Source organism: Pseudomonas sp. RGM 3321 (genome assembly GCF_022836805.1).
GTDB lineage: Bacteria > Pseudomonadota > Gammaproteobacteria > Pseudomonadales > Pseudomonadaceae > Aquipseudomonas.
The window spans coordinates 56,052-109,974 of the sequence record NZ_JALHBH010000098.1; the positions used below are offsets into that span (position 1 = coordinate 56,052).

Annotated in this window: 50 protein-coding genes and 1 pseudogene (1 of these 51 running past the window's edge); 22 read left to right on the forward strand and 29 right to left on the reverse strand. The window is 58.4% G+C overall.

Annotated elements, in window-relative coordinates; all coding sequences use genetic code 11:
- The 3 genes from hslO to RGM3321_RS07210 all read left to right on the forward strand — a co-directional run.
- A protein-coding gene (hslO, locus tag RGM3321_RS07200; RefSeq protein WP_244392299.1) for an Hsp33 family molecular chaperone HslO crosses the window boundary here: on the forward strand, positions 1 to 296 show its end. Its footprint begins 607 nt before the window's first position; only the last 296 of its 903 coding nucleotides appear in the window; its start codon lies beyond the left edge, outside the window; the stop codon is at positions 294 to 296.
- Positions 297 to 475: 179 nt separating this feature from the next.
- Positions 476 to 2,020, forward strand: a complete 1,545-nt coding sequence (locus RGM3321_RS07205; RefSeq protein ID WP_005743163.1) for a phosphoenolpyruvate carboxykinase — start codon at positions 476 to 478, stop codon at positions 2,018 to 2,020.
- A gap of 129 nt (positions 2,021 to 2,149) precedes the next feature.
- Positions 2,150 to 2,653: a GNAT family N-acetyltransferase gene (locus tag RGM3321_RS07210; RefSeq protein ID WP_244392300.1), complete on the forward strand. Its 504-nt coding sequence runs from the start codon at positions 2,150 to 2,152 to the stop codon at positions 2,651 to 2,653.
- 98 nt (positions 2,654 to 2,751) lie between these two features.
- Here the strand turns inward: RGM3321_RS07210 and RGM3321_RS07215 are convergent, their stop codons facing one another.
- From RGM3321_RS07215 to RGM3321_RS07230, 4 genes are all read right to left on the reverse strand, one after another.
- Complete coding sequence (locus RGM3321_RS07215; protein ID WP_244392301.1) at positions 2,752 to 3,459, reverse strand: hypothetical protein; 708 nt, start codon at positions 3,457 to 3,459, stop codon at positions 2,752 to 2,754.
- Between the two features lie 128 nt (positions 3,460 to 3,587).
- Entirely contained in the window at positions 3,588 to 4,037 is a 450-nt protein-coding gene (locus tag RGM3321_RS07220) for a hypothetical protein (protein ID WP_244392302.1), read from the reverse strand.
- 449 nt (positions 4,038 to 4,486) lie between these two features.
- Positions 4,487 to 5,200 carry a cupin domain-containing protein gene (locus tag RGM3321_RS07225; RefSeq protein WP_244392303.1) on the reverse strand — a complete coding sequence of 238 codons (714 nt, stop codon included), beginning with the start codon at positions 5,198 to 5,200 and terminating at the stop codon, positions 4,487 to 4,489.
- A gap of 320 nt (positions 5,201 to 5,520) precedes the next feature.
- Positions 5,521 to 6,378: a GNAT family N-acetyltransferase gene (locus RGM3321_RS07230; protein ID WP_244392304.1), complete on the reverse strand. Its 858-nt coding sequence runs from the start codon at positions 6,376 to 6,378 to the stop codon at positions 5,521 to 5,523.
- Between RGM3321_RS07230 and RGM3321_RS07235 the strand changes: the two genes are divergently transcribed.
- The 12 genes from RGM3321_RS07235 (at position 6,310) to RGM3321_RS07290 (ending at position 19,940) form a co-directional block, all read left to right on the forward strand.
- The gene (locus RGM3321_RS07235; protein ID WP_244392339.1) at positions 6,310 to 6,753 is read left to right on the forward strand and encodes a hypothetical protein; all 444 of its coding nucleotides are present in this window, start codon (positions 6,310 to 6,312) and stop codon (positions 6,751 to 6,753) included. The genes RGM3321_RS07230 and RGM3321_RS07235 overlap by 69 nt on opposite strands.
- A 170-nt stretch (positions 6,754 to 6,923) precedes the next feature.
- Entirely contained in the window at positions 6,924 to 7,592 is a 669-nt protein-coding gene (locus RGM3321_RS07240; protein WP_244392305.1) for a haloacid dehalogenase type II, read from the forward strand.
- A 66-nt stretch (positions 7,593 to 7,658) separates the two neighbouring features.
- Positions 7,659 to 8,933, forward strand: coding sequence for an FAD-binding oxidoreductase (locus tag RGM3321_RS07245; RefSeq protein WP_244392337.1), 1,275 nt, complete (start codon positions 7,659 to 7,661; stop codon positions 8,931 to 8,933).
- A gap of 90 nt (positions 8,934 to 9,023) precedes the next feature.
- Complete coding sequence (locus RGM3321_RS07250; RefSeq protein ID WP_244392306.1) at positions 9,024 to 10,661, forward strand: ABC transporter substrate-binding protein; 1,638 nt, start codon at positions 9,024 to 9,026, stop codon at positions 10,659 to 10,661.
- Between the two features lie 31 nt (positions 10,662 to 10,692).
- Positions 10,693 to 11,649, forward strand: a complete 957-nt coding sequence (locus RGM3321_RS07255) for an ABC transporter permease (protein WP_244392307.1) — start codon at positions 10,693 to 10,695, stop codon at positions 11,647 to 11,649.
- Positions 11,646 to 12,524 (forward strand): ABC transporter permease, encoded by an 879-nt coding sequence (locus tag RGM3321_RS07260; RefSeq protein WP_004659576.1) that lies wholly within the window; start codon positions 11,646 to 11,648, stop codon positions 12,522 to 12,524. Before RGM3321_RS07255 ends, RGM3321_RS07260 begins: the two co-directional genes overlap by 4 nt.
- A gap of 1 nt (position 12,525) precedes the next feature.
- Complete coding sequence (locus RGM3321_RS07265; protein ID WP_244392308.1) at positions 12,526 to 14,367, forward strand: ABC transporter ATP-binding protein; 1,842 nt, start codon at positions 12,526 to 12,528, stop codon at positions 14,365 to 14,367.
- On the forward strand, positions 14,364 to 14,675 hold the full coding sequence (locus RGM3321_RS07270; protein ID WP_244392309.1) for a (2Fe-2S)-binding protein: 312 nt from the start codon (positions 14,364 to 14,366) through the stop codon (positions 14,673 to 14,675). Before RGM3321_RS07265 ends, RGM3321_RS07270 begins: the two co-directional genes overlap by 4 nt.
- Entirely contained in the window at positions 14,654 to 16,063 is a 1,410-nt protein-coding gene (locus tag RGM3321_RS07275) for an FAD-dependent oxidoreductase (protein ID WP_244392310.1), read from the forward strand. The genes RGM3321_RS07270 and RGM3321_RS07275 overlap by 22 nt, the downstream gene beginning before the upstream one ends.
- Positions 16,060 to 17,214, forward strand: a complete 1,155-nt coding sequence (locus tag RGM3321_RS07280; protein ID WP_244392311.1) for an FAD-binding oxidoreductase — start codon at positions 16,060 to 16,062, stop codon at positions 17,212 to 17,214. Before RGM3321_RS07275 ends, RGM3321_RS07280 begins: the two co-directional genes overlap by 4 nt.
- Positions 17,211 to 18,368 (forward strand): acetylornithine deacetylase, encoded by a 1,158-nt coding sequence (argE, locus tag RGM3321_RS07285; RefSeq protein WP_244392312.1) that lies wholly within the window; start codon positions 17,211 to 17,213, stop codon positions 18,366 to 18,368. Before RGM3321_RS07280 ends, argE begins: the two co-directional genes overlap by 4 nt.
- A 114-nt stretch (positions 18,369 to 18,482) precedes the next feature.
- A complete protein-coding gene (locus RGM3321_RS07290; RefSeq protein WP_244392313.1) occupies positions 18,483 to 19,940 on the forward strand; it encodes an NAD-dependent succinate-semialdehyde dehydrogenase in 1,458 nt (485 codons plus the stop codon).
- A gap of 434 nt (positions 19,941 to 20,374) precedes the next feature.
- Here the strand turns inward: RGM3321_RS07290 and RGM3321_RS07295 are convergent, their stop codons facing one another.
- Entirely contained in the window at positions 20,375 to 21,052 is a 678-nt protein-coding gene (locus tag RGM3321_RS07295; RefSeq protein WP_244392314.1) for a transposase, read from the reverse strand.
- 699 nt (positions 21,053 to 21,751) lie between these two features.
- Positions 21,752 to 22,681, reverse strand: a complete 930-nt coding sequence (locus RGM3321_RS07300) for a glyoxylate/hydroxypyruvate reductase A (protein ID WP_244392315.1) — start codon at positions 22,679 to 22,681, stop codon at positions 21,752 to 21,754.
- Between the two features lie 284 nt (positions 22,682 to 22,965).
- On the opposite strand from RGM3321_RS07300, the gene gabT reads away from it, so the two are divergent.
- The 4 genes from gabT (at position 22,966) to RGM3321_RS07320 (ending at position 27,353) form a co-directional block, all read left to right on the forward strand.
- Positions 22,966 to 24,270 (forward strand): 4-aminobutyrate--2-oxoglutarate transaminase, encoded by a 1,305-nt coding sequence (gene gabT, locus RGM3321_RS07305; protein ID WP_244392316.1) that lies wholly within the window; start codon positions 22,966 to 22,968, stop codon positions 24,268 to 24,270.
- An 81-nt stretch (positions 24,271 to 24,351) separates the two neighbouring features.
- On the forward strand, positions 24,352 to 25,008 hold the full coding sequence (locus RGM3321_RS07310) for a 2-haloalkanoic acid dehalogenase (protein WP_244392338.1): 657 nt from the start codon (positions 24,352 to 24,354) through the stop codon (positions 25,006 to 25,008).
- Between the two features lie 47 nt (positions 25,009 to 25,055).
- Positions 25,056 to 25,544: an Lrp/AsnC family transcriptional regulator gene (locus tag RGM3321_RS07315; protein ID WP_002555947.1), complete on the forward strand. Its 489-nt coding sequence runs from the start codon at positions 25,056 to 25,058 to the stop codon at positions 25,542 to 25,544.
- A 312-nt stretch (positions 25,545 to 25,856) separates the two neighbouring features.
- Positions 25,857 to 27,353 (forward strand): methyl-accepting chemotaxis protein, encoded by a 1,497-nt coding sequence (locus RGM3321_RS07320; RefSeq protein WP_244392317.1) that lies wholly within the window; start codon positions 25,857 to 25,859, stop codon positions 27,351 to 27,353.
- A gap of 28 nt (positions 27,354 to 27,381) precedes the next feature.
- On the opposite strand, the gene RGM3321_RS07325 is transcribed toward RGM3321_RS07320, so the two are convergent.
- From RGM3321_RS07325 to RGM3321_RS07365, 9 genes are all read right to left on the reverse strand, one after another.
- On the reverse strand, positions 27,382 to 28,965 hold the full coding sequence (locus tag RGM3321_RS07325) for an ABC transporter ATP-binding protein (RefSeq protein WP_244392318.1): 1,584 nt from the start codon (positions 28,963 to 28,965) through the stop codon (positions 27,382 to 27,384).
- Position 28,966: 1 nt separating this feature from the next.
- On the reverse strand, positions 28,967 to 29,989 hold the full coding sequence (locus RGM3321_RS07330; RefSeq protein ID WP_244392319.1) for an ABC transporter permease: 1,023 nt from the start codon (positions 29,987 to 29,989) through the stop codon (positions 28,967 to 28,969).
- Complete coding sequence (gene yejB / locus RGM3321_RS07335) at positions 29,989 to 31,056, reverse strand: microcin C ABC transporter permease YejB (RefSeq protein ID WP_003413943.1); 1,068 nt, start codon at positions 31,054 to 31,056, stop codon at positions 29,989 to 29,991. Before yejB ends, RGM3321_RS07330 begins: the two co-directional genes overlap by 1 nt.
- 1 nt (position 31,057) lies before the next feature.
- Positions 31,058 to 32,941 carry an extracellular solute-binding protein gene (locus RGM3321_RS07340; protein ID WP_244392320.1) on the reverse strand — a complete coding sequence of 628 codons (1,884 nt, stop codon included), beginning with the start codon at positions 32,939 to 32,941 and terminating at the stop codon, positions 31,058 to 31,060.
- A gap of 143 nt (positions 32,942 to 33,084) precedes the next feature.
- A complete protein-coding gene (locus tag RGM3321_RS07345; protein ID WP_244392321.1) occupies positions 33,085 to 35,910 on the reverse strand; it encodes a TonB-dependent receptor in 2,826 nt (941 codons plus the stop codon).
- A 99-nt stretch (positions 35,911 to 36,009) separates the two neighbouring features.
- Positions 36,010 to 36,411, reverse strand: coding sequence for a biopolymer transporter ExbD (locus tag RGM3321_RS07350; protein ID WP_002555939.1), 402 nt, complete (start codon positions 36,409 to 36,411; stop codon positions 36,010 to 36,012).
- Entirely contained in the window at positions 36,411 to 37,118 is a 708-nt protein-coding gene (locus tag RGM3321_RS07355) for a MotA/TolQ/ExbB proton channel family protein (protein ID WP_002555938.1), read from the reverse strand. Before RGM3321_RS07355 ends, RGM3321_RS07350 begins: the two co-directional genes overlap by 1 nt.
- Before the next feature lie 53 nt (positions 37,119 to 37,171).
- Positions 37,172 to 37,978, reverse strand: a complete 807-nt coding sequence (locus RGM3321_RS07360; protein WP_244392322.1) for an energy transducer TonB — start codon at positions 37,976 to 37,978, stop codon at positions 37,172 to 37,174.
- Between the two features lie 1,195 nt (positions 37,979 to 39,173).
- Positions 39,174 to 40,328, reverse strand: coding sequence for an aminotransferase class V-fold PLP-dependent enzyme (locus RGM3321_RS07365; protein ID WP_244392323.1), 1,155 nt, complete (start codon positions 40,326 to 40,328; stop codon positions 39,174 to 39,176).
- 273 nt (positions 40,329 to 40,601) lie between these two features.
- Between RGM3321_RS07365 and RGM3321_RS07370 the strand changes: the two genes are divergently transcribed.
- Both RGM3321_RS07370 and RGM3321_RS07375 read left to right on the forward strand, forming a co-directional pair.
- A complete protein-coding gene (locus tag RGM3321_RS07370) occupies positions 40,602 to 41,072 on the forward strand; it encodes an Lrp/AsnC family transcriptional regulator (protein ID WP_002555835.1) in 471 nt (156 codons plus the stop codon).
- An 83-nt stretch (positions 41,073 to 41,155) separates the two neighbouring features.
- Positions 41,156 to 41,410 (forward strand): hypothetical protein, encoded by a 255-nt coding sequence (locus RGM3321_RS07375; RefSeq protein WP_244392324.1) that lies wholly within the window; start codon positions 41,156 to 41,158, stop codon positions 41,408 to 41,410.
- Here the strand turns inward: RGM3321_RS07375 and RGM3321_RS07380 are convergent.
- The 3 genes from RGM3321_RS07380 to RGM3321_RS07390 form a co-directional block, all read right to left on the reverse strand.
- The gene (locus RGM3321_RS07380) at positions 41,407 to 41,895 is read right to left on the reverse strand and encodes a DUF4411 family protein (RefSeq protein WP_244392325.1); all 489 of its coding nucleotides are present in this window, start codon (positions 41,893 to 41,895) and stop codon (positions 41,407 to 41,409) included. The two genes, RGM3321_RS07375 and RGM3321_RS07380, sit on opposite strands and share 4 nt — an antisense overlap.
- The gene (locus RGM3321_RS07385) at positions 41,895 to 43,031 is read right to left on the reverse strand and encodes an XRE family transcriptional regulator (RefSeq protein ID WP_244392326.1); all 1,137 of its coding nucleotides are present in this window, start codon (positions 43,029 to 43,031) and stop codon (positions 41,895 to 41,897) included. The genes RGM3321_RS07380 and RGM3321_RS07385 overlap by 1 nt, the downstream gene beginning before the upstream one ends.
- A 231-nt stretch (positions 43,032 to 43,262) precedes the next feature.
- Entirely contained in the window at positions 43,263 to 43,937 is a 675-nt protein-coding gene (locus tag RGM3321_RS07390; protein WP_244392327.1) for an HAD family hydrolase, read from the reverse strand.
- A gap of 439 nt (positions 43,938 to 44,376) precedes the next feature.
- Between RGM3321_RS07390 and RGM3321_RS07395 the strand changes: the two genes are divergently transcribed.
- Positions 44,377 to 45,267 (forward strand): hypothetical protein, encoded by an 891-nt coding sequence (locus RGM3321_RS07395; protein ID WP_244392328.1) that lies wholly within the window; start codon positions 44,377 to 44,379, stop codon positions 45,265 to 45,267.
- Positions 45,268 to 45,373: 106 nt separating this feature from the next.
- Here the strand turns inward: RGM3321_RS07395 and RGM3321_RS07400 are convergent, their stop codons facing one another.
- From RGM3321_RS07400 to RGM3321_RS07445, 11 genes and pseudogenes are all read right to left on the reverse strand, one after another.
- The gene (locus RGM3321_RS07400; protein ID WP_244392329.1) at positions 45,374 to 45,682 is read right to left on the reverse strand and encodes a hypothetical protein; all 309 of its coding nucleotides are present in this window, start codon (positions 45,680 to 45,682) and stop codon (positions 45,374 to 45,376) included.
- A gap of 147 nt (positions 45,683 to 45,829) precedes the next feature.
- Positions 45,830 to 46,195: a histone-like nucleoid-structuring protein, MvaT/MvaU family gene (locus tag RGM3321_RS07405; RefSeq protein ID WP_244392330.1), complete on the reverse strand. Its 366-nt coding sequence runs from the start codon at positions 46,193 to 46,195 to the stop codon at positions 45,830 to 45,832.
- 442 nt (positions 46,196 to 46,637) lie between these two features.
- On the reverse strand, positions 46,638 to 48,185 hold the full coding sequence (locus tag RGM3321_RS07410; protein ID WP_244392331.1) for a M10 family metallopeptidase C-terminal domain-containing protein: 1,548 nt from the start codon (positions 48,183 to 48,185) through the stop codon (positions 46,638 to 46,640).
- A 177-nt stretch (positions 48,186 to 48,362) separates the two neighbouring features.
- Positions 48,363 to 49,133, reverse strand: a complete 771-nt coding sequence (locus RGM3321_RS07415; protein WP_244392332.1) for an SDR family NAD(P)-dependent oxidoreductase — start codon at positions 49,131 to 49,133, stop codon at positions 48,363 to 48,365.
- 59 nt (positions 49,134 to 49,192) lie between these two features.
- Positions 49,193 to 49,957, reverse strand: a complete 765-nt coding sequence (locus RGM3321_RS07420; RefSeq protein ID WP_244392333.1) for a hypothetical protein — start codon at positions 49,955 to 49,957, stop codon at positions 49,193 to 49,195.
- A 157-nt stretch (positions 49,958 to 50,114) separates the two neighbouring features.
- Positions 50,115 to 50,450 (reverse strand): hypothetical protein, encoded by a 336-nt coding sequence (locus RGM3321_RS07425; RefSeq protein WP_024661162.1) that lies wholly within the window; start codon positions 50,448 to 50,450, stop codon positions 50,115 to 50,117.
- Between the two features lie 198 nt (positions 50,451 to 50,648).
- Complete coding sequence (locus tag RGM3321_RS07430; protein WP_244392334.1) at positions 50,649 to 50,840, reverse strand: hypothetical protein; 192 nt, start codon at positions 50,838 to 50,840, stop codon at positions 50,649 to 50,651.
- Between the two features lie 663 nt (positions 50,841 to 51,503).
- Positions 51,504 to 51,656 (reverse strand): annotated as a pseudogene (locus RGM3321_RS07435) (IS5/IS1182 family transposase); the annotation flags it as partial.
- Positions 51,657 to 52,074: 418 nt separating this feature from the next.
- Positions 52,075 to 52,500, reverse strand: coding sequence for a DUF1493 family protein (locus RGM3321_RS07440; RefSeq protein WP_244392335.1), 426 nt, complete (start codon positions 52,498 to 52,500; stop codon positions 52,075 to 52,077).
- A complete protein-coding gene (locus RGM3321_RS28460; RefSeq protein WP_347880968.1) occupies positions 52,501 to 52,932 on the reverse strand; it encodes an STM2901 family protein in 432 nt (143 codons plus the stop codon).
- Positions 52,933 to 52,942: 10 nt separating this feature from the next.
- On the reverse strand, positions 52,943 to 53,446 hold the full coding sequence (locus RGM3321_RS07445; RefSeq protein WP_244392336.1) for a type VI secretion system tube protein Hcp: 504 nt from the start codon (positions 53,444 to 53,446) through the stop codon (positions 52,943 to 52,945).
- Positions 53,447 to 53,923 lie beyond the last annotated feature (477 nt).

Genomic DNA, 53,923 nt, shown 5'->3' on the forward strand with positions numbered 1-53,923 from the left:
AAGAAATGCTCAGCCTGGACAATCAGACCATTTTGCATCGCCTGTATCACGAAGACCCGGTACGCCTGTTCGACGCCCAGCCGATCTGCTTTCGCTGCAGTTGCTCACGCGAGCGCTCGGCCAACGCGCTGGTCAGTCTTGGGCTGGAGGACGCGCAGCAACTGGTCATCGAGCACAACGGCAGCATCGAGATCGACTGTCAGTTCTGCAACGAGCGCTACCTGTTCGATGCCACTGACGTTGCACAGCTGTTTGCTGGCGGCGGTGTCGATTCGCCATCTGACACGCGCCATTGATCAACGCGTAAAGCCCCTCAGAATACGGTATGGGCCCTTGTAATGCTGTTCTGACAGGAGGGTCCTACCATTTCTGGGCATTTCTGGCATAATCCGGCCCACTTTTACGCTGTAGTAGTGGTTGTTTTTTTACTACAAAACCGTTTGGAGCACTCGGCTACAGGCCGACGGGGAACCTCATGACGCAAATCAACAACGCTGTGCACACCGATCTGAGCACCGACGAACTGGTCAAGGAAGCCCTTGCCCGTAACGAAGGCGTACTTTCCGACACTGGCGCACTGGTTGTGGAGACAGGCCATCGTACTGGCCGTTCGCCGGTCGATCGTTTCATTGTTGAAGAGCCGAGCACCCAGGACGCAATCGCCTGGGGCCCGATCAACCGCAAGTTTCCGGCCGAGAAATTCGACGCCCTGTGGAACCGCGTCGGTGCGTACCTCGCCGAGCGCGAGCGTTTCGTTTCCCACGTTCATGTAGGCTCCGATCCTGCGCACTACCTGCCCGTCAAGATGACCACCGAAACTGCGTGGCATAACCTGTTCGGCCGCTGCCTGTTCATCAACCCTGAACAGTACAACCCGGCTGGCAAGGACGAGTGGGAAATCCAGAACGCGCCATGGTTCGTCTGCGACCCTGAGCGTGACGGCACTAACTCCGATGGCACCGTCATCATCAACTTCGCCGCGCGCAAGGTACTCATCGCAGGCATGCGTTATGCCGGCGAAATGAAGAAAGCCATGTTCTCGGTACAGAACTTCCTGCTGCCAGCTTCGGACGTGCTGCCGATGCACTGCGCCGCCAACATGGGCGAAGAGGGCGATGTAACCCTGTTCTTCGGCCTGTCCGGCACCGGCAAGACCACCCTGTCCGCCGATGAAAGCCGTTACCTGATCGGTGACGACGAGCACGGCTGGGGCGAAGGCGTGGTGTTCAACATCGAAGGCGGTTGCTATGCCAAGTGCATCGACCTGTCCGAGAAGAACGAGCCGGTCATCTGGAAAGCCATTCAGCACGGCGCCGTACTGGAAAACGTCGTACTCGACCCGGTTACCAAAAAAGCCGACTACGCCGACAGCAGCCTGACCCAGAACAGCCGTGCGGCCTACCCGCGTGAACTGATCGAAAAACGCGCACCGAAAAACCTCGGCGGCGAGCCAAACGCCGTGATCTTCCTGACCTGCGACCTGACCGGCGTCCTGCCACCAGTATCGATCCTCAGCGAAGAACAGGCTGCTTATCACTTCCTGTCGGGTTACACCGCACTGGTCGGTTCGACCGAAATGGGTTCGGGTTCGGGCATCAAGTCCACCTTCTCCACCTGCTTCGGCGCCCCGTTCTTCCCGCGCCCGGCTGGCGAATACGCTGAACTGCTGATCAAGCGCATCCGCGGCTTCAAATCCAAGGTCTACCTGGTCAACACCGGCTGGACCGGCGGTGGCTACGGCGTCGGCAAGCGCTTCAACATCCCGACCACCCGTGGCGTGATCGCAGCGATTCAGAGCGGCGCGTTGATCGGTGCCGAAACCGAACACCTGGACACCATCAACCTCGACGTACCGAAATCGGTACCCGGCGTCGACACCGGCCTGCTCAACCCACGCAACACCTGGGCTGACAAAGCCGCCTACGACGAAGCCGCCAAGGCCCTGGCTGGCCTGTTCGTGGAGAACTTCAAGAAGTTCGACGTGAGCGACGCCATCAAGGCTGCGGGTCCGAAGTTGTAATTAAACATCTTCAAGCTCACACGCCCGTGTGACCCTCGAAAATGCTCAAGCAGACGCCTCGACTTGTCGGGGCGTTTGCTTGTCTGGAATACTGATTTCCATTTGTGACGATGGACAAGGAGGTGGTTTGTGACAGCGACCGGAATTCAGGTACGTCGTTTTGTGCCGAACGATGAGCAAGGTGTGTCGGCATTGATCCTGCCCATCCAGCGTGAAGAATTCGGTATCCCTATTACCGCCGAGGATCAGCCTGATCTGAAGGCGATTCCGACGTTTTACCAGACCGGCATAGGTGATTTCTGGGTCGCGGTGCAAGGTGATCACGTCGTCGGCAGCATCGCGCTCAAGGACATCGGCTCAGGACAGGCAGCGCTGCGCAAGATGTTTGTCGCCGCGCCGTTTCGCGGCAAAGAGTTCTCGATTGCAGCCAGGCTGCTGGACTGCTTGATCAAGGAGTCCAGCCGCAGGGGCGTTACTGAGGTGTTCCTGGGCACGACCGACAAGTTTCATGCCGCGCATCGCTTCTACGAGAAGCACGGCTTTCGGGAGATCGAAAAAAAGGACCTGCCAGCGAGCTTTCCGCTGATTGCGGTGGACAGCAAGTTTTATACGTTGGCCCTGAGCCACGACTAATGAGATGGCCGTATTGCCGTTGTGCCGGCGAGCGGCAATTCAGCAGAACGCCGACAACCATACCGGGCACGCGAAACCGCGTGCCCGGTCATAGGCAATCAAGCCTCCTGAATATCTGACTGGCTTTTCCGCGCGTTGAAAATGTCCATGGCCGAGCTGTCGTCCGATGTGATGAGCGCGGCGTAATTGGCGGGGTATTGTGCTTTTTCTATGGGTGGCAACTGGTCGTAGTGGGCGAGAAGCATGACCAGTGTTTGAGTGCTTTTGCCGGTTTCGTTGTATTCGTCGGTATACCTTTGGCATATGGCCCTTTTCCATACTTGCTCTTGAGAGTAGTTTTCGGAGTACGCGGCATTTCTTTCGTTTATTGTGAAGTCGCCACCCTCGTCATAAATAATTAACCTCAGTTGATCCTGAGATAAACCCGCAAATGGGTTTTTTCCTGCCCCGTTGTTGAACGAAGTCGCTTGCATGGCTCTTTCGAGCAATGCAGGGTCGTCCGTATCCGGAATCTCTGCGTCGTGCAGTTTTCTATTGGCGTAATAGCTGTTGCCTGCAACTTTATCACTAATTTTTTTTGCCAAGGCCCCCAGGTTTTTGAAGTCAAGACTGCTGTCGCGGGCTTGGGCTCGTGCTGCGCTGCTACTTAATTGAGTGGACAATGTCGAGAAGGTGGCACCATCAATGAAGAGTGCAGAATCAAGTTCTTTTAGGCTGGAGTTTAAAGGCGTGGCGGAGGTGCTTTTCTCGACCGCTGTTAGTGCGGTTTTATGGGTGAGGTGTTTGAGGGATTTTGTATCAATCATGCTGCGTCCTCGCGGCAGAGGCCAATCCGTGGCTTTATATTCACTCTTTGTATCGGCCCAGCCAGACATCGCTTTAGTTTTCCGCTGAAAAGCGTGCGTATCAAAATGCGACACGCACGCTCCGGGGCTTATTTCATGGTGAATTCAGCAGCCCACGCGTAGGTGGAGAGATTGGTAGCACGAGACGTCGCTGTGCAGACAGCACCGCCTTCAGAATTTGCACTCCGGTTCCATTTAGGCACCTTGGCCCCGCCTGCACCGGGAAGCTTTATGAAGGTGGTCGAGAATACGCAAACCTTGGAACCCATGACGTAGCGAACACTGGCGTAGCTGGTATCCGGTGATAGAGTGCTTTGCATCGAGTAAGTATCTGAGCCTCCCGGGGGGACTGCAGAGTTAATCGGTGATTTAGCATTCAGCCTGGCAGAGATCTCATTACGCGTAACGGGTTTATACTCCGCCACCTCAGAGCCCAGATTTTTAAATGTAACAGTGACTGCTGGTCCCGCTTGCGCCGTAACGCTGATGAACAGTGTTGCAAAAGCAAGGAAAGCCAATAAGGTCTTGTTGATTTTCATAGGGAATAGTCCTTGAGTTAAATGAGTAGCTTCATAGCGTTTTGAATAAGATAAAAGCGCGACGAAACGGGGCAGCGGTCGTTCGTGCCCATACGGATCGTTCAGCTTATAGAGTGTCGCGGAGGGTTAGTAAGGCGTGCGCACAGTGAATGCGTCGGTCAGATAAAGTATCTCCAGTTAACATGATAGGTAAAGGTTAAAACGATGCATGAAGCGCATGGCTGCCTTGCTGTGCCCGTCAGGAGCAAATTTTTACTTGCTGACATTCGTCGTTGTTTTTTAACACAGGCGATAAGGAAGGCAAGTAGGAAACGTCTGATTCTTCGCGCATTGGCAAAAGATATTTTTTATTCTTGTCTTTTAGCGCTGCATTGGATTAACTGCGCTGGCGAGAGTTAAACATGTAAGCATGTTGCGCCCTGCAAGCCTGAAGGGCGCAATAACTTTCTTCACGTCACCGCATAAAACTTGCGCACATACCCCGTGCTGGTCCATTTGCAGGGCGCGCCCTGTGCAACGAATACGGTATCGCCGGTATTCACAGTCAGGCTTGGGCCGTTTTCCAGGCTCAGCACCACGCTGCCTTCGATCAGGTTCATCAGTTCATGGATTTTGTGCGGACGCGAGATGCGCTCGTAGGGGGTGGAATCCCAGACGCCGATACGCAGGGTGCTTGCGGTGTCTTCGAACAGGTTGTTGCTGCGGCACTGTGGCAGCGCGCTGATCATGATCGCCGGGTCTGGCGGTGAAGACGGTGTGAGCATGGCGAGGCGGTCAAGGGCGGTGACACCGGGTTTGTCGGGACCGCTGGCCTGGGTGGATGTGCAGAACGCCCAGAGGCTGTCCGGTTGCGCTTCGATAAGTACTTGCGTGCCACGACCGATCACTGCACTTTCACCGGTCTTGATCGTGATGCTCTCGGTGCCGGAGGTCAGGATGACGGACCCGCGATGCATTACCAGCATTTCGGTGTAGGGATAGGCTGCAACTGACAGTGAAGTGCCGAAGTGCACGACGCCAGCCGCGATGCCCTGATCATCGATGAACGCTGTGCGGCGGTCATTATCGAACGGGTCATGCGCATCGATGGGGCCAGTGGTGAATTCGGTGTCTACCGGGCTGAGGTCAGCGCGGGCCAATAGCAAAACAGTGGGTTGGGGCATTGGGGCGGGCTCCTGAAGTTGAAGCATTGATGATCGTTGCCACGCGCCGGACTCAGCGTTATACACAAATCCGCTTTTGATTCTGGCCGCAGGCCGTAGGAGCGAACTTGTTCGCGAAAGGACCGGTATAATCGTCTGTCTTCGCGAACAAGTTCGCTCCTACGCCCTGCGGGCAGAAGCCTGAAAGGCACGTATTCGGGCCTCTCCAAGACTTATATATAACGATGAGCGCTCTGCGTGGTAATGCATGTCGTGACGCTCTGCGTCACCTGTTCGAGACCGGACGCAGAGCATTGACACGATGATGTTGTTCCGGGTGGTCAGCCGATCGCCTGGGTAATCAGCGCAAACTGGCGCACGCCCTGGCTGGCTTGCGGGACTGCGCCCATGCTCATGCAGGTCACGCTGTCGACGCACTTGAGGCCGGCTTCGTCCAGCCAGTCCGCCAGGCCGCAGTCGGTCGGGATGTCGATGCGTATAAAAGCGTAAGGCACTTTGGCAAGCAGTTGCTCGATCATATGCCTGGCCTGTTCCACCGTCTGGGCGACGACCGGGCCGAGGCACAGGCCACGGCCGAACGGACGCAACAGGGCAAAAGCCTGCAACTGGCCATCGCGTTCGATGCCGACTGCGTGCTCAAGGTTATTCAGCACATCGCCCAACGTTGCTGAACGGTCCATGCCCGAACCGGCGTTGGCCAGTTCCAGCACGCGAGCGTGGTCAGTCTCGCTCAGCGCGCGGCTGCTTTCCTGTGCTTTCAATGCAGTCGTGTCAGGCAGTTGTGCCTGGCCCTGACGCTGTTGAACCTCACCAAAACTGACGAAGCCCATTTTCTCGTACAGCGGTGCGCCAGCAAGTGTTGCATTGAGGATGGCGGTGCGCGGCGGCACGCTGCCGACAGCAAACTCCATCAATTTGCGGCCAATACCCTTGCCTTGATAGTCGTCGCTGACAATTACCAGACCGATAGTGGAAAACTCGCCCTGATGGCAGGCGAAGGCACTGCCGATCAAACGGCCGTTGTGCACTGCAACAAAGCCTTGGGCGACACGCTGCAGCATGGCCCAGTCTTCCAGTCGATGCGGCCACTTCAGGGCAATGGATAACTCATGAGCGTTGCCGACGTCGGCTGCGGTCATGGGGCGAAATTCAAAGTCGAGGCGTTGCTGAGCGAGCATGACGTGTCTCCGTCCAGAAGGATGCACCGGCAGAATAAAGGCTGCGGCAAGCTTGCTGTATCCCACCTGATGCGGGCGCTGACAAGAGGTCTGCAAGCATTCGGCAGATTCCACAAACCGCCGTTCGCCAGACCACAGTTACTGCTTAAATCGGGCGGGCACCCGGCAGCAAATGCTTGTGGTTTTTCTTCGGCTTCAGGCTCTTTATATAGCCGCTTATATAGCCGCCTGAATTTGCTGCTTACAGATCACTGGCGCGGCGCATTTTCTGCGGTGCAAACCCGCGCCCTTGAGCCCGAGCGCCCTGAAAAGGGTCAAAAAAGGGCCAAAAACCGGGGTCTGCCCAAGGCTGGAGCGCTCCGCAAAGTCTGCTGAGCGCGCACCTCAAAACGGTGGTTTCTATCAAGCAGCCATCACTTTTAACGCCATATGCTGATTTCACGGTGTTGTAATGAGGTTGTGCTGCAGCGTGCATCACCGCCCTTGAAACGAGGCCGGATTGCTCGTCATGCCATGACCTCAACGAACTTTCAGGACCGCACACAATGAGCTTTCTTCGACCAAAATTCATTACGTTCGACTGCTACGGCACGTTGACCAATTTCCACATGGGCACCATGACGCGCGAGCTCTTTGCCGACCGCGTTCCGGCTGAACAGATGGATCAGTTCGTCAAGGATTTTTCGGCGTATCGTCTGGATCAGGTCATGGGGGACTGGATGCCGTACGACGAAATTCTCAAGGTTGCACTGGCTCGCACCTGCAAGCGCTGGAACGTTGAATACCGCGAAGAAGGCCAGCTGTATTACGACGCCGTGCCGACCTGGGGCCCACATGCTGATGTGCCCGCCGGGCTGTCGAAAATCGCCGACAAGATCCCGCTGGTGATTTACTCCAACGCCAGCGACAGCCAGATCATGTCCAACGTCGACAAACTCGGCGCACCGTTTCACAAAGTGTTCACCGCTGACCAGGCCAAGGTCTACAAGCCACGTCTGGCAGCCTTTGAGTTCATGCTCGACAACCTCGGTTGCGGCCCGGAAGACATCTTGCATGTGTCTTCAAGCTTTCGTTACGACCTCTTTTCCGCACACGACATGAAAATCAAGAACAAGGCATTCGTGGCGCGTGGTCATGAACAGCCAGCCAACAGCTTTTATGAATATCACCAGATTCCGGACATCGGCGGTCTGGCCGGGCTGGTCGGCCTCTAAACCGGACAACTCGCGCAATGCCGGCATTTTTCAAGGTGCTCTTCTATGAGTGACAAGGGGAACAGAATGCGCAGTGAGTCTTACTGGCTCGATACGGCTCCAGACTTTACCGGCGCGCAGGACGGCGCAGTGGAGGGGCAGGCTGACGTTGTGGTGGTCGGTGGCGGTTTCACCGGTCTTGCGGCGGCGCGTGCATTGGCCTTGAAAGGTGCCAGCGTGGTGGTTCTGGAAGCTGGCCGGGTGATCGGCGAAGCGTCGGGCCGCAACGGCGGACAGTGCAATACCGGCGTGGCTCAGGACTACGCGTCATTGAGCGCGACCCTGGGGGCCGATCAGGCCCGTGAGTATTACAAGGCTTATGAAAGTGCGGTGCAGAGCGTCATCACCGTGGTCGAGCAGGAAAACATCGCCTGCGACATCAAGCGTAACGGCAAGCTCAAGCTGGCCGCCAAGCCTGGGCATTACGAAGGACTGGCGCGCACCTGCGAGCTGATTCGTCGTGAGGTCGATGCCGACGTCGAGTTGCTGTCTGCTGAGGACGTGCGCAGCGAAATCGATTCAAGCGAATTTCACGGTGGCCTGCTGCAGCGCAACGGTGTGCAGATGCACGTCGGCCGTTTCGGCCTGGGCCTGGCCGATGCGGCTGTGCGCCACGGCGCGAAGGTGTATCAGGGCGCCACGGTGAAGGACTGGAAAGCCAACCGTGGCGGCTTCGTGGTCAACACCTCGAAAGGCTCTATTCAGGCCGGGCAGGTGTTGCTGGCGACCGGTGCCTGCCAGCACGGCGGCTTGGGCTGGTATCGCCGACGCATCGTGCCGGTCGGCAGTTTCGTCATCGTTACCGAAGTGTTGCCTCAGGCGCTGATTGACCAGCTGTTTCCCAACCAACGCGCTTACGTGACCAGCCGTTTGATCGGTAACTATTTCCGTCTGACTCCGGACAACCGCCTGCTGTTCGGCGGGCGGGCACGCTTCGCCATGTCCAACAGCAGTTCCGATGCCAAGAGCGGCAAAGTGTTGCAGGCGGCCATGGTGCAGATGTTCCCGCAACTGGCGCACGTCAAGGTCGACTACTGCTGGGGCGGGCTGGTGGACATGACGTCCGACCGTCTGCCGCGTGCAGGCGAACACAACGGCGTCTTCTACTCGATGGGTTATAGCGGCCATGGTGTGCAGATGTCGGTGCATATGGGGCGGGTGATGGCTGAGGTCATGGAAGGCAAGGCGTTGGCCAATCCCTGGAAAGACCTGAACTGGCCAGCCATTCCCGGCCACTTCGGCAAGCCGTGGTTTCTGCCGCTGGTAGGTGCGTATTACCGCTATCAGGACAGTCGCCACTGAGTTTCTGTTTAACCGTCGCGTGTGCTTGAAGGACGCTCCGGCCAACCGTGAGCAACTCGGAATTTCCCCTTTTCGACAGGTAGAACTGATATGGCTGACAAAAAACCCGACTCCCAGTTGATCACAGGCCAAGACAGCCTGCGTGTTTTCGAAGGTCTCAATCGTGGTCTGTCGCGGCGCGATGCGCTGCGTATGCTGGGTGTTGCAGGTGTGGTTGCGGCGGGCTCAACCAGCCTGTTCGGTGCGGCGGGCAAGGTTTTTGCCGATGACGCCGATGCGCCTGTCAAAGGCAAGCCAGGCGGTCGCATTCGTGTGGCGGGCATGTCCAGTTCCACCGCTGACACGCTTGACCCGGCCAAGGGCGCACTGTCTACCGACTACGTTCGCCATTTCATGTTCTACAACGGTCTGACCCGTTTCGACAGCCATCTGGTTCCGCACATGGAACTGGCCGAGAAGATCGAGAGCGACAACGCCACGGTCTGGACCGTAACCCTGCGCCAGGGCGTGACCTTCCACAACGGCAAGGCATTGACCGCTGGCGACGTGGTGTTCTCCCTGTCGCGCCACAAAGACCCGGCCACCGGCTCGAAAGTGCTGCCGCTGATGGCGCAGTTCTCCGAGATCAAGGCCACCGGCCCGCTGGAAGTGCAGATCACCCTCAGCTCGCCAAACGCCGAATTGCCGTCGATCCTCGCGGTTTCGCACCTGTTGATCGTGCCCGAAGGCACGACAGATTTCAGCAAGGGCATCGGTACCGGCCCGTTCACCGTCAAGGAATTCAACCCTGGCGTGCGTTCAGTCAGTGCGCGCAACCCTAACTACTGGAAACCAGGCCTGCCGTACCTGGACGAGATCGAATTCATTGCCATTGCCGACGAGCCGTCACGCGTCAACGCGCTGCTGTCCGGCGACGTGCACATGATCAACGAGGTCAACCCGCGCTCGACCACACGCATCGCGGCCAGTGCCAAGCACCGCGTTGTGGATGCGCCGTCCGGCAACTACACCGACCTGATCATTCGCCAGGACCAGATGCCCGGCAAGAGCCCGGAATTCACCGAGGCCATGAAGTACCTGCTGGACCGTGAACAGGTCAAATCGGCCGTTTTCCGTGGCTATGCCCGCGTCGGTAACGACCACCCGATTGCGCCCGGCTCGCGCTACTTCAACGCTGACCTGCCGCAACGCGCCTATGACCCGGAAAAGGCCAAATTCCTGCTCAAGAAAGCCGGCATGGAAAAAATCACCATGGCCGTAGCCGCATCGCCTGCTGCGACCGGGTCGGTGGACATCGCCGTGCTGCTGCAACAGTCGGCCAAACAGGCCGGGCTGACGCTCAACGTCAACCGCCTGCCGAGCGATGGTTACTGGTCCAACCACTGGATGAAGCATCCGCTGAGCTTCGGCAACATCAACCCGCGACCGAACGCCGACGTGATCTTCTCGCAGTTCTTCCAGTCCTCGGCACCGTGGAACGAATCCGGCTGGAAAAACGATCAGTTCGACCAATTGCTGCTGCTGGCCCGCGGGGAAACCGACGACGCCAAGCGCGCCAAAATGTACGGCGACATGCAGACTCTGGTAAGCCAGAACTGCGGTATCGGCATCCCCGTGTTCATCAGCAACATCGACGGCGTGGACAAGCGCGTTCAGGGCTATTCCAGCAACCCGCTGGGCGGCTTCATGGGCTACATGTTCAGCGAGCAGGTTTGGCTGGACGCGTAAATGCAACGCTGAACCGAGCAGGAGGATGCAGATGAATAGCAACACACTCTGGTTGATCGTGCAGCGCTTCGGCGCGGCGATCGTGACGTTGTTGATCGTTTCCATCGTGGTCTTCGCCATTACGGCGGTGTTGCCTGGAGACGCGGCACAACAGGCCCTTGGGCAATTCGCGACACCTGAACAGGTCGCCGCATTGCGTACAAAACTGGGCCTGGATCAGCCAGGTGTGGTGCGTTACCTGCATTGGTTGACCAACCTGCTCGGTGGCAACTTCGGTGAGTCGGTGTCCAACGCAATGCCGGTGTCCGAGCTGATTGCCGGACGCTTTCCGAAAACCCTGATGCTGTCGGCAACCACCGCGCTGGTCTCGGTACCGGTAGCGCTGGCGCTGGGCATTGGCGCAGCGATGTACCGCGGCAGCCGCCTTGATGGGGCGCTGAGCTTCATCACGCTGACACTGGTGGCGGTGCCCGAATTTCTGGTGGCCACCCTGGCGGTGTTGATTTTCGCCGTTAACCTGGGCTGGCTGTCGGCGTTGTCGTATGGCGGTGACGTCAGCTCGCCGTGGCAGTTCATGCGTACTTACGCGCTGCCGGTGATGACTCTGTGCTGCGTGATCGTGGCACAGATGGCGCGCATGACCCGCGCTGCGGTCATCGACCAACTGGACAGTCCGTATGTGGAAATGGCCCGTCTCAAGGGCGTCAGCCCGGTGCGTATCGTGCTGCACCACGCCTTGCCCAACGCTATCGGGCCCATCGTCAACGCGGTGGCGCTGAGCCTTTCCTACCTGCTGGGCGGGGTGGTCATCGTTGAAACCATCTTCAACTACCCCGGCATCGCCAGCCTGATGGTCGATGCTGTAACCAACCGTGACATGGCGTTGGTTCAAGGCTGCACCATGCTGTTCTGCTCCGCTTACCTGGGTCTGGTGCTGATGGCCGACCTGTGTGCAATTCTTTCCAATCCGAGGCTGAGAACCCAATGACTCAATTCATTGCGAAATCGACGCCTGAAGCGCCTGCACCGGTGCTGCGCAAAAAAGCGTCCCGCCCCACCTCATGGCTTGGCTTGCTGGGCGCAACGGTGTGCTTCATCTGGCTGATGGTTGCGCTGTTCGGCCCTTGGCTCGCGCCGCATGCTGTCGGCGAAGTGGTTTCCGACAACATGTTTGAAAACATGAGCGCGCTTTATCCGTTCGGCACCGATTACCTGGGACGCGACATGCTCAGCCGGGTGCTGGTCGGCGCGCGCTTTACAGTGGGCCTGGCGCTGATTTCGGCGGTGCTGGCCAGCGGCATTGGCACGCTCTGCGCGCTGTTGTCGGTGGTCGCGCCAAAATGGCTGGACGAAATCATCAGCCGCCTGATGGACGCATTCATCTCGATCCCCAGCAAAATGCTGGCGCTGATCATGGTGTCGGCGTTCGGCTCGTCCGAGGTGCTGCTGATCTGTACGGCGGTATTGAGCTACACGCCGGGAGCGTTTCGTATCGCGCGCAGCCTGGCGGTGAATATCGAGGCGCTGGAATACGTGCAAGTGGCGCGCACGCGGGGCGAGGGTCGTATCTACATTGCCTGCCGGGAAATTCTGCCGAACATGCTCAACCCGGTGATGACCGACCTGGGGCTGCGTTTTGGTTTCATCGTGTTATTGCTCAGCGGCATGAGCTTTCTGGGGCTTGGCGTGCAGCCGCCCGATGCCGACCTTGGCTCGCTGGTACGCGAGAACATCGGCGGGCTGAGTCAGGGCGCGCCGGCCATCGTGATCCCGGCGCTGGCCATCGGCACCCTGACCATAGGTGTCAACCTGTTCATCGACCGGCTGGCCTCACGGCGCGGTCGCCGCTCGGGAGGGCATTGAGATGAGCCAGTTGATTCGTGTGCAAGATCTGCGCGTGGTTGCCGATGGCGATCAGGGCGAGCTGGAGATCGTCAAAGGCGTCAGCTTCGCGCTGGAAAAAGGCGAAGTGCTGGCGTTGATCGGCGAGTCCGGTTCCGGCAAGACGACTATTGCGCTGGCCCTGTTGGGGTATGCCAGACGCGGCTGCAAACTGGCTGGCGGTGTGGTTCAGGTGGGCGAGCACGACATGCTCAGCCTGCCCGAAAGCCAGTTGCAGGGCCTGCGCGGCAACCGTGTTTCCTACATTGCGCAAAGTGCCGCGGCGGCTTTCAACCCGGCAAAAAAACTTATTGATCAGGTTATCGAAGGCGCGCTGATTCATGGTCTGGGCAGCCGTGCAGACCTGCAAGCCAAGGCCGTAGAGCTGTTCCGCGACCTGGCCTTGCCCAACCCGGAAAGCATCGGCCAGCGTTACCCGCATCAGGTTTCGGGCGGTCAGTTGCAACGTGTGATGGCGGCCATGGCGCTGATCAGCGACCCGTTGCTGGTGATCCTCGACGAGCCGACCACGGCGCTGGACGTCACCACGCAGATCGACGTGCTGCGCGCCTTCAAGCGTGTGGTGCGCGAGCGCGGTGCGACGGCGGTCTATGTCTCCCACGACCTTGCCGTTGTGGCGCAGATGGCTGATCAGATCGTGGTGCTCAATGGCGGGCGGATTATCGAGCAGAGCAGCACTGAAGCACTGCTCAAAGGCCCGGAAGACGCCTACACCCGCAGCCTGCTGGCAGCGGCGCGGCCCGACAAAGTACTGAAACCGGCCAGCGAAGTGGTCAAGGACAGCACGCTGCTGACCATCAAGGGCCTGACGGCGGGCTACGGCAAAAAGAACCTGCAAGGCATGCCGATGATTCGTGTGCTGGAAGACATCGACCTGACCATTCGCCGTGGCCAGGCCATTGGCGTGATCGGCGAGTCCGGTTCGGGCAAGTCGACCCTGGCCCGTGTGGTCGCCGGTCTTCTGGACCCGGCGCACGGCAGCCTGACATTCGACGGTGCCGAATTGTCCGGTACCCTCGCGGGACGCACCGAAGAGCAATTCCGGCGCATCCAGATGGTTTTCCAGAACGCCGACACCGCGCTCAACCCGATGCACAGCATCAGCGCAATTCTGGCGCGCCCGCTGAAGATGTATTTCGGCCTGAAGGGCAAAGCCCTGCATGATCGCATTGACGAACTGATGGACCTGGTGCGTCTGCCTCGCGAGCTGGCCGAGCGGCGTCCCAACGAACTGTCGGGTGGCCAGAAACAACGCGTCAACCTGGCCCGCGCACTGGCGGCCAAGCCGGACCTGATCCTCTGTGATGAGGTGACCTCGGCGCTGGATACCGTGGTGGGCGCGTGCATCCTTGAACTGCTCGGCGAACTGCGCCGCAAGCTGGGCGTTTCCTACCTGTTCATCAGCCATGACATTTCCACCGTCCGCGCGCTGTGCGACGACATTGTGGTGATGTACAGCGGCCACAAGGTCGAAGAGGGCAGCCGCGAAGCGTTCAACCGTGTGCCGTTCCATCCGTACACCGACTTGCTGGTGCATTCGGTGCCGGAACTGCGTCAGGGCTGGCTGGAAACCTGTGGTGTGACCAGCGGCAAGCTGCCGCCGATCAGCGCCCCGGCCAACAACCCGGAACTGTGCACCTTTCTCAATCGCTGTCCGGCCCGTGTCGAAGGCCTGTGCAACAAGACCGCGCCGGGCCGTCGCATGATCGCAGGCGGCAGCGAAATCCTCTGCCATCGCGACAGCGACGAATTGCAAGCCGTACAAGAAAACCTTAATCCTGTGACCGTGGGAGCCTACGCATGAGTGGCCGTTTTGTGAGACTGGGCGAGCGTGATCGCCCGGTTGTGAGCCTGATGGTCGATGGCGCACCCATAGAAGCATTGCAGGGCGACACCTTGATGGTGGCGTTGCTGACCCGCAAAAGCACACTGCGCCAGTCCGAGTTCGATCCGGGACGTCGTGCCGGTTTTTGCCTGATGGGCGCCTGCCAGGACTGCTGGGTCTGGACACGCAGCGGCGAACGGCTGCGCGCCTGCTCAAACGAAGTCCGCGACGGACTCGATATCGTCACCACCCAACCGGAGGCGAAATGGCCACTTCTTCACGGTTAGACGTTCAGAACCCTGCCAGCCCTAGAGTCGTCATCATTGGCGCTGGCCCGGCCGGCACCCGCTGTGCGCAAACCCTGCTGGCGGCGGGCATCAAGCCGATCCTGATCGACGAAAACCGGCGTGACGGCGGGCAGATCTATCGCCGTCAGCCCGAAGGCTTCAAGCATGATTATTCGGCGCTGTACGGCACTGAAGCGGCCAAGGCACGTGACCTGCACGAAAGCTTTGATCGTCTGCGCTCGCAGGTCGACTATCGCCCCGACACGCTGGCCTGGAACCTCACGCACGGCGAGCTGTGCTGCGCCAGCCAAGGCGTGCATACCGTGGTCGAATACGACGCGCTGATCCTGTGTGCCGGTGCCACGGACCGGCTGATGCCGATCAAGGGCTGGCAACTGGCAGGCACTTACAGCCTGGGCGGCTCGCAGATTGCGCTCAAGGCTCAATCCGTCTCCATCGGCAGCCGCGTGGTGTTCATGGGCAGCGGTCCGCTGCTGTATCTGGTCGCCAGCCAGTACGTCAAAGCGGGTGCCGATGTGGCCGCTGTGCTCGATACCTCGCCGTTCAGCAAGCGCCTTGGCGCGATGCCCAAGCTGCTGTCACGCCCCGGCCTGTTGTTCAACGGCATGAAATTGCTCGGCCAGCTATACAGCGCCAAGGTGCCGGTACATCTGGGTGTGCAGCCCGAAGAAATCATGGGCAGCGAACAGGATGGCGTGACCGGCGTGCGCGTGAAGCTGGCCAATGGCACCTCGCTGAACATCGATTGCGATGCATTGGCGCTGGGTTATCACCTGCGTCCGGAAACCCAGCTGGCGGACCTCGCCGGCTGCCAGTTACGCTTCGACGAAGCGTCCGGGCAATGGGTGCTGGCGGTCGACGAAGACGGTCGCACCTCGGTGAACGGCGTTTATGCAGCGGGCGACGGCGCAAAAATTCGGGGTGCCGATGCTGCCGAACAGGCAGGACGGTTGGCGGCGATGGCGCTGCTGGACGATCTTGGCCGGCCTGTGGATAACTCACGCCGCGAAGAAGTGCGCAAGAATCTGGTCGTCATGGACCGCTTCCGTGTCGGGCTGACCGAAGCGTTTCCCTGGCCTGCTGCTCAGGCAGCTGCGTTGCCCGATGAAGCGATTGTCTGCCGCTGCGAGATGATCAGCGCAGGCGAGTTGCGCGGCGTGGTGCGCGAAAAGGGCGCATGCGAAGTCAACCGCGCCAAGGCTTTCAGTCGCGTCGGCATGGGCCGTTGCCAGGGGCGTTATTGCTCACAGGCCGGCGCCGAAGTAATCGCGGCCCAAGCCGGTGTGCCGGTCGAGCAGGTCGGTCGTCAGCGCGGGCAGGCACCGGTCAAACCGTTGTCGATGCTGGTGGACGAGGTGACCTCATGAAACAACCGAAAGTGGATGTGCTGATTGTCGGTGGCGGCTTCATGGGCTCGGCGTCGGCGTTCTTTCTGCGTCAGCGCGGCAAGTCGGTGACGCTGCTGGAGCGTGACGTGGTCGGCCAATACGCCAGCGGCGTGAATTTTGGCAACGTGCGGCGTCAGGGTCGTCATCTGGGCCAGCTGGAGCTGTCCAACCGTTCCCGTGCGCTGTGGCAGCGGCTGCCGGAACTGATCGGCGAAGACCTGGAATTTCTGCCCAGCGGGCACATGCGCGTCTGCTATCGCGAGGATGAAATCGCTGAACTGGAAGCTTATGCCGCGGCTCCGGAAGCCCGTGAGCTGGACCTGAAAATCTATCGCGGCAAAGCGCTGCACGAGCGTTTTCCGTTTCTCGGGTCTGACGTGAAGGGCGGTTCTTACGCGCCGCACGATGGTCACGCCAACCCGCGTCTGGCCGCGCCTGCTTTTGCGCGCGCAGCAATTCGTGCCGGGGCGCGGATCGAAGAGCGTACCGAAGTGGCGCATGTGGAAAAGGTCGGTCACGAATTTGAAGTCACCACTACTGACGGGCGCATTTTTACTTCCGATCAATTATTGATCACCGCAGGTGCCTGGGGGCAAAAACTCTCCGCGCAGTTTGGCGAGCCCGTACCGCTGGAAACCAATGGCCCGCAGATGGCCGTGACCGAACCGGTGCCTTATGCGCTGCCGACCGTCATCGGCGTATTCACCAAAATTCCTCACGAAGTGATCTACTTTCGACAGATCGCACGTGGCAACATCGTCATCGGCGGTGGCTTTCGCAGCAAGCCGGACATGGTCAACCGCCGCGCCTATGTCGAGCCGCGTAGCATCATCAATCAGGTGCAGCAGATGCGTCGCCTGTTGCCCGGCGTCGGCAACCTGAACATCATCCGCGTGTGGAGCGGCATCGAAGGCTACACGCCGGACTCGCTGCCGGTGATGGGCCGCAGCGGCAAGGTCGACGGACTGTTCTATGCGTTCGCCTTCTGCGGTCACGGCTTCCAGCTCGGTCCGGGCGTGGGCGACGTGATGGCTGAACTGATCAGTACCGGCACCACCAGCACCTCGATCAGCCCGTTCGACATTCGCCGTTTTGAAATCGTTACCGAACAAGCGAGTAAAGCCTCATGAGCCCCCGCGCCCTGGAAATTCTCAAACGCCTGATTGCCTTCGACACCGTTTCGTCGGAGCCGAACATGGCACTGATCGAATACGTCCGTGAACTGCTGGCCAGCAAAGGCATCGAGTCGTTGATCGTCAAGGACGAGACCGGCAAGAAGGCCAACCTGTTCGCCAGCACCGGCCCGCGTGACATGCCGGGCGTGCTGCTTTCCGGGCACACCGACGTGGTTCCTGCTGCGGGCCAGGCATGGACGATGCCGCCATTTCAGGCGACCCTGCGCGACGGGCGCATCTACGGCCGTGGCACCTGCGACATGAAGGGCTTCATTGCCCTGGCCATCGACGCGATGCTCGATGCTGCGGACATTACCCTGATGCGCCCGCTGCAATTGGCGTTGTCCCACGATGAAGAGATCGGCTGTGTCGGCGTGCGGCGGCTGCTGGATGTGTTGCATCTGGCACCGGTACGCCCGTTCCTGTGCGTGGTTGGCGAGCCGACCCTGATGCAGTTCGCTGTCGGTCACAAGGGCAAGGCGTCCTATAGCACCTTCTGTCGAGGCCAGGAGGCACATTCCTCGCTGGCCCCACGCGCGGTCAACGCGATTCATCTGGCCAGCGATTTCATTGCCGAGCTGCGCAAGAGCCAGAAGCAGATCGAACAGCAGGGCGCGCGTGACGAGGGTTACGACATCCCTTACAGCACCGTGCACATCGGCCGTATCGATGGCGGCAAGGCGCTGAACATTGTGCCCAACCTGTGCACCATGGAATTCGAATACCGCAACCTGCCGGGCGACAATCCTGACGTGCTGCTGGAGCAACTGCGCGAGCGCGCCGAAGTGCTGGTACGCGAGGCGAAACAATTGTCGGGCGTGGCCGCAATCGAAATCGAAGTGATGAACGAATACCCGGCGCTGGAGACTCATCCGAGCGTTGAGGCGGTGCGCATGCTGCATGCGTTTGCCGAGCCGGGCACGCAGCACATCAAGGTCTCTTATGGCACCGAGGGCGGCCTGTTCGCCGGGCGCCTGAATGTGCCGGTGGTGGTCTGCGGGCCAGGCTCCATCGAGCAGGCACACAAGCCGGACGAGTTTATCGACGAGAGCCAGATGGACGCGGGCGAGCGCTTTCTGCAAACCCTGTTGGGCTCGTTGAAGCAGTAGAGGCTGCCGTCCGAGGGCAAATTTCAGCATCGGACGCTGCCGTTATCCTGCTTTCAGCATCCTGGACTGCGGCGCCTGCCTAGACTGGCAGGTATCCCGAAACAGGACTCGACCATGCTCAAGAATCAGTTGAAAGACCCCAGCCTGCTGGTAGACCGCGCCTACGTCGATGGGCAATGGATCAGCGCTGACGATGGTGCAACGCTGACCATCAGCGACCCGGCGACCGGCGAAATGATCGCGCAGGTTCCGGCCCTGAATGGCCCTGAAACCCGTCGCGCCATCGAAGCTGCGGATCGTGCCTGGCCCGCCTGGCGCGCACGTCCCGCTGCCGAGCGCGCCGCTCTGCTGGAGCGCTGGCATCAGGCGATGCTCGATAACGTCGAAGACCTGGCGCTGATCATGACCCTTGAGCAGGGCAAGCCGCTGAACGAATCGCGTGGCGAGATCCGCTATGGCGCGAGCTTCGTCAAATGGTTCGCTGAAGAGGCGCGCCGCTCCTACGGCGAAACCATCCCCGCGCCCAGCGCAGACCGTCGTTTGATGACCCTCAAGCAGCCGGTGGGTGTGTGCGCCGCAATCACCCCGTGGAATTTCCCCAACGCAATGATCACCCGCAAGTGCGCGCCAGCCTTGGCCGCAGGGTGCCCGATCATCGTCAAACCATCGGACCTCACGCCTTTGTCTGCTCTGGCGCTGGCGGTATTGGCCGAGCGTGTGGGTATTCCTGCCGGTGTGTTCAACGTCATTACCGGCATGCCCGCAGGCATTGGTGAAGAACTGACCGGCAACCCGGTGGTGCGCAAGATTTCCTTTACCGGCTCGACACCGGTCGGCCGTCTGCTGATGCGCCAGAGCGCCGAACATATCAAACGTCTGAGCCTTGAACTGGGCGGCAATGCACCCTTCATTGTGTTTGACGACGCGGACCTGGAACAGGCGGTGACGGGCATCATGCTCAGCAAATTCCGCAACGCCGGGCAGACCTGCGTATGCGCCAACCGGATTCTGGTGCAAAACGGCATCTACGACCGTTTTGCTGCACGGCTGGTGGAAGAAGTGAGCAAACTCAAGGTCGGCAACGGCCTGGAAGAGGGCGTGACCATTGGCCCGCTGATCAACCCGGCAGCGGTCAGCAAAGTCGCCCGGCATATCGACGATGCGCTGAGCCAGGGAGCGAAACTGCTGCACGGCGGTTCTCCCGACGGCGCCAGCCAGTTCGTCCAGCCCACGGTATTGGGCGATACCCACGCGGGCATGCTGCTGGCCAACGAAGAAACCTTCGGGCCTGTTGCGCCACTGATGCGCTTCACCGACGAAGCCGAAGCGCTGGCACTGGCCAACGCCACGCCTTATGGCCTTGGCGCGTACTACTTCACCCAGGACCTGCGTCGCTCATGGCGTTTCGGCGAGGCGCTGGAGTTCGGCATGGTCGGCCTCAACACCGGCATCATCTCCATGGAAGTCGCCCCCTTCGGTGGCGTGAAACAATCCGGCCTCGGCCGCGAAGGCTCCAGCTACGGCCTGGATGAATACCTGGAAGTGAAGGCGTTTCATGTGGGCGGGTTGTAGAGGCGGAGAAAACAGCGAGTCCCCTTCGCGAACAAGTTCGCTCCTACGGCCTGCGGCCAGAATCAAAAGCAGACCGTATTCGCCTTGGCTTCTGCCCGAAGAGCGTAGGAGAGCGTAGGAGCGAACTTGTTCGCGAAGACTGGCATTCACACAACCTGGCTTCCGGACATAAAACGCCCGTTTTCGAGGACCAAAGCGCGAAGCGCGCAACCATGCCCTTGAGGTCGATTGCCAGGCGTGGCAGTTGAGGCAGCTTTCGCGAACAAGCGAAGCGTCGCCCGGTTCGCTCCTACGGCCTGCGGCCAGAATCAAAAGCAGACCGTATTCGCCTTGGCTTCTGCCCGAAGGCCGTAGGAGATTCTATGGTTTTGGGAAAGCCCTCAAGCCACTTTTGTTTGATATTCGCTCTGGTTCTTTAACAGAGCGAAGACTACTCAAGCTAACTTTCGGGCGAGCATGACCAGCGCTTGAGTTGTACTAAAGCCACGCTTTCTCTGTTCTTCATAAAAAGGCTTCCAGGCCGGCGTACGGCTCCCGGACATAGCCGCGTTGTGCAGCAACCGTCGGGCTTCTGGATCGCCGCGTTTGGTCAATCGACGAGGTCCATCACTTTGCCCTGATTTGGATACTCTCAGGTCCAGCCCAAGACACGCGATAAAGGCGTTCGCTCCGCTGAACTCGCCTCGCTGAACCAAGGCTGCACGACGTCGAAACAGGCTCAGAAGCTGCCGATAAAGCGGGCTGGCAGGTATCCAGGGCCGCAACTCATCAAGCTCGTTTTTCAGGTATCGGGCCAGCAAACGAGCATCCTGGGCATCGGTTTTGGCGCGTATGTTGACGCCTTTACGGTAATGACTGAGCTGATAGCCATCCACCATATAAACGTCACAGCCTGCTTCGTGGGCCGCATCCGCGAACAGGACGTGATAGACGTTAGTGGCTTCGATGGCGATGGCGCAGCTGCTCGCCAAGGCCTTCAGCCATTGGGTGATGGCGGCTTTGGTATTGGGGATTGCCTCAAGTCGATCATATTGATCGTGGTAGATCACCAGCTCATTCTTGGCGACATCTACACCGATGATCGGTTTTTCCAGAGTAACCCGCATTGCCATAACGCCTCCTCGGGGATAAGGTTTACAGACTTGAAGGGGCCACCCAGAGGCGCAGGCTTGTTTCTATCGTAGGTTGTGAGCCTTAAGCATTCTTTATCGGCGCTTGGGTGAAAGGAGGAGGGGTGAAATCTCCTACGGGTCTGTACTGCGCGAACAGTCAGAAGCGAACTAAGTCCCTCCTCCTCCCTTCAAGTCTTACCATACAAGCGAACTTGTTCGCGAAGACTGGCATTCACAACCTGGCTTCCGGACATAAAACGCCCGTTTTCGAGGATCAAAGCGCGAAGCGCGCAACCATGCCTTTGAGGTCGATTGCCAGGCGTGGCAGTGGCAGTTGAGGCAGCTTTCGCGAACAAGTGAAGCGTCGCCCGGTTCGCTCCTACGGCCTGCGGCCAGAATCAAAAGCAGACCGTATTCGCCTTGGCTTCTGCCCGAAGGGCGTAGGAGCGAACTTGTTCGCGAAGACTGGCATTCACACAACCTGGCTTCCGGACATAAAACGCCCGTTTTCGAGGACCAAAGCGCGAAGCGCGCAACCATGCCGTTGAGGTCGATTGCCAGGCGTGGCAGTGGCAGTGGCAGTTGAGGCAGCTTTCGCGAACAAGTGAAGCGTCGCCCGGTTCGCTCCTATGGCCTGCGGCCAGAATCAAAAGCAGACTTGTGTATGACGCGGGGTGCGAGCGTAGGTGCGATTCTCAGTTAATAACCCTGGCCGCGATCCACCTGTCCTTGCATCGCTTCACCGCGTTCAAAGCGGCGAATGTTATCGAGCAGGCCGGGGAAGGCACTTTCCGGCTGGGTCATGGCCGCGACATGCGGTGTCAGCATGATCTTCGGGTGTTGCCAGAACGGATGATCAGCCGGTGCCGGTTCCTGTTGCAGCACATCCAGCACCGCAGCGCTCAGTTGGCCGCTGTCCAGCGCGTCAAGCAGGTCCGCTTCCACCAGATGCCCGCCACGGCCCATGTTGATCAGCGCGGCACCGTGGGGCAGGCGCTCGAAAAGCTGGCGATTGAGGATGCCTTCGGTTTGCCCGGTCAGCGGCAAAACACACAGCAGAATGTCGCACTGACCAAGAAACGCACGCAGCTGTCCTTCACCCGCATAACACGTCACGCCTTCTACCTGATGCTCGCTACGCGCCCAGCCCGACAGCTCGAAACCGAATGGTTTGAGGCTCGACAGAATATGCTGCGCCTGCAAGCCGAGCCCCATCACTCCCACTCGGCGCTTATGCGCCGGTACCAGCGGATGCGCCTTCCAGACGCCCTCGACTTGCTGTTGCCGATAACGCAGCATTTCCCGGTGCAGGCTCAGCACCGCCAAAGACGCGTACTGACACATCCCGTGACTGATGCCGGGGTCCAGCAGACGCACCACCGGCAGCGATTTTGGAATACGGCTCAGGTCCAGCTGGTCCACACCCGCCGACAGGGCGAACAGCACTTTCAGGTTGGGCAGCAGTTCCTGCAGATCGTCAGGTGCCAGCCAAGCCCCCAGATAGTGGATATCGGCCGGGTCGCCGATATCCGGCCACACCCGCCATTCAATGTCCGGCGCGTGCTCGGCAAACAGGACGCGCCAGCGTTCGGCGCGTGCGGGGTCAGCTTTGTACAGCAGGGCGGGCATGGGCATTTCCTGAGTGTGAAAGTGGAGCCCCATCATGCCGCAAGTGGGAAGCAGGATCTGTCGAAACAGCCTTTTGCAGAGCACCGACATGACTGAAAAGCAGCGTTGCCCGGCAGATTGCTTGGTGCTCGCAAGGCATGAAGGAATCTGCCGTTTGCGAGGCGAAAAACAGTCGATCTGGACATCTGAGAGGGCAAGTTCGGCGTAGATCATTTCGCTGAACGCTTAACCTGAACAGCATCGCAGCCACACCGCCGGCTGCCAGGCCCACGACAGGTAAAACCATGAACAGCAAAGTCGACGAAACACCTTATCTGCTCCGCCAGCGCGATCAGTTCGTGCCGCGTGGCATTGTCACGGCCCACCCGCTGGTCATCGACCGCGCGCAGGGTTCTGAACTGTGGGACGTCGATGGCAAGCGCTATCTGGATTTTGTCGGCGGCATCGGCGTACTGAACATCGGCCACAACCACCCCAACGTGGTCAAGGCGATACAGACGCAACTGACCAAGGTTACCCACGCCTGCTTCCAGGTGGCGTCCTATCAGCCCTATGTTGATCTGGCCAAACGCCTGAGCATGTTGATTGCCGGTGAGAGCGGCATCGATCACAAGGCCGTGTTTTTCACCTCAGGTGCCGAAGCGGTCGAAAACGCGGTAAAAATTGCCCGCGCCCACACCAATCGCCCGGCGATTATCTCGTTCCGTGGCGGCTTCCACGGCCGTACGCTGCTCGGCACCACGCTGACCGGCATGAGCCAGCCGTACAAACAGAATTTCGGCCCGATGGCCCCCGAAGTGTTCCACACCCCGTACCCTAACGAGTACCGCGGTGTGACCACCGAAGTGGCCCTGGCGGCGCTGCATGAACTGCTGGCGACTCAGGTCGCACCGGATCGTGTGGCGGCCATTCTGATCGAGCCAGTCCAGGGCGACGGCGGTTTCCTGACTGCACCGGTCGAATTCCTCAAGGCCCTGCGCGCCCTCACCGAACAGCACGGCATCGTCCTCATTCTCGATGAAATCCAGACCGGGTTTGGTCGTACCGGCAAGTGGTTCGGTTTCGAACATGCCGGTATCCAGCCGGACCTGGTCACGGTCGCCAAGAGCCTCGCGGGCGGCATGCCGCTGTCGGGCGTGGTCGGCCGTGCCGAGATCATGGATGCACCGCTTCCGGGCGGTCTGGGGGGCACTTACGGCGGTAATGCGCTGTCCTGCGCCGCAGCGCTGGCAGTGATCGATACGTACGAGCAGGACAATCTGCTCGCGCGTGGCGAACAGCTGGGTGAACACTTGCGTGCCGGTCTGCTCAAGCTCAAAGACCGTTACAACTGCATAGGCGAAGTGCGCGGCACGGGTTTCATGCTCGCCATGGAGCTGGTCAAGAACGATGCTGCACGCAGCCCGGACGCCGATCTCAACCAGAAGGTCATTGATCAGGCACGCATTGGCGGTCTGCTGGTGATCAAATGCGGCGTGTACCGCAACGTGTTGCGTTTCCTCGCACCGCTGGTCACCACAGAACAGCAGATCGATGAAGCACTGACCATTCTCGATGCCGCCTTGGCACGAGTATTGAAGTCCAGCTGAGCGTAGGCGTGGTCGCGGTTGTCGCGAGACGCTGCGACCACCAGCGCTGGAGATCATTGTTGAATGGAGACGTTGCCTGCCATGGGGCTTATTGATTACCGCGCACTGCTGATCGATTGTGATGAAGTTCTGGTAGACCGTGATTCTGGTGTCTGGGCGGCGTTGCAGCCGTTGCTGGAAAACGGTCTGAACACACCGGATAAAGACTCGGTCCTGACCGAATTCAATGATGTTGTGCGCACGCTCTATCCGCGCTTCGATGAACTGGGTTTCAGCGGTCTGCTGTGCTTTGCGCACCGGCAACTGGCCGAGCGCCTTGGCATCAAGACCAGTTGGGAAGAAGGCATGACCTTCGCCCGTTCCGTACCGAACTGGACGCTGTTCGAGGATGCACCCGGCGCGATGCTCTACCTGCGCAAGTTCTATCGGCTGCTGGTGTACGCCGACCGGGACCTGCAGGATCGCGGCATCCTGTGCGAACGCCTGGGGCTTGAACCTGACAGCCTGCTTTCGCTGACCACTCACCCGCTGGACGATCCGGACTGGCTTGCCGGGATGGATCTGGAACCGCGTGAAACGCTTCTTGTGTCTCGCCCGCCTGCCTCGGCGCTAGGCACCGGTGGGCTGTGTCTGATCCGCCGTAGCCGTGAGCAACACTGTCAGCCATGCACTGCCGACTTGTGCATCAACAGCATGGCCGATCTGGTCGCTCAGCATCAGCTGTCTTTACGGCGCTGATTTTGCTAGAAGGTAGGCACCGTGAATGGCAATACAAGAGGTAGGTAATGGAAGGCTTGGTCAAACTGGATCGGATTGATATCAATATCCTGGTAGAACTCCAGAAAGACGGGCGCATGACCAACGTCAGCCTGGCCGACGCCGTCGGGCTTTCCGCGAGCCCTTGCCTGCAGCGCGTCAAACGTCTTGAGTCGGCAGGTTACATTTCCAGTTACAAGGCGCACCTTAATCTGGCAAAAATCACCGAATCGGTAACCGTATTCACGGAAATCTCCCTCAGCGACCACAAACGTGAAGACTTCGCCAAATTCGAAGCCAACATCCGCCACGTCGACGAAGTGCTGGAGTGCCACCTGATCAGCGGCGGCTACGACTACCTGGTGCGCTTCATGACTCGCAGCATTCAGCACTATCAGGAAGTGATCGAAGAACTGCTGGACAAGAACATCGGCATCTCCAAGTACTTCAGCTACATCGTGATCAAATCCCCGGTCATGAAAGACGGCGTGCCGCTGCGCAAACTGTTGCGCCATTAAAGCTCTAGCCCGGAGAGGACGCAGAGCGTCCAGAACGGCATGCGACGCGGAGCGTCGCACGATAGTCGAGATTATCGTTCCGCACGCTCCAGCGTGGGAACGCCCTTCGTGACGCTCTGCGTCACAAATCTGCGTAGCGCCGCTTGCTCAAGCCAGAGAGGTCGTCGCGCCTCAACAATGACCGAATAATATATGTCTGAAACTCTGGCATAGCGCTACTATCCGGACGGCACTTTGGCCGGGCTTTTGCTCGTGAAGATTTGAAAACCGGCAGGGGCCCCTGTCGCCATGGATTTCAAAAGGATGTGTTCGATGCCCGTAGCCCCTCGTTTCCTTGACCATTACCGCAAGGCCGACCGGATCATGCTGGGTCTGATCTGGCTGTTGTTCATCTACGCGCTCGGGTTGGCGTTCTGGTTCGACACCTTCACCCAGGCCTTCGGCGTCGGTGGCGGCACCGCAGTGGTGCTGACCGGGCTGTATCGGGCCATCGGCGGCACCCGATTGATGCGTTGCTGTTTCGGTGTAGGCCTGATGGTCATGACCGCGCTGCACATCAATCAGACCCACGGGCAGGTCGAGATACATTTCGGCATCTTTGTCCTGCTCGCTGTGCTGACCTTCTACCGCGACTGGCTGCCGATTCTGGTCGCTGCCGTCACCATCGCCCTCCACCACATCGGTTTCCATGCCCTGCAGCATTCCGGCTTCCCCGTGTACGTCATGCACCACGGATTCGGCTGGAGCATGGTGCTTGTGCATGCGGTGTATGTGGTGGTTGAAAGCGCGATTCTGGTGTACCTGGCGGTGCAGAATCAGGCCGAGGCGGTCGAGAATCAGGACATGCTCGATCGCATGCTGGCCACCACCAACCAGTTCTCTACCGATAACCAGTCCAGCCAGCAGTCGGGCAAACACGTCTCTCTGGCGCAACGGTTCGAGCAGTTCCTGGCGCAGATCACCGGCCTGGTCGATGGCGTAGTGCGTGACACTCGCGGGCTTGGCGAGCTGGGTCATGACCTTGCCAAAGCCAGCGGTACGCTGGAAACCGGGGCGCAGCATCAACTCAGCGAGATCGCCCGCATGACCGGCGCGATGCAGCGCATGGGTGATGCCATGAACGATATCTCCAGCCATGTTGCGCAAGCCGTGCAGCGTGCCGGTGACGCCAGCGATCAGGTGGCCCACGGGCGCGACAGCGTTGACCGTGCGCAGAGCGAAATCACTCAGCTTGCCGCGCGCATCAACACCACCGATGAAACCGTGCAGGCACTCGCCAACCAGTCAGAGCAGATCGGCAAGGTGCTGGACGTGATCGGCAGCATTGCCGAGCAGACCAACCTGCTGGCGCTGAACGCAGCGATTGAAGCTGCCCGGGCCGGAGAGCAGGGCCGGGGCTTTGCGGTGGTGGCCGACGAGGTGCGCAATCTGGCGCAACGCACCGCGTCTTCCACCAAGGAAATCCAGACCATCATCGAAGACCTGCAAAAGGGCAGCCGTCAGGCCGCTACAGCCATGAACGACAGCCTGCAAGGCGTGGGGCGTTGTGTGGAAAACAGCCAGCGGGCGTCGGAATCCCTGCGTGCAGTAGGCGAAGGTATCGGTCATATCACCCAGCTTAACGGCCTGATTGCCACGACCACTGAACAGCAGTCCACCGCCAGCCGTGAAATCGCCGGTCAATTACGTTCGGTGCAGACCATCGCCGAGCACACCGCCGCCAATATCGGTGTGCTGGCGACCAGCAGCCAGAGCCTGTCGCCGCTGGCCATACGCCTGGAGGCGCTGGGCCAGAGTTTCCACAACTAGCTTTCGTACCTGGCTTTCAAATTCAGGCTCAGGCAAACACCAGCCCCGAAGAACGCAGCAGTTCCTGAGTGTAGGCCTGCTGCGGCGCGGCGAAGATATCGCGGGACGGGCCTTGTTCGACCACCTTGCCGTCCTTGATCACAATCAGGTCATGCGCCAGCGCATGGACAACCGCCAGGTCATGGCTGATGAACAGGTACGTCAGGCCATGACGGATTTGCAGGTCACGCAGCAGGGCGACGATCTGTTTCTGCACGGTACGGTCGAGCGCTGACGTAGGCTCGTCGAGCAGGATCAGATCTGGCTCAAGCACCAGCGCCCGGGCGATGGAAATGCGCTGGCGTTGCCCACCGGAAAACTCGTGCGGGTAACGATGCCGGGTTGCCGGGTCCAGCCCGACTTCCTGCAACACGCGGATCACCGTCTGCTCACGCTCTTTCGGCGTGCCGATATTGTGCGTCACCAGGCCTTCGGCGATGATCTGCTCCACGGTCATGCGCGGGCTGAGACTGCCGAACGGGTCCTGAAACACCACCTGCAACTGACGACGCAACGGGCGCATCAGGTGCTGGCTGTGCAGGCTCAGCTCCTTGGTGCCGAAACGGATGCTGCCCTCTGAATCGACAAGACGCAAAATCGCCTGGCCCAAGGTCGATTTGCCCGAACCGGACTCGCCGACAATCCCGAGTGTTTTGCCCTTGAGCAGCTCGAAACTCACCCCATCCACTGCCTTCACATACTGCGGCTCGCGCTTGAACCAGGCTTTGCCCATCGGGAACCAGACTTTCAGGTCCTGTACCGACAACAGCGTGTTGCTGTGCGTGGACGGCACCGGCTCGCCGTCCGGTTCGGCGTTGATCAGCAAGCGGCTGTAAGGATGCTGCGGATTATCGAACAGGGCCTGGCAATCGGCCTGCTCGACGATTTCGCCCTCACGCATCACGCAGACCCGCTGGGCGATGCGCCGCACCAGATTGAGGTCGTGACTGATCAGCAACAACGACATGTTCAGCCGCTGCTGAAGGGACTTGAGCAACTCCAGAATCTTCACCTGCACGGTCACATCCAGTGCGGTGGTCGGCTCGTCGGCGATCAGCAGATCCGGCTCGTTGGCCAGCGCCATGGCAATCATGATGCGCTGCCGTTGCCCGCCCGACAGTTGATGCGGATACGCCTTGAGACGTGCAAGCGGATCACGAATGCCGACCAGTTCCAGCAGCTCCATGGTGCGACTCAGCGCGGCCTTGCCCTTCAGGCCCTTGTGAGTGACGAGAATTTCACCGATCTGTTTTTCGACCGTGTGCAGCGGGTTCAGCGAGCTCATGGGTTCCTGAAAAATCATCGCCACCCGGTTGCCACGCAGGCTGCGCAACTGCTTGTCGCTGGCAGTAACCAAGTCAAGCCCGTCATAGCGAATCGAGCCCTGGGTGCTGACGGTTTTCGCCGGCAACAGACGCAGAATCGAATGCGCAGTGACCGATTTGCCAGATCCGGATTCGCCCACCAGCGCCAGGCATTCGCCACGGCGGATGTCGAGGCTGACGCCATGCACCACTTCGTGGCCGTTGAAGGCGACCCGCAGGTCGCGAATTTCAATCAGGTTGTCTTGCATGTCAGCTCCGAGGATCAAACGCGTCGCGGCAGGCTTCGCCGATGAACACCAACAGAGAAAGGATCAGAGCCAGCGCGACGAACGCGGTCAGCCCCAGCCAGGGCGCTTGCAGGTTGCGCTTGGCCTCGCCGATCAGTTCGCCCAGCGAAGCGCTGCCTGCGGGCATGCCGAAGCCGAGAAAGTCCAGCGCAGTGAGCGTGGCAATGGCACCGGTGATGATGAACGGCAGGTACGTCAGGGTGCTGGTCATCGCGTTGGGCAGGATGTGCCGCCACATCAGCGCGGCATCGGTCAGGCCCAGCGCGCGCGCGGCTTTGACGTATTCAAGATTACGCCCGCGCAAAAACTCGGCACGCACCACGTCCACCAGCGACAGCCAGGAGAACAGCGCCATGATGCCCAGCAACCACCAGAAACTCGGTGACACAAAGCCGGACAGAATGATCAGCAGGTACAGCACCGGCAACCCCGACCATATTTCCTGAATGCGCTGGCCGATCAGGTCGGTCATGCCGCCGTAGTAACCCTGAATCGCCCCGGCACAGACGCCGATCACCGTGCTGATCGCGGTCAGCAGCAGCGCGAACAGGATGGAAATTCGCGCGCCGAACAGCACACGTGCCAGCACGTCACGGGCCTGCTCGTCGGTGCCCAGCCAATTGATGTGGTCCGGCGGGCTGGGCGATGGCGCGTCCAGGTCGTAGTTGATGGTGTCGTAGCTGAACGGGATCGGCGCGAACAGCATCCAGCCGTTTTTCGCCGCAATCAGCTTGCGCACGTAGTCGCTGGCATAGTCCGGCTCGAAGGGCAGCTCGCCGCCGAAATCGGTTTCCATGTAGGTGTGCAACACCGGGTAATACAACTGCCCGTCGTAGCGGATCAGCAGCGGCTTGTCGTTGGCGATCAGTTCGCCGCACAGGCACACCAGCAGCAGGCCGATGAAGATCCACAGCGACCACCAACCGCGACGGTTGGCCTTGAACAGGTCGAAGCGGCGCCGGGTCTGGGGAGAGAACTCGAACATCAGGCGCTCCTCGCGGAAAAGTCGATGCGTGGGTCGACCAGCGTGTAACACAGGTCACCGATCAGTTTGATCAGCAGGCCGAACAGCGTGAACAGAAACAGCGTGCCGAACACAATCGGGTAATCCCGCGACACCGCCGCTTCGTAACTCATTCGCCCCAAACCATCGAGGCCGAAGATGGTTTCGATCAGCAACGAACCGGCGAAAAACACTTCGATCAAGGCCTGCGGAATACCGGCGATCACCAGCAACATGGCGTTGCGAAACACATGGCCGTACAGCACGCGGTGCTCGGTCAGGCCCTTGGCGCGCGCCGTGACCACGTACTGGCGGCTGATCTCGTTGAGAAAGCTGTTCTTGGTGAGGATGGTCAGCGTGGCGAACCCGCCGATCACCAGCGAACTGACCGGCAGCACCAGGTGCCACAGATAATCCTTCACCTTGCCCCAGGTGCTCAGGCTGTCGAAGTTGTCCGAGAACAGCCCCTGCGCCGGAAACCAGCTCAGGTAACTGCCCCCGGCGAACACCACGATCAGCAGAATGGCGAACAGAAACGCGGGCGTGGCGTAGCCGATGATCACCAGCGTGCTGCTCCAGACGTCAAACGCACTGCCATGCCGCACCGCTTTGCGAATGCCGAGCGGGATGGAAATCAGATAGGTGATCAGCGTCGCCCAGAGCCCGAGGGACAGCGACACCGGAAGCTTTTGCGCGATCAGTTCGGTGACCGGCGCGCCACGGAAGAAGCTGGTGCCGAAGTCCAGCTGTGCGTAATTCTTGAGCATCAGCCAGAGTCGTTCGTGCATCGGTTTGTCGAAACCGTAGTGTTGCTTGATCTGCTCGATCAGCGCGGGGTCCAGCCCGCGCGTGCTGCGGCTGGCGGTGCCGCTTGCGGCTACTTCACCACCGCCGCCACCAACGCCATTGGGGCTGAAACCCTGAATGCGCGCGATGGCCTGCTCGACCGGTCCGCCGGGGGCGGCCTGCACGATCAGGAAGTTGACGATCAAAATGGCCAGCAGCGTGGGAATGATCAGCAGCAGGCGTCGAATCACATAAGCCAGCATCTCAATACTCCTTGGCGGCGGCAGGCTTGCCGGTCAGCGCAGTGGCCTGAGCGTTGGTCAGCGGCGTCGGGCTGATCTGCCACCAGGTTTCCAGGCCAACGTCATAGGTCGGTGCCACATCAGGCATGCCGAAACGGTTGGCGAACACCAGCGGCGTGCCCTTGGAGTAGTAGTTGGGAATCATGTAGTAGCCCCATTGCAGGACCCGGTCCAGCGCCCGCGCGTAGAGCACCATATCGTTACGCGTATTGGCGCTCACCAGCCCGTCGATCAGCGTGTCCACCGCAGGATTGCGCAGCACCATAGCGTTGGAGCTGCCCACTTCGGTGGCGCTTTGCGAGCCGTACAGGTTGTACAGCTCACGGCCAGGGGAGATGATCGGATTACCGTTTTTCGGCAGGCTGACCACGATCATGTCGTAGTCCCGCGCATTGAGCCGGTTGATGTACTGCGCCGAATCGATGCGCAGGAAGTCCAGGGTGATGCCGATCTGCGCCAGCGTGCGTTTGAAGGGCAGAATCAGGCGATCAAAACCGCCCTGACCATCGAGAAAGCTGAACACCATCGGCTCGCCAGCGGCATTCACTAGCTTGTTGTTCTTCGGGTGCCAGCCCGCCTCGGCGAGCAGCTTGAGAGCCTGCAACTGCTTGTCACGGATGTAACCGCTGCCGTCGGTTTTCGGCGGCTGATACACCGTGGTGAACACCTCGTCCGGCACCTGGCCGCGCAACGGTTCAAGAATTTCCAACTCGGCCTGGGTCGGCAGCTCGGTAGCAGCCATGTCGCTTTTCGGAAAGTAGCTTTGTTCACGCACGTAGAAATTGCGCATGACCCGGCGATTGATCCAGTCGAAATCCCACAATAACGACAGCGCCTCGCGCACGCGGCGGTCCTTGAAGATCGGGTTGTCCAGGTTGAACACAAAACCTTGCGCGGCGACCGGACGTTGCCGGGCGAGAATGCGCTTTTGCAGACGCCCGTCGTCAATCGCCGGGCCGCTGTAGCCGACCACAAAGCCGGAAGATGAGAACTCGCGGTTGTAGTCGAACATCCCGGCCTGCAGCAGCTGGCGGGCGATTTCCGTGTCGCCGTAGTAATTCACGGTGAGCGTGTCGAAGTTATACAGGCCACGGCTGACTGGCAGGTCCTTGCCCCACCAGTCCTTGACCCGTTCAAAGACCACGCTGCGTCCGGCATCGACCTTGGCGACCCGGTAGGGCCCGTTGCCCAGCGGCGGCTCGAAACCGCCGCCGTTGGCGAAGTCGCGGGTCTTCCACCAGTGCTCGGGCAGAATGTGCAGGCTGGCAATGTCCAGCGCCAGCATGCGGTTGAGGTTGTTCTTGAAGTCGAAGCGAATCTGTAGCGGCCCCTCGATGGTCACCTGTTTGACGTCGGCGAACATGGGGCGATAGCTGAAGCTGGCCTTGGTGGTCATCAGCTCGAAGGTGTAGCGCACGTCTTCTGCAGTGACGGGCTTGCCGTCCTCAAAGCGCGCCTTGGGGTTGAGGAAAAAACGAATCCACAGACCGTTCGGGTCCATCTCCATCTTTTCCGCGATCAATCCATAAACGGTGTACGGCTCATCCAGCGAGCGATAGGCCAATGGTGAGTAAACCCAGGTATCGACCTGCACCACATTGATGCCCTGATCGACATAAGGGTTGAGGTAGTTGAACTGGCCGATTTCTTCCGCCGAACGGGTCAGTGAACCGCCTTTGGGGGCATTCGGGTTGACGTAGTCAAAGTGCTGGAAGCCAGCCGGATATTTCGGTGCCTCGCCATAGACGGTCAAGGCGTGAGTCGGGGCGGCCTGAGCGACCTGCCAGCAACTGCACAGCGCAACACCCAGAATCAGGCGCCGCAGAAAACGGGTATGACGCAACATGGTGGGGCTTTCCTCGTACGCACTGAATGACGATGAGTCGCGAAAAAGCCCCGGCCGGGGAAGGTGGATGAAACCTGGGCCGGAGGGGGCGAGCTCGCAATCTGACGTGGCCCAAGGAGCGTGTATGGGCCACGTCGTCACACTCAGAAGTGGTAAGTCGCGCGTGCGAACAGGGTGCGGCCCAGCGGGTCGGCGTAACGCGGGTCGTAGCCGGACTGGAAGTTGTAGGCCTGGTTGGAGAAAGGCGGGTTGCGGTCGAACATGTTGCGTACCCCGGCATCGATATCCAGCACCTTGTCGAAGGTGTGGCCGACCGACATGTCCCACAGCGCATACGACGCGACGCGGGCGTTGGTGGTGCGGTCATAGTCGTTGTAACCGCTGGTGAAGCGGTTGGTGAGGGAGGCGCGGGTGTCGCCCAGCGACCAGGTGCCGGTCAGTACGTGTTTCCAGCGCGAGATCACGCCATCGCCCTGGAAGTCGCCGACCTTGTCGGTGTACGGGCCGTCGATGATGTTCTGGAAGTCATAACGAGTCACGTAGGTGCCAGTCATGCCCAGGCCGAACTGGCCGTACGGTGTGTTCGGAAAGCGATAGTCGAGCGATACGTCAACGCCGCTGGTCTTGACGATACCCAGGTTGGCGTTACCGGTGACGATATTGGCAATCGAACCATCGGCGGCGCGCACGTAACGGTCGGCGTAGGTGTTCGGGTCATCGAACACGGTAGATTCAGGAAACGACTGAATCTGGTTGGAGATATGAATCCACCAGAAATCCAGGCCCATCGATAGGTTGCTGACCGGCTGGTAGACGAAGCCCAGCGTCACGTTGCGGGCTTTTTCCGGCGCCAGCTCAGTGTTGCCACCGCTGCTGTTGAGGAACTGCTGCTGGCAATCGCGACCGGCGTTACCGCCCGGTTGCACGGTGCCACCGGCACAGAGTACCGGGTCGTTGTAATAGCCTTGGGTGTAACTCAGGTTTCGCGGCGCGTACAGTTCATACAACGACGGCGCGCGGAAGCCTTCGCTGTAGGCACCACGGACCACGACTTGTTTGAACGGCTGGTAGCGGAACGAGTATTTGGGGTTGGTGGTGCTGCCGAAGTCGCTGTATTTGTCATGACGGATGGCGGCGGTCAGTTCCAGGCTGTCGAACACTGGCACGTTCAACTCGGCGTATTGGGCTTTGACACTGCGTTCGCCTTCTACGCTGCCTGCGGCATCCAGGCCCAGGCTGCTGATGTCGTTGACGAAGGGGTCGAAGTCCTGATGCATCTTCTCCTTGCGGTACTCGCCGCCCAGTGCCAGACCCGACGGGCCCGCACCGAACCAGTCGCCGATTTCCCGGCTGATACGCGCATCCAGCCCGGCCACCCGGCCTACAGCGCTGGAGTACTGGCCGTGGTATTCGTTGGCATCGATCAGCGCCTGGCCTGCAGCGGTTTGCGGGCCGAACGGGTTGAGAATGCCGTCAGCCAGGCCCTGGCGCATCGCCGAGTCACTGACGAAGCCGCTGGTGACCGAAGAAAGCACTTTGTTCTGGTTGTACGAAGCGCCGACGTTATAGTCCCAGCCGCCCACCAGACCGTCGAAATTCAGCAGAAAGCGCTGGCTGGTGTTTTGATCGCTTGAGCCTCGTGCGCCAGCCGCTGTTTCGCGCCAGGCCGTGCTGACCGGTAGCGTCGGGTCAATGGTGAAGTCGGTCGGTGCTGGTGTAATGCCGTTGCCGGGGTAGAACGGCGACGAAGCGTCCAGTGACAGGCCGGTCAGTGGCGCTGGGCCAATGCCGGTGTGGTTATTGTTGCGAGCCCAGAAGTACTCAAGGCTGACGTTGTGATCGTCGGCCAGCTTGCCGGTGGCCTTGCCGAAGAACGAGGTTTTTTCGGTTTGCGGAATCAGGTCGATGTACTGGCGAGTGCTGAAGCGGCAGATGCCGTTGCTGGCGATCAGGTTGGCACCCCCGCAGTTTGTACCCAGCGGGTTGCCGGAATTGTCGCCTTGGTAATAGTTGGCCGGGTAGGCCGTGCCGGACGTCTGGTTGAGGCCGCGCCCTGGCTGGTAATCGCGCGTAAACGAACGGTCGTTGGCGTCCAGGTTTTGCTGCTTGTTGTAGTTGAAGACACCCATGACGTTGAAGCGGTCTTGCTCCAGATCGCCAAAGCCCCAACTGCCGCTCATGTCCTTGCTGGCCCCGCCGCCGCTGGCAGTCGGGGTGTCGCCGCCCAGTGTCAGGGTGCCGTCGGTCAGGGATTTTTTGGTGATGAAGTTGATCACGCCACCAATGGCGTCGGTGCCGTACAGCGCCGAGGCGCCGTCACGCAGTACTTCTACGCGGTCGATGGCGGCGAACGGGATCATGTTCAGGTCGATGGCGCTGCCGTTGGGCGTGCCCACACCGGAAATCGCATTGTTGGCCAGACGGCGACCGTTGAGCAGCACCAGCGTCTTGTTCGCGCCGATGCCACGCATGTCGGCGAAAGAGGCACCACCGGTGCTGGCACCGATCGAGCCTGCGCTGTTCTGGATCGACTGGCTGCCAGTGATGCGCTGGACCATTTCCTGAGTGGTGGTCACGCCCTGTTTCTTCAGGTCGTCAGCGCGCAGGATGGTAATTGGCACTGCGGTTTCGGCATCGACCCGGCGGATCGCCGAACCGGTCACTTCGACACGTTGCAACTGGGTCGTGGCAGGCACAACCGCTGCGCTGGTGGACACGGCAGAACCGCTTGTGTCCGCATCGACGGCGTCTGCCGCCTGAGCACCGCTCATGCCCATGGCCAATGCACAAAGCAGGGCACGTGGATGACGCCGGACCGCGAGGGCCAGTGGTTTGAGGGTGCAACCGGGAAGATTCATCAGCATGGTTAGTTCCGACTTGGTCCAGACGTTATTGAAATGGCCTTGTGAGCCCTCTGTTCCCGACGCGGTTGTGCCGAGCGGGAGTTCCACTTCTTCTTTTTCCAGCAAGCCGCTCCCCTCCAGAGGCTTTTCAGCCCACGGAAAACCGCATTTACGGGGGTCGGGTCAGACGACTTCGCGCGGCGAAGCCGTCAAATCACCTGAGGGTCATTTCGCCGTCATGACAGATATCTTCGTAATGCCCGAACGCTCGATGGACGCCATGGCCTTGGCCACCTGGCCATAATTCACGGCGGTATCGGCCTGCAACTGGACGCGGATCTCCGGGTCCTTGGCCTTTTCGTCCTGTAGGCTTTTTTCCAGCAGTTCCGGGGCGATTTCCGATTTGGCGAGGTAGAACTTGCCGTCCTGATCAACGCTGACCACCACCGGGTTTTTCTTCTCGGCCGGGGCGACCGCGTCAGTCTTGGGCAGGTTGACCTTGATCGCGTTGGTCATCAGCGGCGTGGTGACGATGAACACCACCAGCAGCACAAGCATCACGTCGACCAGCGGCGTGACGTTCATTTCGCTGAGTACTTCATCGCTGTCCTGAGTGGAGAAAGACATTAGCTGGCCTCCCGAACGGCATGGCCATTCTTGCTGGCGATGGGCTGACGGGTGACCGCGAAGGCGCTGCGCTGGGCGAGGGCGTCGAAGTCGTGGGCGAAGTCATCCATGTCGGCCACGGCGAGCTTGAGGCGGCGCAGGAAGAAGTTGTAGATCAGCACCGCAGGCACCGCAACGGCGATACCCACGCCGGTGGCGACCAGCGCATGGCCGATAGGGCCGGCGACCGCTTCGAGGCTGGCCGAGCCGGTCACACCGATGCTTTGCAGTGCTTCCATGATCCCCCAGACCGTACCGAACAGGCCGATGAAGGGCGCGGTGCTGCCGATACTGGCGAGAATTGCCTGACCACTTTCCAGTGCGCGGCGCTCTTTTTGTATCTGCTGACGCAGGTTGCGCTCCAGGCGGTCCGAGCGGTTGATGGTGTGCGCCAGTTGTTGCGTGGTGCGCGGCGACTCATCGACCGCCATGGCTTCGAAGCCGCTGTTGGCGATACGCGCCAGCGCTCCAGGATATTGTGCAGAGTGCTCGGCGGCGGTCAGCAGGTCCGGCGCGCTCCAGAACGCCTTGGTGAACTGTTTGTTCTGCGATTTCTGACGCACGTACTGCGCCGACTTGATCAGCAACAGTGCCCAACTCAATACGGAAAACAGAATCAATGCCCAGAGCACGGCCGGGACAATCATGGAAGAGAGCGATGCGTTCATGGTTTAAACCTCACCAGCTTTAATAATTGAAGTGTCGGTTGTCAGGTGCCGGATCATTCCGGCAACTTGAAGTCGATGGTCTGCGTCGCGAAGCCTTCTATCGGCGTGTCACCCCGTTTGGCCGGTATGAACTTCCAGTTGCGCACAGCCTCCACGGCGGCTTCGTCCAATACCGGTTTGCCGCTGGATTTGGTCACCTCGACAGCCCCGGCGCGGCCATTGGGCAGCACCTTGATGCGCAGAATCACGCGACCTTCCCAACTGCGTCGCAAGGCCAGCCCCGGGTATTCCGGCGGTGGGTTGCCCAAGCTGGCGAGCCCGGATACGGCAGCGCTTTCCTTGGCTGGCGCCGGTGGCGCGGCAGGTGCCGGAGGTGCGGGCGCCGGTGCTGGCGGCGCAGGCGGGCTGGGCGCGGCAGCAGGCGTTGGTGCAGGTGGCGTCGGCTTTTTCACCGGCTCGACTTTCTTGACCGGCTTGGGCTTCTCGATCTTGGGTTTTTCCACCGGTTTGGGCGGCGGTTCGACCGCGTCCGGGTCCTCGACCGGTTGTTCCGGTTCGGGGGGAGGCGGTGGAGGCGGCGGCGGAGGTGGTGGCTCGGGCGGTGGTGGTTCCGGTGCGGGTGGTGTCGGACTGGTCAGTTCAATGGTCATTTCCGGAACTTGTGGCGCAACTTCCGGCACGTCTGGCTGGGCCGTTTGCATGTACCACCAGATCACACCATGAATAAGTACCGACGCAGCAATCAACACCATTACTTGCGGCTTGTTAAGGCCACCCGGGCGTGACGTATTGGCGCTGAAAGGAATGCCCTGCCACGCCGTCGAAGTGTCATCGGGCGAGGGAGAGGGAACCGCTTTCATTATTACCGCATCATTCATTAACGCTCCCTCGGGTAGTTAAAGGGCAATAAAAATCCGTTCGAATATTTTTGTGAATATTCGACTGAGGGCGGCCTGCACACTGTTTATATGCAGGGCACCGCGGTGCCTGCGCACGGCAGGCTTAAACAGGGAAAAGCGGTTTACATCAGGGCACTGGCATTGCTGATCCTTGCTTCTTATCGTCATGTACGGGGACGTACAGCGATGTTCCTGAATGCTTACATTGCAACCGCTGTGCCAGAAAGCCCATGCCGTAACCGTTGATTCAGAGCCGGTGTCGCATTCATGTAACTATTTATCGAATCCCGATTCCATGGACTTCAAAGGCATTCAAATGAATGACTCTCTAAACAAAACAGCAGACAAAGACGTGCCCTCTGCTGTGCCAGACGCGTTCAAGACTCGTGACCTACTAGTCACTTTCCTGGATGCACCAATACTGTGTAACGAGGATCAAGTTGGTGCGTTAGTTACTCAAAACTTCATAAAGGGCTGCTCCTTGTGGATCCGTGTTTATATGATCAGTAACCGCTAAAGAAAAAAGCCATCGTACGAATGGTGGCTAAATGAAGCCACACGCAAATGCAGTGTCGGACAATCTTTATATGTTGATAGCCCGTTAATTAAAAAGCAGGGGGTTTACTCTTATTGCGCGCACAGTTCTGCAAGGCCCTGATTAATCGTCAGAACATTCAGAGGCACACGCAAAATGACTTACGTCCAGACGTGCAGGGCCGTCGAAAAACAACATGCAGATCCGGGTAAAGCGCAGGCGACATGGCAGGTACCGTCCAAGGCAGGCAATGCCCCTGGGGTAAGCAGCCAACGTAACGGTGGTCTGACACAAGACTGATAGAGCACGGCTAGATTCCTTTCCTGGTGAGGAGAAAGACTTGTGGTCTGCCCTCCTGCACTGTTTGTGAACGCTCTGGCGTCCGTTAACTGCACTTTGGTGCGTTTAGGCACCCCTTCAATGCAGTGTGCACCAATGGTTTATGGCACGACCGTTCCACTTGAAAGAACTGTGCCAATTTGTGTCTTTTTGTATCTGGAGGGGTACATTTTATTTAGCTGCACGCTGCAAGTGGCGAGCTACAAGGCAGAAGCTTTGGCGGGAAGGGAAGAAATGGCAGCAAGCCGCCCGCTGAGAGGGCGGCTTGGGAGGCGTTGCAAATTACCAGAACGCAGCAGGTGCGCTGAGCGCCTTGCTGAACACCTCAATGGCACGTTCGACGTCTGCCTGCGTGGTATAGCGGCCAAGGCTGACACGCACGCTGGCCAAGGCCTTGGCTGAATCCATACCCAGAGCGAGCAGCACATGCGAGGGTGCATTGCTGGCCGAGTTGCACGCGGATGTAGAAGACAACGCCAGGCTGTGGGACAGCTGCGAGCTGGTGAAGCCACTGCGGGTGATGCACAGGTTCAGGGTGTGCGGGATGCGTTGTTGCGGACAGCCGTTGAGTTGCACATCGGGCAGGCTTAGCAGGCCTTCGCGCAGGTGGCGGCTGAGCCCTTCGATGCGGTGATTTTCAGCCTCGCCCTGGTTGATCGCCAACGCAAAGGCTGTACCCATGCCGACGATCTGATGGGTTGCCAATGTGCCCGACCGAAAGCCGCCTTCATGTCCGCCGCCGTGAATCTGCGCTTTCAGCAACGAATGCGCGCGCGGGCCCACGTACAGCGCGCCAATGCCCTTAGGGCCGTAGGCCTTGTGCGCCGAGAACGACATCAGGTCGACCGCCAGACTCGCCAGATCGACCTTCACCTTGCCGACGCCCTGCGCAGCGTCCACATGAAACAGCGCGCCGTGCTCGCGCACCAAGGCGCCAATGCTGGCGATATCGGTCAGCGTACCCAGCTCGTTATTCACCAGCATCAGCGATACCAGCAGCGTGTCTGCGCGCAGGGCAGCCTCAACCGCCTGGGGCTGGATCAAGCCTTGGGCATCTGGTTTCAACCAGGTAACAGGAAAACCCTGACGCTCCAGCGTACTGACGGTATCGAGCACTGCTTTGTGTTCCAGCACGCTGGTAATGATGTGCCGACGCTGCGCGCTGCTGTCGTGAGCGATGCCCTTGATCGCCAGGTTGTTGGACTCGGTAGCGCCGGAGGTCCAGACAATGGTCTCGACAGGCGCACCAACCGCATCGGCCACCTGTGCGCGCGCCTGTTCAACGGCCTGCCGCGCCACCTGCCCATAACCGTGCCCACTGGAAGCCGGATTACCGAAATGACCTTCGCGGCCCATGCAGGCAACCATGGCTTCGATGACCTGTTGATCGACAGGTGTGGTGGCGGCGTAATCCAGATAGAGCGCAGAGGTGGTCATGGGCAATTCGCTTTGTAATCGAGTCAGAATCAAGGGCTGGCATCACCAGACCGACTGCTTGAAAGATTACTGATCCGCAGGCGAAAATTTATTGATATTTTCACGGAAGTGAAGGCTCAATGCGAAAAATTATTCGCTTCCAATTGGATTTAAACGATTAAAAATTCTAGGATGTCGCTCGGTACGTAATTTCATAGCCAGACACCCATCGTTTCACACGCTCCGGAGCGTGAGGAACGATCAGTGTAAAGCGACTAACGCAGGAAACCGCTAATGGACAAATTCGACCGGGCAATCCTCGACATCCTGCAAACAGACTGCACCCGTTCGGTGGCGGATATCGCCGAGCGCATTGGCTTGGGCAGCACAGCGTGCTGGCGACGTATCCAGAAGCTGGAAGAAGCCGGCATCATCGATCGCCGGGTTGCCCTGCTCAACCCGCAACGTCTGAACGTGTCGGTCAGCGTATTCGCCGCTATCCGCACCAACCAGCACAACGCCGCCTGGCTTGAACAGTTCCACGCCGCCGTCGGCGAACTGCCTGAAGTGGTCGAGTGCTACCGCATGGCAGGCGACACCGACTACATGCTGCGCATCGTCGTGGCCGACATCGCAGGGTACGACGCGGTGTACAAACAACTGATCAGCATCCCCGGGATCAGCGACGTAAGCTCCAGCTTCGCCATGGAACAGATCAAATTCACCACCGGCCTGCCCTTGCAATATGCGTCGTTTGGCGGGTAAAGCCCGCCACGCTCATCGATTGAATCGAACCCTCAGCCCAATGCCACGTCCACTTTCTTTGGCAAACGAAAAAGGTGGCTGACATGACAACCGATCACATACTCACAAACAGCGTGCCCAAAGAAGACCCCGCCAGCCCGGAACTCGGCCAGTACGACCGCGAAGCCGACCCGGTCCTCGCCATGAACTCGAACAAGCCCGGCGTCGGTTCGGTCAGAGGCGATGAAGTGAAGAAGCGTACAGAAAATGACGAGGCCTACGAAGACGATAAGCCGGAAGTCTATTCGGATGACCCGGATATCGTGGCAGATGAAGGTGGTGGTGTTTCGCCGGGTTAAGGAAGTACAAACCTGGCGTTGAGGTGGTGTAACAGCTCAAACGTGTTCATATAAGGGACGTTGAGCTGCTCACACAGGTTGGGGATGATGAACTTTCGCTTTGCGTCCAGATTACGCACCTCATGCGTAACTACGGTTGCTCCAGATGTCAGGGCCTTGGCGATCAGCCATGGATCGGCCCCCTTTAGAAACTCCTCCATGGCTCTCGTCTTCATGCCTTGCGCTTGTGCTACCAACGTAGCGACTTTCACGAATTCGGCCTGAGTCTTTTCATCCGAAATGCTTTGGAAAAAAGCCGAATTATTTTTTGCCCAGTCAGCCAGTTCGTCATGACCTTTGGTAAGTTCATCTTTAACAGGACCGATACTGGCCAAGAAAAATGTCTGGTTCTGAACCAGCAACCACTGCCAGTAAGCCGGACAAATCGTCATGCCGTAATAGCGATTCTTGGCTTCAATCAGGGTGTTGGAGTCCATAAGAAACATCACCGGGCCAGTGTCTCCGCCAGTGTTCTTAACTTGGCAGGCTGTACACCGAGCAGACCGCCTGCCTCACGCAACAGCATCCGCCCACTCAGGGTTTCGGTCAGTACAGCCTTACTCAGCCGCGTACTGTTTTTGGCCGTTGCATTGCGGTAGTAATCCCCGGCACCGCCTTTCTCGTCCCGGAATGCCTTTAGGACCTTCTGGTAATACACGCCGTACTGCTCTTGCGTAACGTAGCCCAGGTCCATCGCGCGTCGACCAATAACAAGCTTGCTGACGTGAAACCTCGTAGCGAGAGGGGCCAGATTACTTTCCCATTCAATATCAGCGTTCCATACTGTTCGAAAAAGCTCTTCGGGTACAAGAAACTCACCCGCCACGGCGTTGCAGAATCGCTCTTCCTCTCGACCATTCGCAGTACCCGCGTCAGAAACGCCGCTGCTGCCAATCCAGAGATGAGCGAGTTCGTGTATCAACGTAAATAAGCGAGCTGTCGGAGCATCCGAGCTGTTGACAAACACCACAGGAGCCAGCGAATTACTGATGGCGAAGCCTCGAAATTCACTGACCTCCAGTTTGCGATGGGTGTTGCCCAGCGCGATGCCACTGCGCATGACAAGCACACCAGCCACTTCGGCAGCCTCAATCAGCGCGCGGCTGTATTTATCGTAATCAAGGCGGGACTTTTCCGGATCGACACCGAGGGTTTGCCGAATATCACTCACAACCGTCTTCACCGGCGTCCGGCTGTCGAAGCGACCGACGAACGGAAGAGGCTGATGCTCTTGCACGTGAAGGTATTCCAGATACCAGTCCTGCTTGCGAATTGCGTCTTTTACTGTGTCAACAAGCTCCAGACTCGGCCGCAAGGGTGCCGAGCTACCAACTGTGCGCAGGTCTGGTAGCGGAAGCTGTTCGACAGGAGGCTCAGGCAAGAACAAAAACCCAAAGGGAACATGCGCAACGCTCGCCCACTTCTGGGCTTGCAAAAAGGTTGGTCTCGCTTCTCCTGCTTCCCACTCCTCGATACGCTCAGGTTTCACAGACAGCTTTCTGGCGACCTGAGCGGCAGACAGGCCTGCCCGCTCGCGGGACCACGTAAGGATGCTTGGGTTAACGAACGCGGCTTGGCTCATGGCAGATTCGGAATATCAGAGAGGAGAGTGTCGGGCCAGTGCAAGCGCGGGCTACTGTGCATTGCCTTTTCCTTGGCTATGACGAGCACCGCAGAATACAGCGCGTGCACGTACACTATGGGCTCGCAACGCTACGGTCAATGACGGCAGCGAGTGAGATGGGAATGATGAACCCGATCTTCGCGGGCATGTAGGTAAATAATTACCTCATTTGCCACGCCAGCCGATCATTCAAGGGCGAGAGGCGATCTCGTCCAGATGATTCAGCAGATCCAGCGGGTCTTCATACACTCTCAAGGCACCTGCGCGCTCAAGTTCGCCGATGTCATAGCCACCCGAAAGCAGGCCGACGCCGGTCGCCTTGCAGCGGCGTGCGGCCAGCATGTCCCAGATCGCATCGCCGATCACCAGACACTCTTCAATCGGGGCGCCTATCTTCTTCGCTGCCGCCAGAAACAGATCCGGGTCTGGCTTGCCGTAGCTCACGTCATCGCGCGTAACGATGTTGATCTCATTGATGTCCAGTTTCAGCGCCTTCAGGTTGATCGTCGCCGTATCAATCCCGCCGCTCGTGGCGATGCACCACTTGAGGTTTTCCTTATTGAGCGTCTCAAGCAGCTCGACAGCACCTGGCAGCGCAATGATCTGCCCCTGTAGCCGCTCATACGCCTGAGCGTGTTTTTCGCTGAGTCGTTCGGCTTGTTCTTCACTAATACTCAAGCCGGTTTCGCGCGACAACGACTTCAACATCAGCCCGCCGCTCATGCCGATCTTGCGATGAATACGCCACATCGCAAGCGGGATGTCTTCTGCATCCAGCGCTTCTTTCCAGGCGGCAACGTTTTGATAAACGCTGTCGGTCAGCGTGCCGTCCAGGTCAAAGATGAAGGAGGTTTGCGGTCTCATAGGGTTACTCTTTTTGAATTCGGGTTGACCATCTGGCGAGGTCCGGAGCGCTGTGGTCGACACCTGATCGGCGGTATCGGAATGTGGCGTTCGTCAATGAAGCGAGGGCTGTACCGGGGCTTCGAACACGGAATTGCCAGATGGAGGGAAAGGACTGGTTTTTTGAGGTCACACACTTTCGAGTGTGCGTGGGAGTGGCGGTTCGATCTTTCGCGCGGGAGGCAGCCTGGTAGCAGAAAAGCCTGATGGCTTTTCAGCCGCGTTAGCGCTGTAAGTAACCCTTCACCAGCGCCTACCCGCGCCGCCTTAGCATGGATAACCAGGTTATAAACAATCATCGACAGAACGCCCTCAGGCACGCTGTTTTTACAATTCGTTTAATTACGTTACCCAACAGGCGGCTTAAACTCGTGCGTTTGCCATGCAAGGGAAGCAAACGATGAGCATCAACCAGCTGCGTAAAGATGTAGAAGAACACTTTCAGCGATTTGAGCGGGCGCCTTTCAAAGAGGCTTGGCGTCGGCGTGATGCCCGTATCTGTCTGATCTGGATGGCTGCGTTAATATTGGCATTTTCAGGGGCGCTGATATTTTTACCTGCGCCTACCCTGACTGACTACGTTCCCGCTTTGCTGCCAGTCCTGCTGACTTCCCTGATATGCACAGTACATCTGGGAGAAGTGTACGCGCGGATCAGAGCAGAGCAGATGGGCGCCGCTTCAATTACCACGCCCTCCGAAAGGTTAAAGCTGAAACAGGACTGGCTATGTACACGCTATAACTGCGGACCCGGCGAGCTTGTCGATAAAGCGAGGGCGCTTAGACATCTGTGGGAGGAGCGTCAGGAGCTCAAGCAACTGGCCAGTCACGACACAATGGGGCCACGTATTGCTGCGTTCTTCCGGCTACCTGACCCTGGCAGATTCATTGCAGCACTCTTCACTATCGCCGCGATCTTTAAAACGATGGTGACCTTGGGCAGCAGCATCGACGCCATCTTCGAAGCCTTGCAAGACTGGCGAACGATAGGTGCCACTGTTGTGATTGTCACCTTCCTGTGTGGCGAAATCATATTGCTCTGGATCATGGTCACCAGCATGGTTCGCGAGGTGGGCCCTTCGATACTTGAGCAGATCGGGCTGCTGCCGATGAGTAGCCGTCGGGTGTATCGGTATTTGCTTGCCGTCCATGATGCGAGTGAGCCTGTTATGACCATTCGCAGAGATGTGCCTGGAGTGCTGGGGCTGATTTCGGTGTTTTTTATGCCGGTTGGCGAGGTATGGGCGAAGGTGCGTACGCACTTTATGGCCGGCTCGGCAGCCGGGGCCTGAATGAGATGTTGAGCTGACCATCGTGCCAATGCTCCGCGTTGGCATGCAGTTCGTGACGCTCTGCGTCACAAATCTTCAGCCTGGCCGAGATGTGTAATCAGACCGATTATTGATAAGTATCGGCTTCTTCAGCCGGATAAAACTCGCCCTTGCTTCCCATCCTTTCCAGCCGTTCACACACGAGCGCTTCGACTCTGGCCACTGCAGCCTGGTCGTCAGGGTTGACCAGCTGCAAGCACAAACGCCGCGCATTCTGATCGTGAGTGCCCTCGCTGAGCATGTCGTGGGTAACCATCTGCTCGCCACGCCACAGGCACAACTGGGTATCCGTCCCGCCGAGCCATATCTCGTTGACCAATCTAAGGTTGGTGGTCGCCAGTTGGTCCACGGTGATTGTGGTGATTGTCTTGTCCATTGCGCTATACCTTTTCAGTGAGTCGATACAGGTCTGACGTACTGGCGCAGCGGCTCGTTCCCGACATCGGCGGCTCGACCGCGCGAACGGTGATTAACCGATGTTCCAGGTCAACCCCGGTCAATCAACCGTTGCATGGCACAAGGCTTATTTCTTCAGCCAACTCTCGACGACATCAGAACCGTGTTCTGCTTTCCACTCCTTCAAGGCCCTGTGATTCCCACCTTTGGTTTCGATCACTTCGCCAGTCTTTGGATTTTTGTACACCTTGAGTTCACGCGGCTTGCGCGTGCCCGCAGGTTTATCCGCGACCTCGCGACGCGACGAGTTCTGTGGGTCCAGCAGATTGACAATGTGCTTGAGGCTGAAGCCATAGTGCTCAAGCAGCTTGCGCAGCTTGGTTTCGAACTCGATCTCTTTCTTCAGGCCCTCGTTGCCTTTCATGGTCTCCAGTGCTTGAAGTTGCTCGGCGAGGTGTTTTTCCAGCTGACGGTATTCTGCGAGTTTGGACATAGTATTTTCCTCATAAACAGGTGTGCGTAGTTATTGAGAGAGATAGCGCCCGTTACAAGTTCAGCCTATTTTCCGCAGGTCGGTTGGCTTTCAATACGTCGGAGTAACGCCATAAGCCGGATTGCCCGGGCTTCCGGTTACTTTCAAAAATGCGGTTTTTCGCGCACAGAATTAACAGCGGTTTTTGCCCATCTGTTCTGCAAGCCAGTGGAAAGTTTTGATTGGCCTATTTCCTGACGCAATAAAACGGCGACTCTGTGTATTGACTGCGCGCCAGCGAAAGGCGAGCGCGGAAGGCGAGCGCTTTGACAGCGAATCAGGCCTGGTCGCGTTTAAAATGCAGGGGCAGTGAGCATCAATACCGCTCACTGCTCCCGCCTTGCAGGCGTCCAGACAACTAACGGTGGGAATGGGTGCCCGTAGGATAGCTGTTCAGGTGATGTCAGCTCGCGAGGTCGACGGCGGTTTGACCCACGAGCGCCACGTCTGCTGTATCGGCAACCACCAAGTCGGCGTTGGTGAGCTCTCGCGTGTAGTCGAACCCTGCTAGCGTGACCTGGAACGCATGCCCATCGGCGTCTGGCTCGCTACTGCGCAGGTAGGTACGGTCGGTGTTTTCATCGTAAGTCATGCTCAAGGTGCCGTCGCGACCGTTGCCAAAACCGGTCACGCCGAGCGCAGCGACGTCGAGCTTGTCCTGGCCCCAGATGAAATCAGTGATCAGGTCGCTGCTGCCGACATGGCTGTCGGCGCTGCTAGTGAACACGAAACGGTCGTTGCCTGTGCCGCCGGTGAGTTTGTCCGCGCCCAACCCACCGGTCAGCACATCGTCACCGGCGTTACCCTCGAGGGTGTCGTTTCCGGCGCCACCGACGAGGGTATCGTTGCCCCAGTAACCATAAAGGATGTCGGACTTGTCACCGCCTACCAGACTCACCGAGGTGATCGGCTGCGGAGTGGACACAACCGTCGCGTCACTGGGCGGGGCGAACAGCACAGTGCTGGCGTTGAGCTCACTGACATGGTTGCCACTGAGCAGAATTTCAAAGCGGTTACCGCTGGCATCGGCCTCTAATGATTTAAGCGCGGTGGCATCGCCGGCCAGGTTGAGGACCACCTTCAGCGTACCGTTGTAGCCGTTACCCAGCCCGGTGAAGCCCAAGGCGGACACGTCGATCATGTCATGGCCGTTGCCACTGAAGTCAGTGATCAGGTCGCGACTGCTGTAGCTGCCACTGGCATCGTTGCGGTAGCTGTCGCTGAGCCGGGTATACACGAAGCTGTCGGCACCCGCGCCGCCGCTCAGAGTGTCGCCGCCGGTGCCGCCGAACAGCCGATCATTGCCCGCCCCCGCTTCGACGGTGTCGCGGCCAGCGCCGGCCTTCAGGGATTCGCTGGCGTCTGTGCCTTCGAGCAGATCGTTGTGCGAAGTGCCGTTGATCAGCGGCTGGAAGTTGGCATCGGTAATAAGGCCGCTATTGGCCAGGAACTGCACGGCAAAATGTTTGCCATTACCGTCTCGCTCGTAGCTTTCCAAAAAGTAAATGCCGCGCAGAGGCTCGCTACGGATGTGCAAGGTATCGCCATAGCCATTGCCCAAATGGCTATAGCCCAGAGCCGACACGTCGAGGGTATCGTGGGCGGGGTCAAAATAGTTGATGGAATCGGTGTACTCGCCTCCGCCATTGATATAGCTGTCGCCGATGCGGTCGAAGCGGAATACATCATTACCGGCACCGCCGTCCATACCGTCGTATCCGGCACTGGAGACCATCACATCGTTGCCACCCCCGCTGACTAGCTGGTCGTTGCCGCCCCCACCCATCAGCAGTTCATTGGCCAGCCCACCACGTATGTAGTCGTTGCCAGGAGTACCCTGCACGATGAGTTCGACCGAGCCAATGCTGGCCTGGCTACTGGCGCTTTTGACCTGCAAATCCCCAAGCACCGTAGGGTTAGTGGCGTCCTTTATGTTGAATACCTGGGTCATGCCGTGCTCCTTACTTGCGGTCGGTCCACTAAGAGTGTGGTATGACGCCAGTAATGCCGTATCGTTGATAGCAGTGGGCCTTACCCGACGAAGGGGTTATAAGCGGCGGGGGCTTTCCGACCAAAACAGCCCGTTAGTGAGGACGGACAGCGATCTCATTCTCACAAGTGAAACAAGTCACCAGACAATAGGCTTATCATCCCAGGCCCAGAAGGTCCCGCTCTCGGCCGGTCCATGTGCGCCTATCACTTCAATAATGCGATCCGCCGAGAACGCCGGTTCGAAAAGTTGGCCTTCGGGTACGTTCGCCTGAAATGGTTGAGACAGCTCCGTGTCCGTCGTGCCTGGGTGTATTGCCAGGACAGTAGAGGCCGGGTTAAGACGTTTCAACTCGATACTGGCCGTGTGCAGCAACTGGTTCAGCGCTGCTTTACTGGCTCTGTAGCTGTACCAGCCACCCAGTCGGTTATCGCCAATAGAGCCAACCCTCGCGGAGAGCGCCGCGAAGGTAGAAGGTTGTTTGCGCAGTAGTGGGAGTAGGTGTTTGAGCAGCAGGATCGGTGCAAAGGTGTTTGTCGTGAAGCTCGCTTGCAGGCTCGCAAGTGTCAGTTGTGCCAGGCCCTTTTCTGCTTTTGCGCCGTCCTGATGAAGAATGCCTAGCGTACTGATGACCAGGTGCAGATGATCGCATCCATCAAGCGTCTCGCTCGCGAGTGCTTCGAGGGATTGTTCATTGCGCGCGTCGCAGTCGACGCGTTTGATGCGTTGGCCATATCGCTCTGCAAGCGTTGCCAGCTCTGTAGAGCTGCTGGCTTGTCGCGCGACCGCCCATATCTGAGCTACATCATCGCGAGCAAGCAACGCTGCGCACAGTGCCAAGCCGATACCTCGGCTGGCTCCGCATATCAGCACGTTAGCGTCGCTGTTCAGTTCCGGTATCAAACTCATAAGGCACCTTGAGAAGCATGGCTGAAGTGTTTTTGACTTCTGTGAGGCAACTATAAGCCCTACCGCCTCGCCAACAACCGCGCCAACCCAGCCGTCACCACCACAGCCAGCAAAACGGCAGCCGTGATAGACAAAAGCGCGCCCCATTGCAATATGGAATACCTGAGGGTCAGGTAGAAACTCACCACCCCGACAGCGCCAATGGCATTGCCCCGGACTATTGCCGCCAGTTCATAACGCCCGCCTTGCACGTGGACGAACACTGCAAGCGGCCAGGCGATCACCGGGATCGGAGCCAGCAGCCCACTGACCACCGGCCCGAGCCAAGTAGCGCTTGCGGTAATCGCAAGCAACAGAAGGGTGGCAGTCAGCATTCGCATCGGGATGACCCAGCGCGGCAGTGCCACGTATGACGCTACGTCCGGCGGTGTCTGTTTCGAGGTGGCAACGATGATCAGCGTAACCATCAGCAGCGTGCAGATGATCGACAGCGCCAGTGAGCCCGACAGGTTCATCACAAAGGCTGTTGCGCCATACACCGCGAGCGCCAAGGTGCATCCAGCCACCGCTGAAACGCGTCGAGTGACCAGGAAATAAAAAAGGTAAGTGGCCTGAATCGCCGCCAGTCCGGCCAGTGCGCCGGGCACCGCCATCGAGGCGAATTGGGTGCCTTGCTCGATGCAGAGAAACAGCATGACCAGCGCTGAGGTCATCGGCAGACCAGAAAGAAGCCCCACCACACCAGTGCCCCAGCGCCTGGCGGCCAATGAAATGGCCAGCATGAGCGCGGGGGTGATGAGTAACTTGAGGTAGAAGGCCGTCATGCAGAAAACTTCACATCCGAAGGTGGGCTGAATGCTAAACCTTTTGGCGGCTGGTAACGATGCGTGTCAGCGCTTACTCCGTCGCTCGATAGCGCATCCGCCAATCGCCAGAAACAGAAAAGCCCGGCGAACCGGGCTTTCTGAAAACGGGCAATACTTATTTAGCGGTTTTCAGCTTGATCACGTCACCAGAAACGGTGGTGGTGTAGCCGTTCAGGACCCAGGCCCAGAACCACTTTTCCTGCACTTGGGTATTGATCAGCGCATCGCCACCCTTGGCCTGGATGGCGCTGTTCTGCGCGCGAACAAAACGGTCGTTCTGACGAATCGGGATCAGACCGAACAGCATCAGGCCGGTGGCGCTTGCTTCACTGTGACCGACGACGGTGTATTGGCTGCTGTCATAGTGCGGAGTTTTCATAGGGGTGCCGGTGCAACCCGCCAGAACCAGACCACATACTGCTGCGGCGACGACTTTACTCACTGACTTCACGATAAAACTCCATGGAAAACGCCCGGATCCAAATCTCGGGCGGCGGTACTTTACTCGCAGGGCGCGTGCTTTAGGTATTTTTTTGAAATCGCCTCACAGCGCGCTCATGACAGAGCATGCACCAACTCCGAGAGTGGCTGTTTTCCAGTTGTAGCGAAGCGCTGCACCTCCGAGATATTCAGCACGCCTGCAAAAGTATTAACGCAGCAGGCGGAAGGTCTCACGCACATGCTCGGTGAGCGTTGCCGGGTTTTCCATGGCCGCGAAGTGGCCGCCGTGCTCGGCTTCCGCGAAGAACCGCAGATCGTCGAAGCGCGCCTGCGCCCAGCGCCGTGACAAGCGCAGCAGCTCGCCCGGAAACATGCTCACGCCCGCAGGTAACCGTGGCATCGATGACACGCATTACAAGCGTCTGATCTGCGAATTAATCCAACAGTCCGGATCGGCCAGACGGTCCGCCATCGACAAGCTACTCGTAGACAAACTGCCGGACGTTTTAGACATTCAACAGAAGGCCCACAAGATTAAGAACTTGCTGCAATCCTTGAAAAAACAAGGGGTTATCGAGCCAAAGGGTAAGCTGTGGCAAATGTCTAAAGGCTGATTTCTAGACATTTTTAGACATTCAGGAAATGGTCTGGCGATGACAAAAGATGCTTGGAGGCATTGCCCGAACTCATTTGACGGTCATTTGACTGGAGCGGCCATTGCAAGCGGGCAGGCCAAGGAAAGGCGCGGTTTTAGCCGCTCCCACTTGCACTGCTCAATTTGCCGGCCATTTGACTGATGCAGCCAACGCCGCCAGGCAGCACCCTAAAACTTTGTAGATTAGGGCCTTGGAAAAATGCTCACTTGGCTGCATGAGCGCTTTAGACGAATTAGCCAGGGTGTTAGACATTTTGCAGATTGTCAACCGAGCCTGCTCCAGCTTTTAACCCTATATAAATCAATGAATTATTAGAAATAAAGGTAAGTAGCGACGAATATCTAAACCCCCGTTGGCTGGATATTTTTAGACATTCGCGCCACGCCGGGCGAGCCTGGCCCCAATAAGCGAACACCTTCGCCCTTAGGGTAATGAGGCTCGATCAGATTGATCAATCCTTTCCAGGGCACGACCTGATCCATCTCGATCAGGAAACGCTCTTTACGGGTTTGCTTGCGTTTGCCAGCGTACTCGGCGTCGGCGAAGGTCATCTGCTTCATCAGGCGTCTCGGCGGTGGAGATCAGGCATTCTGCCAAACTTAGAGGTCCTCTTCAGAGTTTCTCTAGGTCATCCCTGATTCAACGCGTATACGTTTCAGTGCCTGCAGAAAGATAATATGCTCACGTCTATATATAGACTCATCCGATTCTGATTCGGTTGATAAGCTATATCTGCTTTTCGGATATCTGATTTTCAGTTATTTTTTTGTTGCCTCACTCATCCGAGTGAGACAGCATGAGACCGATAATGGAGCTATTCCGGGTAGCATGGGCGGTCGGGTGTTTGCAAGTCTGTACGCTAATGCTCGTAATGGTGGTTTTTTCAGGCTTCAACCTGCTATTTTTTCAAACCTTTCACACTCGGCAACCACCGGCTCGTTAATCCGAAGCGTTCAGAATATGTACGGGTTAGAAGCCCTATTTTTTTTGTACCCTATAGCCCTCCAAAGGAATCTCAGACGTGCAGTTATAAAGCGGAGCAGGACTAAACTCTACGCTTTCTAATTCTTGTGTGTTCCAGACTTTTGCTCTAGCCGCCAAATAAAGCATGCCCAAAGTTATAGGAATCTTGCCGCGCCTGTCCTTGCTTCGCCTGAAGGAGAAAAAATCATATCCCTCAGGTACGAAATACCTGTAGGGATCATAGTTATCTATGTTCATAGAAAAACGCTCAAAGAACTCGGGCATCAGCTCATTGGCATCATCCCCTTCGATGCCCAGCTCACGGTTAATATCAGTGGCCAGGCTGAGAGTTTCAAATGCATCCTTGCTGAATTCAAACACTTCTTGAATACACCTGACTATGTCGTTCAGCAGCTCATAGTCCACGCTGTCTTTATTCATTCAGAACACCTGATCCTCAGCGCATACAATGGCATTATATGCGACAACGGTTTTATAGCCGATGAGTCCTAGCTCTGCCGCTGTATAGGCCCAGCCTACCACTGGAATGGCTCGACCTACAAATGCACCAATGTAAGGTGTCACCCGCACAGTCGGGGGTCTCCAGCCAACGATAGTCGGAGCCCTGTAACCTCCGGGAAATTTACGTTTCCTAAAGATGCGCCTTGAAACGATTGAGGCTACGGAGGTGTTTTTTATAGTTCCACCGGGCTTGCGGCGCGTTGGAATTACATTGGCACCCGAAACGATAGACAAGGCGGCAGCGATGTCGTCAATTCCAAACTCTTCCATTGTGGTTTCGATTGCAATTGTCCACAGCAGTTGATCTGCTGTAAGCCCACAGTCACCGTCGTAACAGTAAATTCTTGGCACTTAAATATCCTTATGCATAAGTGGTGTTTCGTTCCTGGTCCCATCCGGCAGCGACTTGACCTATCATTTGCCCATTGGCTCTACTCTGCTGTGAGTATGTCATCTTGATTTTTGAGTAACTAAACCAAACAACGTCTTCTGGAAAAGCGCTGGGCAATGCGTCAAATATATTCCCGCTATAAAACCCGCTTACAATAAAGTTTTCAAAAGTTACTTCCATGTACTTTTGCTTGTCGCCTCCTGCACGAGAAACACTCAACGTTGCTTTCTTGAAGTGTTGCCCCGAACAGCATGCGGCCAATAGTTTCGGGGTTGCAGAGTCTACGAGTTTTGTAATGCTAAAATCGCTTAAGTAAATACGGCCAGCGGTTGCGCCGCCAGCTGAGCTAGCCGTACGGGAGATTGACTGAGTAGCTGCTAAATTATATCCAGTTATCTCAATTGAGTGCTTATGATTAGCATCAGTAGAATCCCCTTGGAGACCCTCGATCTGTAAAAAGGCGTCGAATGCCATTCCCCCTCCTTGGAGCTTGATTAAATTTTAGCTGGCGTACAGGCACGCCCGCTTTAGCACTTGCTGTTTTGCTTAACCAGATCAGGCCAGCGCCCCACGCACAGATTGAGCAAAGATCGTTTGCTTCCGGGTTTGGGACTATCTATCCACAAAAAAATTCCCGAAGCACAGCAGGGCTGATCTCGACACCAATGCGTTCAGATAGCAGCGCCTGGAGTAGCTCGACGAGATGTTTTTAAGCTGAGGGTATTCTGCGGAGCTGAGTGCGGTATCTCCCTTACAAATCGGTGCGCGTGCCACTGAAATAGAGCGCGTCCGCTACATGTTCAGATCCGTTTTGCCAGGGCACCATGTCTAGTCCTGAAATAGGTTTACACCTGTTTCACGCTCAAAACGCCCGATGCACCGCATCGGGCGTTTTGTATTTCAGGGATAAGTGTGGCCGCTCCCTATTGTAGATCTGCACCGATTCATCCA

Bases quoted from the DNA above. Each gene is read 5' to 3' on its own strand.
- RGM3321_RS07215 (WP_244392301.1), bottom strand. From the start codon at position 3,459: ATGATTGATACAAAATCCCTCAAACACCTCACCCATAAAACCGCACTA.
- RGM3321_RS07265 (WP_244392308.1), top strand. From the start codon at position 12,526: ATGAGCCAGTTGATTCGTGTGCAAGATCTGCGCGTGGTTGCCGATGGC.
- RGM3321_RS07290 (WP_244392313.1), top strand. From the start codon at position 18,483: ATGCTCAAGAATCAGTTGAAAGACCCCAGCCTGCTGGTAGACCGCGCC.
- RGM3321_RS07440 (WP_244392335.1), bottom strand. From the start codon at position 52,500: ATGAATAAAGACAGCGTGGACTATGAGCTGCTGAACGACATAGTCAGG.
- RGM3321_RS07415 (WP_244392332.1), bottom strand. From the start codon at position 49,133: ATGAGTTTGATACCGGAACTGAACAGCGACGCTAACGTGCTGATATGC.
- RGM3321_RS07255 (WP_244392307.1), top strand. From the start codon at position 10,693: ATGAATAGCAACACACTCTGGTTGATCGTGCAGCGCTTCGGCGCGGCG.
- RGM3321_RS07375 (WP_244392324.1), top strand. From the start codon at position 41,156: ATGACAACCGATCACATACTCACAAACAGCGTGCCCAAAGAAGACCCC.
- RGM3321_RS07360 (WP_244392322.1), bottom strand. From the start codon at position 37,978: ATGAAAGCGGTTCCCTCTCCCTCGCCCGATGACACTTCGACGGCGTGG.
- yejB (WP_003413943.1), bottom strand. From the start codon at position 31,056: ATGCTGGCTTATGTGATTCGACGCCTGCTGCTGATCATTCCCACGCTG.
- RGM3321_RS07395 (WP_244392328.1), top strand. From the start codon at position 44,377: ATGAGCATCAACCAGCTGCGTAAAGATGTAGAAGAACACTTTCAGCGA.
- RGM3321_RS07230 (WP_244392304.1), bottom strand. From the start codon at position 6,378: ATGCTCGCTCAGCAACGCCTCGACTTTGAATTTCGCCCCATGACCGCA.
- RGM3321_RS07260 (WP_004659576.1), top strand. From the start codon at position 11,646: ATGACTCAATTCATTGCGAAATCGACGCCTGAAGCGCCTGCACCGGTG.
- RGM3321_RS07330 (WP_244392319.1), bottom strand. From the start codon at position 29,989: ATGTTCGAGTTCTCTCCCCAGACCCGGCGCCGCTTCGACCTGTTCAAG.
- RGM3321_RS07240 (WP_244392305.1), top strand. From the start codon at position 6,924: ATGAGCTTTCTTCGACCAAAATTCATTACGTTCGACTGCTACGGCACG.
- RGM3321_RS07405 (WP_244392330.1), bottom strand. From the start codon at position 46,195: ATGTCCAAACTCGCAGAATACCGTCAGCTGGAAAAACACCTCGCCGAG.
- RGM3321_RS07310 (WP_244392338.1), top strand. From the start codon at position 24,352: ATGGGGCTTATTGATTACCGCGCACTGCTGATCGATTGTGATGAAGTT.
- RGM3321_RS07315 (WP_002555947.1), top strand. From the start codon at position 25,056: ATGGAAGGCTTGGTCAAACTGGATCGGATTGATATCAATATCCTGGTA.
- RGM3321_RS07350 (WP_002555939.1), bottom strand. From the start codon at position 36,411: ATGTCTTTCTCCACTCAGGACAGCGATGAAGTACTCAGCGAAATGAAC.
- RGM3321_RS07270 (WP_244392309.1), top strand. From the start codon at position 14,364: ATGAGTGGCCGTTTTGTGAGACTGGGCGAGCGTGATCGCCCGGTTGTG.
- RGM3321_RS07205 (WP_005743163.1), top strand. From the start codon at position 476: ATGACGCAAATCAACAACGCTGTGCACACCGATCTGAGCACCGACGAA.
- RGM3321_RS07325 (WP_244392318.1), bottom strand. From the start codon at position 28,965: ATGCAAGACAACCTGATTGAAATTCGCGACCTGCGGGTCGCCTTCAAC.
- RGM3321_RS07245 (WP_244392337.1), top strand. From the start codon at position 7,659: ATGCGCAGTGAGTCTTACTGGCTCGATACGGCTCCAGACTTTACCGGC.
- RGM3321_RS07410 (WP_244392331.1), bottom strand. From the start codon at position 48,185: ATGACCCAGGTATTCAACATAAAGGACGCCACTAACCCTACGGTGCTT.
- RGM3321_RS07380 (WP_244392325.1), bottom strand. From the start codon at position 41,895: ATGTTTCTTATGGACTCCAACACCCTGATTGAAGCCAAGAATCGCTAT.
- RGM3321_RS07280 (WP_244392311.1), top strand. From the start codon at position 16,060: ATGAAACAACCGAAAGTGGATGTGCTGATTGTCGGTGGCGGCTTCATG.
- RGM3321_RS07390 (WP_244392327.1), bottom strand. From the start codon at position 43,937: ATGAGACCGCAAACCTCCTTCATCTTTGACCTGGACGGCACGCTGACC.
- RGM3321_RS07445 (WP_244392336.1), bottom strand. From the start codon at position 53,446: ATGGCATTCGACGCCTTTTTACAGATCGAGGGTCTCCAAGGGGATTCT.
- RGM3321_RS07235 (WP_244392339.1), top strand. From the start codon at position 6,310: ATGAGCGTTGCCGACGTCGGCTGCGGTCATGGGGCGAAATTCAAAGTC.
- RGM3321_RS07430 (WP_244392334.1), bottom strand. From the start codon at position 50,840: ATGCCACGGTTACCTGCGGGCGTGAGCATGTTTCCGGGCGAGCTGCTG.
- RGM3321_RS07225 (WP_244392303.1), bottom strand. From the start codon at position 5,200: ATGCCCCAACCCACTGTTTTGCTATTGGCCCGCGCTGACCTCAGCCCG.
- RGM3321_RS07295 (WP_244392314.1), bottom strand. From the start codon at position 21,052: ATGGCAATGCGGGTTACTCTGGAAAAACCGATCATCGGTGTAGATGTC.
- RGM3321_RS07385 (WP_244392326.1), bottom strand. From the start codon at position 43,031: ATGAGCCAAGCCGCGTTCGTTAACCCAAGCATCCTTACGTGGTCCCGC.
- RGM3321_RS07365 (WP_244392323.1), bottom strand. From the start codon at position 40,328: ATGACCACCTCTGCGCTCTATCTGGATTACGCCGCCACCACACCTGTC.
- RGM3321_RS07275 (WP_244392310.1), top strand. From the start codon at position 14,654: ATGGCCACTTCTTCACGGTTAGACGTTCAGAACCCTGCCAGCCCTAGA.
- RGM3321_RS07420 (WP_244392333.1), bottom strand. From the start codon at position 49,957: ATGACGGCCTTCTACCTCAAGTTACTCATCACCCCCGCGCTCATGCTG.
- RGM3321_RS07400 (WP_244392329.1), bottom strand. From the start codon at position 45,682: ATGGACAAGACAATCACCACAATCACCGTGGACCAACTGGCGACCACC.
- RGM3321_RS07300 (WP_244392315.1), bottom strand. From the start codon at position 22,681: ATGCCCGCCCTGCTGTACAAAGCTGACCCCGCACGCGCCGAACGCTGG.
- argE (WP_244392312.1), top strand. From the start codon at position 17,211: ATGAGCCCCCGCGCCCTGGAAATTCTCAAACGCCTGATTGCCTTCGAC.
- gabT (WP_244392316.1), top strand. From the start codon at position 22,966: ATGAACAGCAAAGTCGACGAAACACCTTATCTGCTCCGCCAGCGCGAT.
- RGM3321_RS07340 (WP_244392320.1), bottom strand. From the start codon at position 32,941: ATGTTGCGTCATACCCGTTTTCTGCGGCGCCTGATTCTGGGTGTTGCG.
- RGM3321_RS07250 (WP_244392306.1), top strand. From the start codon at position 9,024: ATGGCTGACAAAAAACCCGACTCCCAGTTGATCACAGGCCAAGACAGC.
- RGM3321_RS07355 (WP_002555938.1), bottom strand. From the start codon at position 37,118: ATGAACGCATCGCTCTCTTCCATGATTGTCCCGGCCGTGCTCTGGGCA.
- RGM3321_RS07320 (WP_244392317.1), top strand. From the start codon at position 25,857: ATGCCCGTAGCCCCTCGTTTCCTTGACCATTACCGCAAGGCCGACCGG.
- RGM3321_RS07220 (WP_244392302.1), bottom strand. From the start codon at position 4,037: ATGAAAATCAACAAGACCTTATTGGCTTTCCTTGCTTTTGCAACACTG.
- RGM3321_RS07370 (WP_002555835.1), top strand. From the start codon at position 40,602: ATGGACAAATTCGACCGGGCAATCCTCGACATCCTGCAAACAGACTGC.